Origin of the sequence: Vulcanisaeta sp. (assembly GCF_049966235.1) — an archaeon.
Lineage (GTDB): Archaea > Thermoproteota > Thermoprotei > Thermoproteales > Thermocladiaceae > Vulcanisaeta > Vulcanisaeta moutnovskia.
This window is the reverse complement of sequence record NZ_JBMFVA010000013.1, coordinates 1-52,429: the sequence shown is the minus strand read 5'-3', so window position 1 is coordinate 52,429 and position 52,429 is coordinate 1. Positions and strand designations below refer to the sequence as shown.

Here is a 52,429-nt window from a genome sequence, read left to right as displayed (position 1 = left end):
CCATCGGCGATGGGGAGTTCAGGGACTGGCCAAGGCTCCTGAGGTGGGTCTATAATTACGTATACACGAGGGATATTTACGGCAGGGTGGTGTCCACGAAACTACCAAACAGCAACCAACCGCAGTTGGGCTTCGTCGGTAGGGCTGAGTACGAGATAAGGAGTAAGAGGGAGGGTAGGCTGAGGCAGTTCTGGGCGTTGATGAGGTTGGCAGAGTTGATGAACACGGGCACCACGAGGTCGATAGGCTTCGGACACATAAAAATAACAAACACAAAGACAAAACAAGCACCAAGGCAATAAACACATGCATTTTACACCCTCTTATCGAAATCAGTCGCAACCAATATTGGATACGGAGGAGCTAAGACCAATGGCGCGATAAACATTGAGGAGGTGGTGAAGTAGTCGTGAGGAGATGATTCAGGAAATTATATTTAATAGGTAATTAGTATGAGTGGTGTGGGGAGGATTTACATAGCGACGTGGGGAAACCCACTGGAGTGGGGCAGTGTCTCTTATCAATGTGGAGATAAAGATCTACGTGGTTCAGGGAATGGTCGAAAGACGTGCGAGAATTAGCGGAGAATTACATCAAGTGTGTTGCCGAGAAGCTAATTAACGATAAGTCACGTAATTTAAGGATCGTGATAACCTCCGTTAAAGGTAAATTGGGCGGTTGGGAATTTACTGGAATATTGGCAACCTGAGCCTGAACCTCTCTATGTCGAGCATAGAGACGTCACCCCTAAAAATGCACTCACCGCCCTTGCAGTTAAGCCTTGAGGCTAGGTGAAATACATACCGTATCAGGCCTAGGTTACCTACCTTCACCACGGCCTCGTTGATGTTATCGAGCCTTGCGATCACCCTGGCGTTGAGGTTTCTATCGATTACGAACCTGGCTATGCCTGGTACATGTATCATTGGCAGGACGCCGCACTTGTTGAATAACCCTAGGAGGCCTGCTGCGAGGTCCTCGGCGTTGATGGTTGTGAATGTGAATGGTCCTGCCGTAAACTCCCCAGCGCACCTGCTCGGTAAGACCCACAGTGGGCTCCACACCGTCATCAATAAAGCACCGATGCAACACCTAGATGGTAAGCCATTAGTTAAGCTTTATCTATATATGGTGTGTATTAAACCCATGGGTACCACACTCATCATAGGCTGCTGGGGCGACCCACGTTACGATGCCGTCAAGTATGAGTACGGAGGCCACGTAATTAGGTCGCACACATCCATATTCGCGGTGGCACAGAGCCTGGCGCCAAACGGCGACGTTAAGGTCCTGGTCCTAATACCATCAACCCTATACCTACACCCATCAATGTATGGTGACGAGGAGTTTACACCCGGCGAACTTAGCTACGCTGAGTTCGCCGATAAAATTAGGGAGAGAGTCCTGAACCACTTACGTAATGCTTGGGTCGATACGGAGTTCGACAGCAAATGGCTAAACAAGGATGATGACACATTTGTAGTTGCACCAGCAACAATGAAGTATAGGGGTTCCGGTAATGTTTACGTGGATATGCAGGCCCCGATAAACCTTTACGGGGCTTATACGTATATGACCGTGCTCAGGAAATTGAGGGAGTTAGGCGACATTAGTGAGGTGATCATGGACATAACGCACGGCCTTAATTACATGCCAACCATGATGCTTAGGTACGCAAGTCTCGCCGTATATACATACGTCATAACAAGCAGTACGGAGAAACTGACGGTGAAGATCGTAGACTCAGAACCATACACACCGCAGTTAAGGGATTACGACATCACGCTAGGCATACGCGACGTGTCCGCGGAGAACCTGGGCAAGGCATACTCACTATGCAAGGCCCTCTCAATGCTGAGCATAAACACGGTGGGCACGCTCAACGAGGCGGTCAGGAAGAGCGGCCTAGTGGCCTTGGACGCGCTCCACAACGGTACACACACTACTACCGCTACTACCCATAAACGAGGTACTGGACTGGCTTGATAAGGCCCTGGACCTCAACAGAGCTCTCAGGGTGGTCATAGATGGCAATGGGGCCAAGCGCACGGTCGTGATAAGCCACGCCGAGGCGCGCGGCGTTGGTGGGGAGGCTTGGCTGGAGACCGTGGTATCAATGCACTCACTACTCACGATAGCGGCACACATACGCGATGAATTAACCAGCAATGTGGAGGCAAAACCGCCCAGTGATAAATACGTGGTCGTCACAAACCTTGGAAGGCTTAGGGAGGTTGCGAATAAGTACACGTACATAAGCGGAATCCGGGAGTTAGTGAATACGGAGATTAACAACGCAACAAACACGGTTAAGGTGGTGCTAGCCAGTAGCCACGCGAAACAACTCACAAATAAGTGGATTAAATACTCAAAGTTAAAGGATTTCGTGCAGGGAAACATGCCGATTAAGTCTCTACTTGAGGAGCGGTGGGACGTGATGCAAGGCTCCGATTATAGGAACGTAATAGCCCATGCAGGCCTTGATAAAGAAAACACAGCACTGCGGATAGACAGGGATAACCCAGACCCACATAGCGCCAAAATAGCCATACATAGGGAACTAGTGGACGTAGTCTATAGGAGCATAAACCGCAAACCATTGTAAAACACCACGCATTTTAAACAAGCATGATCATTAAGGCGTAAGGCAGGCAAATTTTAGCATCAAATTCATCAATGATCCTATCAAAATTAACGGGCAATAATGATGAGCAACGCATTAGGTCAGCAACGGTTTATGACTTTCAACATTCTTTTTAAAATCAACGTATAGACACGTCACGCATCGAAATTCTCCTGAAACATGATACGTTTCAATATTCTTTTGAAATCAACACGAATAAAGTGCACGAAAACGTGCACTCAAGCCTTAACCTAAAGCCCGCAACCCTACACGAACCATGTATTGGCTTTGATGCCCTATTCACGCAATAATGCCGCAATAAGGGCTAGGAGCATTTACAATAATGGCTCAATCACGAATCATCGACCCACCCCAATAACATAAAGAGACAATCCATACAAATCAAAACCAACCCCAACCACACCCAGGCACCCACCCATTAGACCCCACCACCCGCACCTGGGGCGATTGGGAGTGGCGGGCTCCCCCCTCGGGAAAACCCTCGGGGGTTACACCCCCACCCCATCAACCCCGTCTTCTACGGGGACCCTCACCCGGCACCCGGCGGGTTTCCCCACCGGGCACCGAGCGGCCGCCTCTTTTCGGGGAGGGCTTCCCGCTTAGATGCCTTCAGCGGTTATCCCCTACGGCGTGGCTGCCCGGCTCTGCCCTGTAGGGCAACCGGTAGACTAGAGGCCGCGGCGCCCCGTTCCTCTCGTACTGAGGGCACCTTCCCCTCAGGCGGCCAGCACCCCCGACAGGTAGAGTCCGACCTGTCTCACGACGGTCTGAACCCATCTCACGTTCCCCTTTAATGGGCGGGCAGCCCCACCCTTGGGGGCTGCTGCACCCCCAGGATGGGAAGAGACGACGTCTGGGTACCAAACCGCGGGGTCGATGGGAACTCTCACCCGCGACGAGCCGGTTACTCCTGGGGTAACTTTTCTGTCATGCCCGGCCCCCACTGGTGGGGGCACGAGCGTTCGTTAGGCCCGGGTTTCCCCCCTGCGCCCCTTGCGTTCAAGGGCGCAGTCAGCCCGGCATTTGGCCTTACCCTCTACGGCGGAGTTCTGACCCGCCTGAGCCGAGCTTTGGGCACCCCTGATATCCTTTCAGGGGTGTGCCGCCCCAGCCGAACTGCCCACCCGCCGCTGTCCCCCGAGTGCTACCCGAGGTTAGGGGTGCGGGAGAGAGTGGGTGGTGTTTCATTGGCGCATCCGCGCGGCCCAGAGACCGCGCTTCATTGCTCCCACCTACACTATGCACCCCCTCCCGCACCCCAACGACGGGCTGCAGTAAAGCTCCACAGGGTCTTCTCGCCCCGTCGGGGGTCCCAGGACTCTGCACCCGGAGGTGGGTTCGCCGGGCCCCGGGCCGGGACAGTGGGGACCTCGTTGATCCATTCATGCACGCCGGAACTTACCCGGCAAGGCATTTGGCTACCTTAAGAGGGTCAGAGTTACCCCCGGCCTTCAGCGGCGCTTCGCCCGGTTGTACCCAGGTTTCACGTACCGCCAGTGGCCAGGATTCAGCCCCCGTACACACCCTTACGGGCTAGCGGGGACCTATGTTTTTGTTAAACAGTCAGGTCCCCCTTGTCACTGCGACCCGCGGTTCCAGTGGGAAAACACCAGAGCCGCGGGCACCCCTTCTCCCGAAGTTACAGGGCTAATTTGCCGAGTTCCCTGGCCCGGGGTCACCCGAGCCGCCTTGGGCTTCTCACCCAGGAACACCTGTGTCGGTTCTCGGTACGGTCGTGGAGGCTCGTTCCCCATCTCCTTTTCATGGGCCCCAGGAGTCGAGTGGACCGGGCTCAAGGCCCGGCTATTCCCGCCTTCAGCCGGTTCTCGCCATTACGGCACTCCCCGGCCTTCAGCGGTTAAACAGGGTATTCCCCCGCCCACCCTATCCCGAGGCGTCGGAGATGGGGCTTGCGTTGCCGCGAAACCTACCCCCACGGCACGGGAATATTAACCCGTTTCCCTTTCGGCAGGTACCAATTAGGCCCCACCTTAGGACCGGCTAACCCATGGCTGATTATCGTTGCCATGGAATCCTTGTCCTTTCCGGCGGAGGGGGTTCCCACCCCTCTTCGCTGCTACTACCACCGGGATCTGCATCGGCCACGGGTCCACCGGACCTCACGGCCCGGCTTCTGCCCCATGGCCGCGCCCCCCTACCCCACGCGGATCAACGATCCGCGGGCCGAGGTCTCGGCGGCGGGCTTGAGTCCCTAGACATCTTCGGGGCCCCCCGCCTCAGCGGGTAAGGTGTTACCCACTTCTTAGCCGATGGCTGCTTCTAGGCCCACGGCCCCGCTGTCTTGGGCGGGGGACACCCTTCTAGGTTGACACTTAGCCCGCACTTAGGGGCCTTAACCTCGGTCTGGGTTGTTTCCCTCTCGGCCCTCAGGCTTACCCCGAGGAACCCGCCTCTCCCCTTCTTCGGAGCCCACAGGTTCGGAGTTTGACCGGGGACCGGGGCCTTTCGGCCCCTGCATCCCCGATCAGTGCTCTACCCCGTGGGCCTCCTCCAGGGAGGCCGGGCTGGGACCCGCTTCGGGGGGAACCAGCTATCACCGGGCTTGATTGGTCTTTTGCCCCTAGCCCCAGGTCATGGGAACGAATTGCACATCAGAACCCTTTCGGGCCTCCACGGGGCTTTCGCCCCGCTTCACCCTGCCCAGGGCTAGATCGCCCGGTTTCGGGTCTCCCGCCCGTGACTACGGGCCCATTAAGACCCAGCCCCTCACGGGGTCACCCCCGCTACGGGCTTTTCGGTTTCCCTAAGCCTTCGGGGTTTAACCCCTTAAGCTCGCCACGGGCAGGAACTCCCCGGCCCGTGTTTCTAGACGGAAGGGGCGACCTTGGACCTTCCTCCTCGTACTCCCGGGTTCACCCCGGTTTCCTTCGGAGGAAGGCATCCTTTCAGGCCGCCCCTCCTTTAGCCGCCCGGTTTCAGGCTCTTTTCACTCCCCTTTCGGGGTTCTTTTCAGCGTTCCCTCACGGTACTAGTGCACTATCGGTCTCAGGACGTACTTAGCCTTAGAGACCAGTGGCCCCCGGCTTCCCACGCCAAAACCAAGGCGTGGTACTCTGGGACACCGGGACTCCGCCAGGCGGCCTTTAGCCTACGGGGCTATCACCCTCTACGGCGGGGCTTTCCAGCCCACTTCGGCTAGGCCGCCCCGGCGATACCCGGGCCCTCAACCCCACATCTCCCCACGGTTATCCCGCAGGGATTTGGTTTGGGCTAACCCCCTTTCGGTCGCCCCTACTCAGGGGGTCCCTGTTGGTTTCCCTTCCTCCCCCTACTAAGATGTTTCCGTTCGGGGGGTTCCCGCTCCGAGAAAACCCCGGAGCACCTAGGCCTATTCGGCCCAGGTAGGAAGCCCCATTCAGGGATCCCGGGTTCAAGGGCTGCCTGCGCCTACCCCGGGCTTATCGCAGCTTGCCACGCCCTTCCTCGGCGCCTGAGCCGAGCCATCCACCGAGCGGCTTGCTGGTGCGGATGGTGGTTTAGTCAGAGTAGGTGCCAACCCAACTCCCTTTGAACACCCCATCCCCAGAGGAGGTGATCCGGCCGCAGGTTCCCCTACGGCCACCTTGTTACGACTTCGCCCCCCTCGGGAGCCCCCAACTCGTCCTCCCCTCCCCAGGGATTACCCTGGAGAAAAGAGGCCTCGTTGGGGGCTCCCTCGGGTGGCGCGACGGGCGGTGTGTGCAAGGGGCAGGGACGTATTCACCGCGCGTTGGTGACACGCGGTTACTAGGGATTCCACGTTCACGAGGGCGAGTTGCAGCCCTCGATTCCTACTGGGGCGGGGTTTACGGGATTGCCTCCCCCTTTCGGGGTCGGATCCCGCTGTCCCCGCCATTGCAGCTCGCGTGCAGCCCCGGGGTTTCGGGGCATACTGACCTGCCGTGGCCCCCTCCTTCCTCCGGCTTACGCCGGCAGTCCCCCTAGTGTGCCCCCGGTCCCGAAGGACCGAGTAGCAACTAGGGGTGGGGGTCTCGCTCGTTGCCGGACTTAACCGGACACCTCACGGCACGAGCTGACGACGGCCATGCACCTCCTCTCAGCTCGTCCGGCAAGGTCGTTAGCCTGGCCATCATCCTGCTGTCGCCCCGGGTAAGGTTTCCGGCGTTGACTCCAATTAAGCCGCAAGCTTCACCCCTTGTGGTGCCCCCCCGCCAATTCCTTTAAGTTTCAGCCTTGCGGCCGTACTCCCCAGGCGGCGGGCTTAACGGCTTCCCTCCGCCACTGGGCGGGCCCTAAGCCCGCCCAACAGCTAGCCCGCATAGTTTACAGCTGGGACTACAGGGGTATCTAATCCCCTTTGCTCCCCCAGCTTTCGCCCCTCACCGTCGGGCGCGTTCCAGCCGAGCGCCTTCGCCACTGGTGGTCCTCCCGGGATTATCGGATTTCGCCCCTACCCCGGGAGTACCCTCGGCCTCTCCCGCCCCCAAGCCCGGCAGTTTCGCCCCCGGCCCACGGGTTGAGCCCGTGGATTTCAGGGGCGACTTACCGGGCCGGCTACGGGCGCTTTAGGCCCAGTAAGCACCCCGACCACTCGCGGGGCTGGTATTACCGCGGCGGCTGACACCAGACTTGCCCCCCGCTTATTCGCCCGGCTTTTTGCACCGGGCAAAAGTCGCCCTCTTCGGGCGACACTCGGGGTGGCCCCGTCACGGTTTCCCGCATTGCGGAGTTTTCGCGCCTGCTGCACCCCGTAGGGCCTGGGCCCTTGTCTCAGTGCCCATCTCGGGGCTCCCGCTCTCACGGCCCCCACCCGTCTTCGGCTTGGCGGGCCGTTACCCCGCCAACTACCATGATGGGCCGTGCCCCCATCCTCGGGCGGATTGCAGTAGATCAACCGCAGTCCTTTTCGGGGAAGGGGCCTTCCAGCACCCTTCCCCTATGGGGGATTAGCCCCAGTTTCCCGGGGTTGTCCCCCTCCCGAGGGTAGGTTAGGCACGTGTTACTGAGCCGTGCGCCACGCCCGGCGGACCCCGGGCGTACGACTCGCATGGCTTAGCCCCACCCCGATAGCGGTCGGGTCCGGCAGGATCAACCGGTTTCTTGGGGATGGGGTTTGTTCGGGAGTTGGGTTTGGGTATGGTTGGGGTTGGATCATCCCCAACCTTCCGCCCGGGCTGTTCCCGGGTGGTTTGGTTGGGGACTCATTGTGCGGTTGGTTTCCTTGTTTTTGTGTTTTATAAGTTTTTTCTTCGTAGTTTTTGGTGTTGTTATTCGTTCCAGAAGGGTTTTGTTTTTTGGTATTGTCGTTCTGCCTCTAGTATTTGTTGGTAGAGTTCTTGTTCTGTCTTTGCTTTTGGTAGGACCTTTCGTATTGCTGTTGTTGGTCCTACTCCGTGTGCTGCTAGGGCTATTATGGCTTTTTTGCCGTATTGTAGGACTGCTAAAGCTGTTTGTGTTAGTTCTTGCCATTTTTCCTGTTCCTCCTTTGTTAGTCTTTGGTTTCTCCTGGCTTTCTTGGCTATTTCGTAGGTTCTTCGTGAGTCTTCTCCGTACTTTAGTACGGCTATTTGTCTCATCCCGCATCTTGGGCATTTGACTTGTTCTGGTATGTACTTTACCTTCATGGTAGTGTGCCACCCGCAGTTTAGGCATAGTAGTGTTACTTCCCTTTCCTCGATTCTTTTCTTTAGTAGTTGTAGGATTGTGGTTGTTGGTATTCCTTGGATTGCGGTGTCGTATTTGCTTGCTTGGTTTATTATGTGTTGGGCTGTTGGTGTGTATTGTTCGACTTTAGTGATCTTTATGTTCATCCTCCCCTCCCTGATTTTGCTTATCAATTGCTTGAGTGGTGTTGGGTTTATTTTTTCGGTTAGTATTTCCCTGATGACCTCCCTGTCTACAACCGTGTCCCTAAGAGCCGTGGTTAGTCTCTCGATATTCACGTCCACGGATTCTCTCGGCAGCACCCCAAATCTCCTCGCCACGTGTATGAACCTGTACTTATACAGTCTCGTGCTTCTTATGGCATCTCTCAATTCCCCATCAACGTAGTCCGGGCTTTGGTTTAGGGCCTCGGTGATTGCCTGGGGCGGTATGCCTATTGGTGTTGTTATGAGTACCCTGTATGGGTCGGTCACGTAGGTCACGGCAACCCTATACCTCTGCCCAATGTACTTGGCCAGGTATAGGGCTAGTGCCTGGTTTCCCTTGGTGCCTAGGCATGCGTGGATCACGGAATCCCTACCCCTCCACTCAATGTTTATGGTGTTGGTGAACTCCGTGATCTCGGTACCTGCCTGCTGTCTTGACTCCTCGATGAGTGGGTTGGGGGTTTCGTCTGTTGGGTAGTTTCTCAGTACCGTGGTTGGGTCTGCACCGTTTGTCATGGTACTTATTAACTCATCCCTTAGTCTGCATACTTCCTGGGCTACCTCGGTTGGTACTGGTATTTCCTCGCCGATCCAGGTGGGTACTGCGTTTAGGATTTGATTCAGTGGTTCTAGGACTACCTCCCTCTTTTCGTGGTCTATACTGACTATTCTCCAGGGCCTGCCCGCAAGTATTATCTGTGTCTCTGGCTCTGTGGTCTCCACGAACTCCTCATCCAACTCCCCAATTGCCCTGTTTGTGATCATGTCTCTGGCCCTGTAGTGTTTTTGGTCTGGTATCATGGATATGTTCTCGAAGTAGTACCTGTGGAGCCCCCTCCTCGGTGTTATTGTTCCGTCCTCATTAGCCCTGACGAGTCTGCTACCCTCCATGAACCTCAAGACATCCATGAGCTCCTCAGGCGTTAACTCCCTGTATGGGTGTGCCCTCCTCACTGTGTTTAGGACGCCATTAATCGTTAATGTCCTGCCCTCGATCCTAGCTTCAATCACCATGCCCGCGATCTGGTGGTGGAGCACGTCGAGAGCTTTCTCGTGGTATTCAACCTCCCTCTCTAACTCGTTGTTTAGGGCTTTCCTGGCGATTACGAGGGATTCAAGGTAATCGTCGGTGTCCCTTGCAATTACGTAACCAATGGCTCTCCTGCCAAGTCTATGCCCGCTCCTGCCGACCCTCTGGATTAGCTTTGTGACTTGCCTCGGGCTTGAGTACTGTATTACGGCGTCTACGTGCCCAATGTCGATGCCCAGCTCAAGGCTTGACGTGGTGACCACCGCCCTGACCCTACCATTCCTCAGACCCTCCTCGAGACCCTCCCTCTCCTCCCTGTCCAGTGATCCGTGGTAGACACCGACCGCGTCATCACCAATCACTCTACTGAGTCTATGCCCCAGTAGTTCTGCCTCGTCCCTCGTGTTCGTGAATATCAGGGTTGCCCTATGCCCACTTACTATTTCAGCGATTCTCCTGAGTCTCGCGGCGGTTTCGGGTATGGTATTTAACTCCTCAGCTAAGCCCATATCCTCCTCGGATGCCTCGGGGTACTCCACGCTTATCTCCATCTCCCTACTCACGTCCACACTCACCACCTCCACTTGCCTACCTATGCCGGCTAGGAATTGACTGGCTAGTTCGGTGTTTCCAATGGTTGCGGAGAGCCCAATCCTCTGGTACTCACCGGCTATGTTCACGAGTCTCTCCAGGGCTATGGATAGCTGGGCACCCCTCTCATCGTTCATTAATTCGTGTAGTTCGTCAATGATTATCCACTTCACATTCCTTAGGGCTCTCCTCATGCTCCTCATTACTAGGATTACCTGCAGTGTCTCGGGTGTGGTTATGAGTATCGTGGGGGGCTCCCTAACCTGCCTCCTACGCTCACTCTCCGGTGTATCGCCGTGCCTAACGGCGGTGGTTATGCCCAACCTATTGGCTATCTCCCTTAGCCTAACGTTCACGTCCCTATTAAGCGCCCTTGCCGGCGTTATATAAATCGCCGCAACACCACCCGCTAAGCCCTCACTTAGTATCTCACTCATTATTGGGAACATGGCGGCCTCGGTCTTGCCGCTGCCCGTGGGCGCTGTGATTAGGACATTGACACCGCTGAGCACCCTGGGTATCGCCCTCTCCTGAACCGGCGTTGGCTCTAGGTAACCAAACTCCTCAATCACATCCGCAAGCCTTGGGTGTAGGTGCCTACTCCAGAAGTTGCTCATTAATCTGCCCTGACAAGGGAACTAGAGCTTTCCGGGGGCTTTATGAGTCTGTCTATTTCGTTTTACAAATGAAGCATTGCTGAGTAAATCAATGCGGCTGGTAAACTACGTTGCTCTGGGTATTTAAGTGATTGAGTTGGGCAAAAGTAATATAAATATTGCCCTGAGATGGTCATAATTGGATGCTAATCGTAGTAACCAGCGGAATTAAGGGAGGCACTGGGAAGAGCACTGTGGCGCTTGGTTTGTCAGCCATACTATCACTTAGGGGTTTTAGGCATGAGTTGTTTGATTACTCCTGTGGCCTTGGTGTTTGCACGGGGGTTTATTATTATCTTAGTGATTTTGTTGATGGTGTTAATAGGTTGTCTAGGCTTGTTGGGGTTAGGCAGGGCTTGCCTCCGCAGGGTTTTGAGGGTGTTGCCATTGTTGATTTGCCTCCCATGAGCCTTGCCCAGCCTGAGTTTGTGGATTTGCTTGGTAGGGCTGATGCTCTTGTTGTTGTTAGTTCCTATGAGCCTGACTCCGTGGTTTCTGTGGAGAGGGTTCTTGAGGCTTACCCAGGTAGTAGGATTGTTAAGGTTTGTAATAGGGCGTCTATGGAGGGTTGTAGGCATTACCTTAAGGTTACTCCTGAGTCTCCGTTCTTCGTGATTGGTGAACCCACGAATTTTAGGACATTTAATGAGTTGATTAATGAACTTGGCTTCGTGGGTGAGAATAGGTATGAGAGGGTTGGTAGGCAGTTTGTGGTTAATGGTGTTAGGGCTAAGCTAGTTGCTCGTTGGGACCCGTACGCCATAATTGGTGTTGAGGTTTCGCAGAAGTGGTACTACGCCTTAATGCCTTATACGAAGCCCATTGAGGAATTAGTGAGTATGGCTTACGAACTGGTTGGGCCATCATACCTATATAGACTTGGTCTCGCTAATAATGCCCTAACCAGACTGTTTAGGGCTATTAGGCATTGAGTAGCATTATTTTTGGTGTAGTGTGATTTTATGTTACTTAACCTTAATTAGGGGTTTATCCTTCATTGGTATTATGGCAATATTGCTCAGCCTAAGTTTAATGGATCCCTACGCTGCTGCTGAATCTGCGATTCAGGGCATTGTAAGTAATACTGTTGATTTTATGGCTTTTGTGGCTGCTGTGCTCATACTAATGACCATAGCTGGTTTAGGTCTTCTTGGTTTTCTTGCTCTTGTTCAGTCACTGATTGGTTACTCACTCATTGAGTGGTCTAGTATTAGGCGTATTATCGGTGCTTTGGCTGCGATGGGTGTGGTTCTCGTCCTGTTAATGGGTATATTACCTGCTGTGCTTAATTCGGTTGGTTTGACTGCAATAGCCACTGCGCTTAATGGTTTTATGTCGATGGTGATGAATCACCTATCATCATTGATTTAGCCCAAGGCTATTCAAGAATAGCCTTTATTAAATTCTTTACATAGTTTCTAATTCTATCAGCAACCTCGAGTTGGTTGTTTGCCCCTTCTATGTATGGTATTACTGCGGCTGTATCGCTTGACTTTATGCTTTCCCTAACCATGTTCATTGCGTAGATAACATGCTTAACGCTTACACTAGGTATGGATCTCCTTATTAATTCGGCTCTTTCTTTAATTAATGGTATTAATAGTTTGTCTGCGGTTTCTATGGTGCCTCTTGTTAATCCTAGGTTTATCGTGCTCATTGTATCTATTATGAGGTTCTCAACCCCATAATTACTGATTAGTGTTTTCTCTAGAGCCTTCAGCATTCTTTGCACCTCTTTTGGCGCTATTTCACTAATCTGCCTTAACTCTAGGTATTCCCTATGCCTTATTGGTATGATTGCGTTCCCATCCCTCACATACATCATGTACTTACCGCCACGTACGCTGTCTATTATGTCCGTCCTTGGGTTTAGGCCGAGGAGTAGGGATAGGGAGCGGTTGTCTGGGCTTAGGTCTATGTAGGCCATGTTCTTCGTATTCATTAGTAGGGCTAGGGTTATTGTTGTCTTCCCCACACCGCCCACGTTACCACTTGTTACTGTTATTATTGTCATAGCCTCTTCCTGAGCTCCTCGAGCTTGTTTAGTAGGTTTTCGATCTCACCCAGTGTTTTTACTATCTCGTTCAACGTACTTATGTAGTTCTCTATTGTGGGTTTCATTTGTGTTAGTCTGTCCAAGTCGTTCTTAATACTCATTACCTCCTCAATCCTCCTACTCAACTCATCTATGTAGCCCCTTATGTCCGTTAGGTCTTGTTGGCGCGTTGATGATTGAGGATTTATTATTTGAGTTGAGGATGCTGTTAGTCCGAATTCATCCTTATCCTCGTTATCTATTACAAGTTCCTCCTCGATCTCCTCATTACCTGCTAATTTCTTCTTCCTATTACCTAGTCTGAACATGATTATTTAATTGAGACCTCATTAATTAGTTTTACCCCTCATAACTTATTAAGGGGTTTGTTTATGGTTTTATATGGGCTTGTTCTATAGTTATTCAGTCGGTGCTGTTGATGGTGAGGTTGTCTTTAGCCGTAGGGTCTCGTTCCGTGGTTTTCCCAGCGCAGTGACTATCTACAGCACTGTTTGGGGTAGTGGTTGTTTTATTGATGTTGGTGATTCAGTGCTTCCTGGTATTGATGACTTTGACCTTGAGACATTCATAATGAGGCATATGCCTAGGGTTAGGGATGCAGTGGTTAGGGGTGTTTCAAGGGGTTTGGGATTTGATGATGCCGTGATTAACGCCCTAAGGATTGAGGTTAATGCTTACCTGAGGAGTATTGGTGTTGATGCATCAAGCGATGATACCAATAGGTGGGCCTCACTCCTGTTTAGGGGTCTCTATAACTATGGTGTTCTGGAGCCCGTGATGCTTATTGGTGATGAGGTTGGTCTTACGGATATTTACATGACGCCAGGGGCTAGGGTTCATTTTAAGTTGAGTAGTCTTGGTGATTGTCAGTCAAATATTGTGCCGAGTAACCGCGAGGTTGAATTATTGGTTAGTGTTATTGGCGATAGGGTTGGGGTTTACCCAACTTATTATAATCCGTCAATTGAGACCTATGATAGGGGTCATAGACCAATGCTTAGGATAAGCATTGACTCCTTCGATGTTACGGATAGGACCAGGGTTAGCATTAGGGTTTTCCCCACGAGGGCTTGGAAGTTAATTGATATGGTTAGGCTTGGCTCGATTGACGCCAGGCTTGCTGCATACCTCTGGCTTGCCCTTGAGGTTGGCGTTCCAGTACTCGTGATTGGACCCGCGGGCTCCGGTAAGACTAGTATGTCGGCGGCCCTAATGTCGGCTTTGCCGCCGAGTACGGTTATTGCCAAGGTTGAGGATATTGATGAGGTTTTACTGCCTCAGGAGTTGGTTGGTGATTATGTGGGTAGTGTTATTCCGTTGCTTAGTCGTGAGGGTCATGGGGCTGGTGTCAAGCCCATACCGCTCTTCCAGAGGCTTGTTCATGCGCTTAGGGTTGGTGCTGATTACATATTTGTTAATGAGGTTAGGGGTCCCGAGGACACTGTGGCTTGGCTTCACGCCATAATGAGTGGGCAGGTGGGTGGTGCGACTACGATGCATGCCGAGGGCATTAATGAGGCTCTTGTGAGGCTTAGGAGCTATGGTGCGCCTATTGAGTCCGTTAGGCTGGTTATGATTCTCATGGGTAGGTTTGAGGTGGATGGTAGAATTGTTAGGAGGGTTGTGGATGCGTGGGTTGTGGATGGCGGTAAGCCCGTGATTGCTTGGGATGGGGCTTTGCATGAGGACGCGCTTATTAGGTTCCTGGGTGGGCGTGTTGGTGAGGATTTCGTGGTTAGGGAGGCCGCCGATAGGGAGGCATTCCTTAGGTATTATTCAAACTTCGATATTGATGAGCCTGAGTGGGTTAGGCTCGTGGCCCTTTTCCACAGGTCTAGGGGGTTGGTGATGCCCAGGGAGGTTAAGAGCGATGTTGATTTTGATGAGTCCTGATGGTTGTGAGCAATTGTTTCGCTAATTCATTTATGTCAATTGGTGTTGGGTAATTATTAATTAATGTCTTCTTACCAATGCCTAGGGCATTCTTAACTTCACCCTCACTTGCACCTAATTCCCTTAATGTCTGTTCCAGAAGTTTTAATCCATTACTTACATAGGCCTTCACAGCATCCTTACTGGGCTTAACTCCACCCTCAATCCTGAACCTTGGCTTATTACTGATCCTCCTTATTAGCTTAATAATCTCCTCATCTTCATCCTCATTAGTACTTCTCCTGCGTAGGGATCTCATGGTCTCGCCCAAACCCTCTCCGCATTCAACCTCTCTAGTAATACCGCCAACTCGTCAATGGCCTTCCTGAATTGACTTAGCCCTGGATCCTTGATTAAATACGGTATTGAACCCAGGCGCCAGGCTGCCTCAATCACTGAGTTCCTCAGTATCCTAATCACGTTCTTAACACCAATGTCCAGACTACCCTTTATACTTGATAGCTTGTTCAGGATAATGATGCTCTCCCTCCCTGGTCCTATTGCCGAGGCGTACTCCAGCATGCTTCCGAGCCATCCCATGCCCCCTGGCTCATCCGTGGCCACTAGAGTTATTACTTCAGTATTACTTATTAATGCCGTTGTTAACCCTGGGTTTAGGGCTGGTGATAGGGCTGGCGTATCTATCAGTATGAAGTTCGGCCTGGCCCTGTAACTACCTATTCCCCTAATCAATGATGATAACCTCGAACCCAACACTGAAGCACTTGGTAGTGCGACATATGGATTTGCAACCGGTGAGGTACCTGGTGGTATGATTCTTATGCTGCCGATAGTCCCATCCTCAATAAACGCTGTTGACACCTTAACTGTCCTTGCGACCCCCATTAAGTACGTTAATGAACCATTAACACTACCTGGATTATTCACACCGAGGACCCTGGATGCCGTTGCACCTGGGTCTAGGTCAATGAGCCAGGTCCTGTAGCCCCTCATTGCCAGTGCTGTGGCTAGGCTCGTGATTATTAATGTCTTGCCAACACCACCCTTCTGACTTAGGAACAATACTGTTAACATAGGTTATAACTTACGTAATGCCTTATTAAGGCTTTACCCAATTAGGCCATTGTCAGGACTATGTACGTGATTACTAGGGGTACCGTGGCGTATATACCCGTAATTAGAGAATCGAGTAAGTAACCACACATGAGACCTCCAAGTATGACTGTCGGAAGCATTAATTGCATTATGACCATGCCCCCAATCACTTGGGTTGCTACTAGCCTCGTTATGATGAGTATGGCATCCATGAATGATATCGATATGACCAGCGATATGTACCCAACCCTCCTGGAATCCATTATTGTGTTCATTACGTGAGTTAATGATGTAACGGCTATGTTAAGCACATCAGGTCTTCCCATTCCTGTAATGATTATTGCCCCGGCATACTCATTAATGAAGTTATCAAGCCAATTTCCTGACTGTGCCTGCTCAAGTCTTGGCGTAACCACCGCCCTCATTACCCTATTAATTGCCGTGTGCCTTATTTCAATTATCGATCTAACCTTCCCAATGTACCAACCCAGACTTAGGCCTAGGAAGGCTATGGAGAAGACAAGCCATGTTAATGCAATAGACCTAATCACTATGTATATAGGTATTGCTGGCACTATGGCAAGTCCCAAGTACCTCATTAATTTATTATCGATGGCTATTAGCCCCGGGTCTAGGCTCCAGCTTAGTAGTGCTGTTATTGGGGATGCTGAGGCGTAGGTTATTACTAGGTATGTCGTTGGGTCAATGCTTAGGGCCTTGCTTATTAGGGTTATTGTCATGGGCATTATGGCCAGCGTAATTATTGTGAGTGTGTCTAGGAGTATTACCAGGTCTCTATAATCATTACCTAGCCTTCTCAATGCATCATCGAGTTCCCTAAGGATATAAAGCACTGCCATGCTCGGTTCAATACCTAACCTCTCGGCATTGGTCATGACCTCGAGTATATTGCCGAACCCACCCACGTACCTTGTGATGGGTTCATTCATAGATAGTGCTGCCCTAGCGATTAATAATCGCCTAATTAGTGAGTAACCGAAGTTAAGCCTTTGGGCCTCATTAATTAATGCATCTATAACCCTACTCACCGGTTGTGCAAGGAATAATGGGGTTGCGAGGGCTATTAACAAGGTCTCCTCTAGCCTAGCCCTAAACCAGGGCCTAGTGAAGCGTAGACTCATAAGTCTGCGTATAGGCAATGCTTAAAAGTTATATCTTTCATAATTAATTTATGGGTAGTAGGGGTGAATTGTCTCCATTGGTCTCTGTAATAATCGCGGCAGTACTCATAGTCATTAGTGTGACGCTAATAATGATGTTCTATCACAGTGCTAAGGCCATGGGTCAACATGCTCTCGAGGCGCCGCAGGTCGAGGTCTCAGCCAGTATTAGTGGGTCTACGGGTATTACAACTATTAATGTTTATAATGCTGGTACGACCCAGTTAACCATTGGTGGGGTTAAGGTTTATGGACCCGGTGGTTCGGTGCTCAGTTGTTCCTGGAATGGCGTTGGGACTACGGTGGTTGCTGGCGGTAGTTATGGAATTGTGGGTCAATGCAGTGGTGTTAGTCCTGGCTCCACATACACCATAGTTATTATGCTCAACTCCACGAGTGGTTCTGTTGCTGAGTCTCTCACGGTTACGGCATCCTAATAAATACTGATCATGGATTATGATTTTAATTTTGAGGTGAACTTTCCTTAAGAATATTATTCATTATGTGTTGATTGTTGTTTCGTTGCTGTAGGTTATTACGTATAGTGTGATTGATTGGTAATACATGGTATTGTAGTAGTAACCCCACCATGTGATTACTATGCCCTTTACGTATGGCTGTACTAGGAAGTATGGCACTCCATCCGGTAACCACGCATGGGGTGCGTCATTGTAAACAATCTGGCATATTCACCATAGTAAATAGTAATTTGTATCTTAACCTAGATGGGATAATAGATTTATTGATTATATAACCATGTTTAGGTGGTTTAGGGTTATTAATTTCTGTGGCTAGGTCTGTGAATACACTGGGCCTGCTAGTGTTTCCTAGTTTTGGCTCTGTATTTTGCCCTGCCACTTACTTATTAGTTCATTTATTTTTCTGGCCATTTCTATGTCGAGTTGCGTTATTCCGCCTTCATCATGCGTGGTGAGCCTCAGTGTTAGGTGTTTCCAGGTTATGATCATGTCTGGGTGGTGTTCCTCCGCCTCGGCTATTTGGGCTAATTCGTTTATGAAGTTTATGCAGTCCATGAATTCCTTGAACTCCAACTCCCTGACTATGTAGTTACCCTCCAGTCTCCAGCCCTGTGGTAGGGACTTAATGACCTCCTCCCTGGTGAGCGGCATATGGCTTTGGTGTGTATTACTTATTAAGTATTGGGTCTTTATTCACGTGTTGTGGTAATGCCTAGTCCCGCGCCTCATGAGCCTGCTTGAGGTGGTCATGGGCTTACTGGGTATGCGTGTATTCGCCTTATGGCGGTGGGTTTTTATTTTTTGGTTGTTGGTTTGTTGTTTGGATGTCTTTTCGCGGTGATTTTTGCGTTTGTTGAGGGAGGATGAGGAGTTTAGGCTTGCTGTGATTGGTTTATTGGGTATTACCGATATACAATCATCGATTAAACAATTGGTTAGTGCGGTTAATGAGTTAACGAGGACCGTCCAAAGACTCGCTGAGGGTCAGGAAAAACTATGGGAGGAAGATAGGAGAATATACGAAAACATAGAGAGGCTTTGGCAGGAGAACAATAGGCTTTGGAGGGAGGTTAGGTTGCTTAGGAGGGATGTTGGTGCCATTAGGAGGACTTTGGATAACCTAACGGCCTCTATCGAGGAGGAGGCCAATGACGTTATTACTCACTTGCTTAAGGGGAGGGGTGTTGATATTAGGACTAATAGGGTTGTCCTTGACTCGAGGTTTGAGTTTGATGTTTATGGGACTAATGGGCAATTAACAATAGTTGGCGAGGCTAAGACTAGGGTTGGCCCTAGGTTGATTGCGAGGTTTGATGAGAGGATTGGTGAGGTCTTGAGGCTGTTTCCGGATAAATTTCCCGGCAGGGTGATCAAGGTCATCTACTGCTTAAGGGCCATGCCAGGGACTGTTGAGGAGGGGTATTTGGCTTATTGAGAGTATGAAAGAGAGGACCAGCCCAGGGCTTTGATTCTTCTCCTGATCCCTAATTTTTGACCCTTCAACAGATTCATTAGGCGCAATTATTGCTGCACCGTTTACCATCCGTATCACCTTAATTCATACCAACCTCGAACTCAAGTATTTAGGTATTAGTAATCTGTATGTTATCAGAACCTTCTTTATCTTAACCTCATTAACGTTACTAAACCCACCCAACGCTATGCCCTCGGCTATTGTAGAATTTAAGCTGAAAAGGAAGACCCATCCTTCGGGGCGGGTAGGTTTAAAGCACGCGTCCTGTGCGCCCTGAGGGCGATCGTTTAGGCACTACGTACTCATAGCCCCCGCACTGACGTTGGGACTTCGCTGAATGTGTTAAGACCACTGGCCGTGAAGTGATGAGGATGGGAGAGAAGTAAACCACGAACCAATGATACCTAAGGAAACCCCACTCCAGGAGCAGGGAGGGGGTTCTTGTACTCGTAAATTCAACAGAAGATGTATACTATCTTAAGCCTTAGGATGGGGTAATTATGAAGGCGGATTCAGGTGTTTGTATCGTTAAATTGCATCACGTATTGGTACACAGTGTCGTTAATAATACCTAGCCTGTAGAGTAGTGTGTAACCGGTGTAATTACCCTTGATTAACGCTACATAACCATAATGCACTGGGTACTGGAGCGGTATTGGGTATGTCCAGTTGAGTGGTGTTAGTATTATTGGTGGCCTTGGTGTTTGACTGAAGTTGAACGCCATCAATAGGCCATTGAGGTCGGAGTTAGCCACTATGGGTGTTAGGTATGGTAAATGCCAGTTATAGTCTATGAACGCAAGTAGTGTGTAGCCTGATAGGCTATAGTTATCAATCCAACTCTCCTTGGCATACGGCGAAATAATTAGTAGGGGGACCCTCTCACCCAGCACGTTATAGTACGGCAGGCCTAATTTGCTTAAATAGCCGTCCTCACATCCTGGATTTAACCCGTAGTTGTAAATTATTGGTGGCGGGACTTGGTCGAAGAATCCACCACCCTCATCAAAGGTTATGAAGATCACCGTGCTATTCCAGTATGGGCTATCCTCAATGGCATCTATGAAATAGGCCAGGTTTACCTGGCCCTGGGTTAAATTGAACGGTGGGTGCAGGTCGAGGGCAGAGTGGTCATCATGACCATCACCGCCGGTGAACATTAGAAAGGAGATGCTGGGTAGGTTACCGTCCCTTAAATCCTCCAGGAATACCGAGGTATTGAAATAATGATTGCTGTACCTCGATGAACCCGGTATTAGTGATAATGGGTATGGTGGTAATGGCTGGTCCTGCCTATAGCCGTAGTCAAAGTAGGCCCATGATATATTATACTCAGTTAATTGGTATAGTATGGTTTGGTTAAACGATACCCTACACCCAGATGCACCAAACATGGGTACTGGGTAACCCACTAGGTAGGATATCCTATTGGGCATTGTGGTGGCTAGGTCGGGTGAGAAGTAGTTATCGGCCAACACGTACTCCTCCGCATAGTCCCATAGTAGGGGGACCTGCTCATAGGATAGGTAGACCATTGACCGGGAGCCGGACCCATTAATGAACCCATTCATTGCGCCGAAGTTCCAATCAACGTGGTAATTCCTGTAGCCTTCCCAGGGATCCTCAAGCATTACCGAATTGGCGTAGGATACCTCGCCTAAATACGCGCCCAGGCCCAGTGGTCTCATTAATGATAATGTGATGTTATTAATTATTGGCGGCGTTCCGAAGGGATAAACCCCGTATATGTTGTCGAAGGAGTGATTCTCAAGGATTATTATGATGACGTACTTAATAGGGGTTGTCGTTGAATTAACAGTACTTACCTTAGGTGGTGGCGAGGAAAACCTGGTTGGGCAACTATGGGGTATTAGGATGAGGGCTATCACTAAGGAGACCACAGCCACTATTGCTATTAGGAGACTCCTACGCATCTAAGCCAGTAGGTTCATGGTTATTTAATAAAGTTACTCCGTTTTGTGAATAGGCCTGGGTAAACGAACAATTACCGAGTAATGAGGTGAACGGCTTGTTCGAAGCCTCAATGGGTTTAACGGCAGATCTGGCGGTTAAGGCGTTAACAGCTGCGCCGCTCAGGGGCACCTGAATCAAGGGCACTAGGGATTTTAGAAAGTCCCTCCTATTGGTCATTGTTCACATTGGGTAATTGGCATTAATTTAAGGGTTTGAATGCAAATGTTAAGGATGAGGGATTATCCTAGTGTAGTGGGTGTTTGGGGATAAATCATAAACTCACTCCTCTGGTAGGAATCTCCTTATTATGGCGTAGTATAGGGCTACCGTGAAGATTGCCGTGAATATGAGCGTTGATAGGAGCATTGTGTACATGGCGATTAGGGGTAGTGGTATGAGCGTGTTTAGTAATTGGGTTATTGGTATGCCTGAACCACCGCTTATGAATAGGTATGGGTACCTGGAGCCATCGTTCACGTACTCCATGAGCACGAGTACGGCCTCAGCTAGGAGACCCGTGCTAATGACGGCTGGCCTAACGACCCTACCCCTCATCACGGCGTAGAAGGCGTATAGGGCTGTGGTGCCCAGGGCTATGGTTAGGGCTACCGCGGCGTAAAAGGCTGGGTAGAACATGACCGAGCTAGGGTCATAACCGAGTAATGGCCCCGCAATGTTACTGGCTATGTATGGGTCGTACCTCTCAAGGACTGTGAAGTAGTAGGCCCCGGCAATGGCCTGTGGCACGAGCAGGGCCAGGCCAGTCCCTAGGGCAATCCTCACGCCCTTCGGGTTCATGTTCCTCCTGGTGGCCAGTACGGAGGCTGTTACGAAGGCCCCAATATCCATAGCACCAATGAGCGTGTGGACTATGAGCGGTGGGTATACTGGGTTTGAGAGGGCGGTCAATAAATTGGCCGTGGTGTACTGTGGGTAGTCGAGGCCTGCGAAGAGGTATCTGAAGCCCACTGGTACGAGGAGTACGGATATGGCGAGCGGCACGCCAATTAGGCTGTGGGTTCTTGGGTCAATCCTACCCCATAGGTGCCAGTATATGGCTATGAGTGGTATGCTCAGTAGTATGCCTACGAGGGCTATGGCTATTGGGTAGAAGTAAACCCTCGTGAATATCGCGGTCATTGATGGGAAGAGGCCCGCCATGAACACCGTCAGTATCGTGCCCCAGACACCGCCGAAGAGCTCGGTCACGACCATGAGCCTAAACATGTCCCTGGCCACGGACTCAAGGCCCGGGTCTCTGCGTAGGTAGGCTAGGTACCTGGTTATTACCGTGAGCACCGTAGCCCCGATAATCACGTTAACGAAGACCAGGTGCATCTCGAGGGCGAAGCCAAGCACCGCAAAGGATAGTAGGGCTAGGTAATTACTCATGGCCAACCACCCCAGCTAATTCCCTAATCCTATCCAGTAGACTTGGCCTTGTGGCCACGTAGTACATGGCCAGGGCCCCAACAATGGCTATTACAAGCAGTATGGTGATTACGAAGGCCACGAAGCCCGGGGTTATTGCGTCCCCTGTGACGACCTCATTCGTGGTTATTAACCCATACACAGTCCACGGCTGTCTACCAATCTCCCTCGCTGCCCACCCGGCCGTGGCGGCTATAGCCGATAAAACAGCCATTGCTGAGGCTAGGAAGGGCATTACGTTGTCACTACCTATCAATACACCCAGTACTTCATTGTTTATGAAATCCGTTATTACCGATAGGATTGGCACCCTCACGAGGTACGTGAATAGGGCCAAGGCGGCCGCCACAGCCAGTAATATGCCGGCCCCAATCATTGTGTAGTAGAACGCGCTCACCAGCGGCGCCAATGGCTCCAGGGAGAGTACCGCTGCCTCACAGTTCTGGGCCAGCGTCACGTTGGCCAGTGGACCGAGGTATTTGAGCATCCCTGGGTCTAGCTCGCCGTAGAGTTGGCCGAAGGTGGTATTGCCCAGCGAACTGCATTGGCTTAGATAGTATTGGAAGCCGTATAGTGGGTGGTATGGGTTTCCATAGGCGAATAGCGCCTCCACGGGGTCGTAGTACTCATACCCATAGACCCCTGGACCACTTGTCAGCGTGGTTAGTGCCGTGAACTTTAGTGGTTGGTATGCAACCACATCATCGCCCATGAAGTGTCCGAGGACTATGGGCTCTATGAGGAGTACAACGGTGAGTATCCAGAGGAGAGGCTTTAGTAGCTTGATGTACTTCTCGTCATGAGTCCTGAAGAACCTTATTGAGAGGGCTAGGGCCACGGCACCCACACCTATTGCGTAGGCCGCGAGTAATGTGTGTAGCGTGGTCACTACGGCGTCTGGATTAATCATTGGCAGCCATGGGTTTGTGAAGTAGGTGCCGACAAGCGATGTGAAGTTCGTGCTCGATAGGGCGACCGAGCCAGCGCCATCTATTGTGTAGTGCAGGAGGAGTGCGGCTAGGTTTAGTGTTGCCGTTAGGTTTGCGGCGCTTGGACCGTAGGTGGGTAGGAATGGGTATAGTGAGTGTGGTATTTCACCCATTCCCCAGGGCACGTTCATCCAGGCATTCGCCGTAAGTATGAAGTACCCGGAGAGCGAGCCGAGGAGCCAGGCCGCGATCAATATGCCTAGTGTGTACCTTGCCCTCCACCTGCCTATGGCGATTATGAAGAATACCACGAGGACTGCCTCGCCTATGAAGGCTATGGTGGCTTCGTAGAGGAGTGGGATGAAGGCTGAGGAGGAGAAGAGGAGTATGCTAGTTGGCCAGATATCCAGTAGGCCGAACTCCACTATGGTGCCTGTGACGGCGCCGAGGGCGAAGTTCACGGCCCAAATCATGGTCAGGGTCTTGGAGTAGTTGATGAATAATGCGTCTCCGGTCCTGTACCAAGTGATGAGCCAGGCAAGTATGGCCAGTGGGAAGCCCAGTGTGAATGATACGAAGACTGCGTGTAGGTAAATGCCGATTATGGTCATGACCATTGCGTTATTAACGTTGGCGCTATGTACGTAAATCTCATTGAGTACTCCCAGAGCTGAGTTAGTCATTTAGGTCATGGTATTACCCAAGCCCCTAATTAAAATGCTTAAGTATCGGTTGTTCATTGTGGTTTGTGATTTCCAGTTAAATTCACTGGCGTTGAGGCATGGGTTTATTTATTATTCAATTGCATTCAGTTGAATTATGACATGGCGTGACCCCCAGCAAAAGTTTTTCTCTACCTAGGCTATGTATTACCCGTGAATTACTGGCTTGTCATTGTGAGGGAGAGAGTCTTCATGGGCATTGTCGAGACGGGCCTATTTGGTTGCCGTGATCCGGAGTGCGGCCTGCTAATGACTAGGGTCAAGCCCGGCACCCGCCTAGTGCTCTTCGTAAGCGGCTTCGGCTGTAAGTCCTACTGTAAGTCCTTCGTAGGGATTTTCGAAGTTGTTAGTGATTGGGTTAAGGCTAGTAAGAAGTTGAATGATTGGTCCCACATGGTTGAGGTCAAGCCGATAGCCCTGGGTAGGGTTGAGCTCGGCAGCATAGCCGGCAAACTATCGTTCATTAGGGGTAGGAGGAGCATTACCGAGGCCCTACACTCCGTGGATCCATCCAACCCCAGGGCTATGCCCATGCCCGTTGAGGATGCGGAGTTGATAATTAATGAATTGAGGAGACAGGCGGTGCCTAAGCCCGTGATTGAGATTTGGGGAACCCCGAAGGGCGGCGCTGAGAGGGTGGTTGGTGGGGCAGGTGCTGAGGTTAGATTAGCGACTCAGGGCATTAATGAGGCAGTGGCGTTGTTGATGGAGGTAGCTCAATTGTTTGGTTATTACCCAGTAAGTAATGTGGATGCGGGTGAGTATAGGCTTGACCTTGCCTGGTGGGGTAATGAGGATGAGTATAGGGATGGATTGGCGCCATTAGCCGTCTTTGAGGTTGTTGATAATCCTGAGCAGGCATTGGCTAGGCTTAAGCACGCGAGGGATAGGTGGAGAGGCGTTAAGTTGTATGCCGTGGTTAGGGATGAGAATGCCGGGAAGGAGCTTGAGAGGACCTTGAGGGGCTCATTTCATGAGCTTAGGAGGAGGGTTAAGGTATTATCACTGGGTGGGTTGAGGGATTTCGTCAAGGACCTCAGGAGGCATGGTGAGTTGGTTAGGGAATTCGTGATGCTAGATAAGGATTAAGCCGCGTTGTTACCTGGTCTAAATAACCTATTGCGGGTGCGGTAATACTTATATATCGCTCTAATCGATTAATAACGTGACTGGGCAGGCAGTTGCTGAGGGGGTTAATGTTAGGGCCATGGTTGGTGGTATGCTTGGTTGGATGGTTGATGTCTTTGACCTAACCCTGGTCCTATTCATAGCCTCGGTACTGGGCATGTACTTCTTCCCACCAACAAGCCTAGTCGCCAGGCTCCTCTTCGTATTCGCCTCCTACTCACTGACCCTGCTCGCCAGGCCCCTGGGCGGTATAATATTTGGCCACATAGCCGACAGAATTGGTAGGAGGCTAACGATGATGGTCACGTTGATAGGCTTAGGCATATCCTCAGCCCTAACCGGTGCATTACCGACCTACCAACAAATTGGGTTAATGGCCACCGCACTCTTCGTGTTGCTTAGGCTCTTGGTTGGCGTGTTCGTCGGCGGTGAGGTGAGCGGCTCACACCTGGTGGCTATTGAGAGTTCGTCACCCAGGTATAGGGGCTTGGTCAGCGGCGTGATTGAAAGTGGTTATTACTGGGGCTACGCACTTGCAGCATTCACCTTCGCCTCGCTAAGGGATTACTTTGGGACCAAGGCCTTCGTGGCCTATGGCTGGAGGTATGCCTTCCTCGTCGGCTTCGCGGTCGCCGTAATAGGCGTCCTACTGAGGCTAACAGTTGATGAACCGAGCATATACAGGGAACTGAAAAGGGCGGGCAAGGTGTCCAAGGCACCCGTTATTGAGTTCTTCAGTAGGGGCTACCGCGATGCTTTGATAGCCCTACTTCTACTCGCCGGAATCTTCTGGGTTGCCTACGCAACTCTCGGCTTTCTACCAACCTACCTAGGAACCTTCCTAAGGATTCCCCTATCCACGGTGTTCTGGGGACTGACCTACGCATCGCTCATTGGTGGTGTGATAACGATAATTGGTGGAGTATTGAGTAATGTCACGAAGAGGAAGTACGCATTCCTATACTACTCATTAATAGGTATTATACTCGCCTATCCACTAACGGCGATTTTGAGGAGTTCCTTCCTAACCCTCGTGGTTTCGGCGGGTATCCTAACCAGCGTCATTGGCACTGGCGGTGTCATGCTTGCTTACCTAGCCGAGCTATTCCCGACACGATTTAGGGGCTCGGCAATAGGCTTCCTATGGAACATGGCCTCCATAGGCGCAACGGCAGCCCTACTCACAGCCCCATTCTGGCTTAGGCTAGGCCTCGTGGTTGGCTACTCGGTAATGCTCATTGTTGGGTTTGTAATAGCGATAATAGGCACCGTAATAACCCGCGATAACACGGGCATTGAGTTAAGGAAGCTCGATGAAGTCTCGTAAACCAGGCATGAGGGTTGTCTTAAAGTCATCGAGGTCTCGTGCCCATTTTAGTAATAATTAACTAATGGTAATTTCAATTTCTCTAGGCCAAGAACCCTAATTGACCATCACACGGCCTAACCACCTTGGAGATTCCTCGTCATACTTAAGTAGGGTAACCTATAATTACAATTAATGAAGGGCGTACTCATTCATATTTGTCACAGGCTCGATGAGTGCTTAGATAGGGCTAGGGGCCTCAGTGATTTAACATTGTTTAATGCAGCGACTGGGTTTATTGATTATGATGGGTTATCGTACGTACTTAATTACCTGGGGGATATTAACGATGTTAGGGTTGTAGTCGGTAACTTGGGTCCGATACCGAGGGCTATCTATGAAGGGTGGCGTGACGTGATTAGGGTATATCCAAACCTGCACACTAAACTTTACCTACTTGGTAGTGGTGTTGCCATTGTCGGTAGCGCCAATTTAACGGTTGGTGGTCTTTATGGTAATGTTGAATTGAATATTTTAATAAGAGATGGAGGACTTTATAGTCAATTAATGAGGTATTTTGAGGAATTGTGGCTTAATGCTAAGCCGCTTACTGAGGATTACGTGGAGGATGCTGAGGAGGTTGAGGTTAGGAGCACGAAGCACAGCGCCGCTGGGTTTGTGAACGAGGTGAACAGGGCATTACTAGATATCTTGGGTGTTAATGAGGAGTGCCTTACCACGTTTAACCCTAAGCGGTGCGCTGTAGCTGTTGCCGAGGCCATCAACAGGGGATTCCGTGATTGTGGAGACTTGCCGGAGAACTGCGTTGTTGATGCTGTTGCTGAGGAATTGAACCTAGAGGTTAAGGAATTGGCTAGGCTGTTAATTAGGGGGCCTGGCTTAACCGTTGTTGCAGGACACCCGCTATGTTGGGTTAGGACATTCATCAACCTGCTGAGGACTGGCCGTGTAAGTGTTGAGGAGTTGGATAGTGGTGTTAAGATTTATGAGGCTATGGTTAGGGAGGCGTCGCGGAAATGCCCAAGCAGGGCTGGGGAGCTTGCCCGTGATGAACTTATGAGGCTTGGTGATGAGCGTTATAGGGATGACTATGTCAGGTGGAAGATACCATATAGGTTACTGTCGCTGGCCTTGGTACTACCAATCACTGACTGTAGGTTGGTTGGTATTCGCAGAAGAGATGGTAGTGCGTTGAGAAGGCTGGCCTGTAATCAGTAGGGTAGCCATAACTATTGATTACTTAGGGAGGTCACAGGCATGGTGTTATGTTTCCCATAAACTCCCTTAACTGCTTTATACAGGGGTGTCCCGGGTTTAAGTGATTAATTATGGTAACGTAATCCTCCTCCCTAATTGATATTATTGAGAATTGCATGTGGTCTTGCCAACCACCACGACCACTCCTTGCCTTATTCGTGATGAAGTATAGATTATTCAATACGAGATTGATATCCACAGCGCCTATGTGAAAGTCGTTGAGCTTCTCAATCTCTATTATTACATTAAATTTATTCTTCGGATTCCAACTCATTAACGCTGGGTGATTGGGATTCAATAAACCACTACTCCTAACTCTATAGGGCCCTAAGAACACCCTCTGGCACTTACTGGGTGCATTGACTATACTCGTCCTCAATGATCTAACGTAGAATATTATGAAATCGCCAGGTTTCACAAACTCCCTCGCTGTAATTCCGTACTTCTCATTATCAACGCCAAACGCACAATACTTTAAGCAAATGACAAGGTTTTGTGGATTAGTGGTAAAGACCCAGTGCATGTTAGTGTTGCTCATTAATGGCTTTTACTGTAAGTCAAAATATTAATATTAATCATATGGGTCCGTAATCTTCCTACCGAATATGAATTTCATCCCGGTACCGGGCAAAAATACCTTTCGCCTTGACGATTAGGCACTATTAACGTGTTCATTCAGCTTCATCTTGGTCGTGAAATAACCACCAAATATTTGGCCTGCTAAATGGGATGATTAGATATGGGTGCCACCAAATTCATGGATCAACTCAGTGAGGTAGTTGAGCCGATAAGGTTGGCGCTAATTATGCATGTTTCCTCCATAATTACTGTAGTAATTACGGTTATTACCACCGCAATAATTCGTTATCAAATAACCTACGCATCACTGGTATTATCAATAGTACTACTCACGGCAGCACTTACGAAGTTGCATAAGGCCCTGGGCAGGGCTAAGGAGCTTTATCTCACGAGGATTAGAGACGCCGTATGGAGCCAGAGGGCGATGCTTGATGTGAATAGGGAGAGTGAGGAGTTGTGGATTAGGGCTAGGCTTTATGTTGTTGCCTTGCTCGTGATGGTTATTACGTCATTATCCCTAATGGTGTACCTGTTGATTAGGTCGTTAAGTCTAGCGGTACCTTACAACGTAATCACGTGGATTAACCTTACCTTAGTAATAATCCTCTCGCTCATGGAAGTCTACGTAATGGCTAGAGTAAATTGTGCGGTATGGATTTAGTGTGCATTTAACAATGCTAACCTCACGGCGATACTAATCACTACGTAAGTTACGATGTTATGTGCTTTACTTTATTGATGCTTCGTAATCACCTCTTAATGGTTGTGATTGTGAATCGCGGATCCTTGAATTTATCAAACAAACGCTATACCTCGAACCATCATCTAGGTATTCCCTCACTATGCCGATGATATCCCCGTAATCATAAACGATGGCCTTATTATCAATGAAGTGCAGGTGGAAGTTTGGGAAATCAATTATTAATAACCCACCATCCCTCAGATTCTCACGGAAGTTCTTCAGCACCTCCATGTTACCCTCATCATCGAAGTAGCCAAAGGATGTGAACCAATTTAAAACGACATCAACCTCCCTTCCCAGTCTAAAGTTCCTCATATCGCCGATGAAGTAGTGATCCTCAAAGTCTTTGTGATTACTCCTTGCGATTTCGATTAATTCCGTTGAGATGTCTACGCCGTATACCTCATAACCGTAACCCCTAAGATACTTATGAAGTCTGCCATGCCCGCAGGGAATGTCTAGGATTGTCCTGCATTTTTCATTTAATTTCCTACCGTAAAAATCAACCAACGAATGGACATAAAATGCCTCCCTCTCATTCCCTTCCTCATTCCTCAACGTCACATCACAAACGGATTAGGAAGTCTCGCCCTTTAGGGCGGGGTTGGTTTTAAAATTTTGGTTTTTCTGTGGGTTTGGGTGTTGGGTTGGGGCTCATGGCCTGCTAGGCTCGCCCCAACCTCCCCGGTGCTGACGGCAGGGACTGAAAAGTGATGCCACGCCCGTGAAGGACGCCCGAGGATGAGGGAAGCCCCAGTGGGCGAAGAACCCACGCCCATCAGGGCGAGGAGCCGTCAGCACTATATCCTCGCCAGAAATATTTTAACCTTAATTCCCTACATGCAGGAAATAAAAGTATTAATTGTACTGGAAAGTACGTGGGAGTGATTTAACGAAAATGCGTGAACCAGGGCAATGCAAAACTTGAGTACCTAAACAACATAACCCACGGGCAGGCAAACGTTTCTCCCATTCCTAATCAGAATCAAATTAAGGAAATACAAAAGCATAACAGTTGGTGGGGCCGCCGGGATTTGAACCCGGGATCACTCGGGCTCTTGTTCATTTTTCTGGATCCCGAGCCGAGCCTGAGGCGTGGTTGAACCCACGTATCCTAGCCAGGCTAGACTACGGCCCCTCGTTGTAAGTTCCTACTATGGTTTTAAGGTTTTTGTTTTCGTGGTTCAATTAAGGATTAAATCTTTAATAATACTTTGTTGGTTTATTCTATAATGCCTAGTTTTTATTTGTATGTCGTTGTGATGATTGTGGTTGCTTTGATTGCTATTAGTGCGTACTTAGGTATGAGATTAGCTAGTTATAATTCTAAGTTGATAGTGCTTCAAGCTAAGTATAATCATTCAATTACCATATGACTATGTTGTTCTAGAGACCAACATAGGTAATGTAACAATACCATTATTACCACAGCAATAAGTCATTTCGTAATACTCATCAAACCTAAAATCCTATTATCTAAAATAAAGCTAATGGGACAGAAACACCTCACCACCCACTATAGTACTATTTAGTAATACTAAGATCTAGCGCAAAATGCTTAATCAATCCTAACCTAATCAGCAGTGTATAACAACGACTACGCACTTAAATAGGGTGATAGTTCTAGTATTAATGCTTTGAGGATGGTGGTACTTTAATCATTCAGTTCTTAAATGCCTATAGCTACCGAGCACCTTTAAATACGTTGTTACGCCCCCCAACTGCCTTAAGGCATTATCACAATCCTCATCCTCCAGTTGGCATTCCATCTCGAGTAGGAAATCGTAGCCCCATGGACTCTGCCTATTGGGTTTTGAGTATATCATTGACAGGTTTATTTCCTTCTCCGCAAATGGCTTTAGGGCGTTGTACAGTGAGCCGGGTCTATTGGATACTGAGAATATTAGCAGTGTCCTATCGCCAATGGTTGATTTATTCCTCGTTATTATGAGGAATCTCGTGTAGTTTGGCCTATCCTCAATACCGCACATTAAGGCCTTTAAACCGTGAAGCCTTGCGCCGAACTTCGACGCCACGGCAGCCCTATTCCTATGCCCCTTTATCTTCTCAAGGGCCTCTGATGTTGATTGCGTGTAGTTTATTGAGGCGTTTAGTCTTGTTATGAAGTTCATGGCCTCCATTATTGCATGCGGATGTGAGTACAGCTCCGTAATTTCACTGAGGTCATTAACCTCCTCATTAACAACGAGACATAGAGAGACTCTATACTCCACGGAGTACTTAATGCCTACGTCCCACCTAATGAGGGCATCCATCGAATCACCAACAACACCAGCCAGGTTATTCTCTATGGGCACGATCCCAAGCCCACAATCATTATTGAATACACACTTAACAACATCACCAACGCTCCTCATAGGTCTAAACGGCTTATTTGTACCGAAGAGCCTTATGGCAATCTCATGGGAATAACTACCGCTGGGTCCAAGGAATGCTATTGAGCCATTACTAACGTACTCATTAATAATCCTCAACAGCAATGGCTCATTAATGCCCATAATAGCATTACTGAGCACATTATCATCAATAGCCTTCGACATCATTATTGCCTTAAGCCTTGAGATGCTTGTCTCGAGGCTTTTTAGGATCTCCGTTAGTTCCTCCTCCCGAATTCCGAGTTGTTCACAGCTAATGAGTATATAGGTTATTTATAAGCATTACCTAGCCCAGTTTTCTAATTACTTCCTCAGTGAACTCCTCGGTCCTTGCATTACCACCAAGGTCAGGCGTTAACTTGACCCCCTCACCAAGTGCCTTAATTACTGCATTCTCCACTGCCGACCCAGCACTTACATACTTATCATCACCAACCCTCTCACCCCACCACCTAAGCATCCAGGCGACACTAAGTATCATCGCCGTTGGATTCGCAATGCCCTTACCCGCGATATCGAAGGCTGCCCCATGGACTGGCTCGAACATGGCCTTACTATCGCCTATATTAGCCGACGGCGCAAGCCCTATACTACCCGTCACATAGGCCGCTATGTCACTGAGTATGTCTCCATAGAGGTTCGTGGTAACTATCACGTCGAAGTCCTGGGGTCTCCTAACCATGTCCATAACCGCCGCATCTATGTACATCTCATTAACCGCAACATCCGGGTAATTCTTGGCAACCTCCTTAACCGTATCCCTGAATAGGCCGTCGGATACCGTTAATACGTTCGCCTTATGAACAATGGTAACCCTCCTGCGCCTACCCATGGCTAGGTTAAAGGCGACCCTAGCTATCCTCTCGCTGGCCCTCCTCGTTATTAACCTAAGGGCTATGGCAATATCATTACCAAGCATGTACTCGGCCCTTACATACACATCCTCCGTATTCTCACGCACAATGATTAAATCAACACCATCCCTAACAGCCCTAACCCCAGGGTAATTCCTCGCTGGCCTAATATTGGCATACAGGTCGAAACCCCTTCTCAACTTAACGACAACCTCACCTGCGCTCTCACCGACGGGCCCCTTCAATATGGCGTCTGAGGACCCAATAATAGGCCAGTACTTACTCGGTAAGGCCTCGCCATACTTCCTAAGGGCGTTATCGCCAGCATCCACATACTGAAGATCTATCGTTAATCCATATTTTACCGCAGCAGCCTTTAGAACCCTTACCGCGGACCCCGTGATCTCAGGACCAACACCATCACCCTCTATTACGACAACCTTCATTAGACAATGAATACATAGCCCATTTTTATTTATTAACCATAGTATAAATATAGTAATTAAGCCGCAGGCAAATACTTAATAAGGTAAATAGTTACTAACTAATGATTTAAAATGACCGTCCTAAGATATGAAGAATCAGGTTGGGAGAGATTAGGTGACTTAGTATTTAGGCGTCATGTCCATGGTTCGAGGATTACAATAGCCCAATTCAAACTATTAAAGGGCTCCGTGGTAAAGCCTCACTCTCATCCTCACGAGCAGGTTTCAATAATCGTTAATGGGCGTGCCAAGTTCATTGTTGGTGATGATACGTATATAGTAGGCCCAGGTGATGCCGTGCATATACCACCCAATGTCATGCATGGTGTTGAGGCCATTGAGGACTCATTAATAATCGATGTATACTCACCGGTTAGGGATGATTGGATCAGGGGAGATGATAAGTACTTAAGGTCTTGATTTTAACCCGTTATTTAAAATAAATTAATCTCATTGATTCACTATCTCGCTAATTATGTGCCTAATGTCCTCTTCAGACACCCTCAGGCCCATGTCGCCCAATTCCTTAATCCTCCTTAGCACCTTATTGATTATGTCATTGTTCGGTTCAATGCCCATGGACTTCAGTATATACTCTATGGAGTGCCTACCACTGTGCTTACCAACCACAACTCTCCTACTCATACCAACACTCTCCGGGTTAATCGGCTCATAAGTCAGCGGATTAGTTAGTACTCCATGAACGTGGATTCCCGATTCATGAGAGAAGGCGTTTGCGCCAACAATGGCCTTGTTTGGTGGTACTGGTATCCTGAAGAGCCTTGATACGAGGTCCGAAACCTCCTTAATCCTCTCAAACCTAATCCTCGTTTCATAACCAAGCAAGAACTTAACGGCGGATGCTATCTCCTCAAGAGCCGCATTACCTGCCCTCTCGCCAACGCCATTGATTGTACCATGGGCCTGGTCGGCCCCAGCCTCTATCGCGGCTACGCTGTTTGCAACGGCCATCCCGAAGTCGTCATGACAATGAACACTCAATAAGTAATTACCCCTAACGTTTTGTCTAACGAATCTAACTAAAGTAGCCATCCTGTTTGGCCACATGACGCCTACTGTGTCAGCAATATCGAGTCTGTCAGCACCTGCATTAACAACCTCCTGAAAAACCCTGACTAGGAAGTATGGGTCACTCCTGGTGGCATCCTCTGCGCTGAACTCCACGGTTAATCCATGGGACTTCGCATAACTCACGGCCTCCACAGCCGCCTTAATAACCTCCTCCCTACTCATCCTTAATTTATACTTCATGTGTATGTCTGATGTGGCTATGAAGATGTGAATCGCCGGTACATCAGCATCTAAAGCCTTATTGATATCCTCCTTCCTAGTCCTAGCCAGCACAATGACCTCTGAATTCCTTACCTCCCTGGCTATGTCCCTAACAGCCCTGAACTCACCATCACTAACTATTGGGAAGCCAGCCTCTATAGAGTCAACGCCTAACTCCTCAAGCTTCAGAGCAATCGCCAACTTATCCTCCGGTTTAAGGGCAACACCGGGTGTTTGCTCACCATCTCTCAGCGTGGTGTCTAGGAACCTGGCATACCTATTTGATGCCCAACCCCTGACTACGTCCTCCTGAGCAATCTAACCCACCAATTACTTAAATAAAAATACTCTATTTAAGTATTTCCTTAAGATATAGACTAGCCATATTGCTTGGTTGATCCACATTATACTAATTACGCGGTGGAAAAGCTTAAATATTTTATAAATTAACTTATGTCCAATGAGGTACTTTATTCTTTACGTACAGTAAGGATAAAAATGAGGACCAAGATCGGCGAAGAACCAATACGTACCCCAACGATAGTAACAGGGTACTAGGTGGTGATTATGCCTAGAGCTATTGATTTACTTGTTAGGGAGATGAAGAGTATGGGCGTTAATGAGATCTTCGGAATAATTGGTGGCCAAATAATGCCATTCTTCGACGCCCTCTATAACTCGGGGATTAAGGTTTACATGTTTAGGCATGAGCAGGGTGCTATACACGCCGCTGATGCCTATGGTAGGGTGACTAGGAAGCCCATGACTGTTGTCGTGACCTCTGGGCCTGGCGCCACGAATTTGGTCACGGGGCTTGCCAACGCCATGATGGACTCATCGCCATTAATAGCCATAACTGGTCAGGTACCCACGATATTCTTTGGTAGGGATGCCTTTCAGGAAACGGACATAGTTGGTGCTACAATGCCCATAACGAAGCACACATTCATGGTTAAGAGACCTGAGGACTTAGTCCCAGCCTACAGGGCCGCGTATGAAATTGCTATCGATAGAAGACCAGGTCCCGTGCTAATAGATGCGCCTAGGGACGTCCAATTATCCGAGACTAAGGGTGAGATCACTAGGGATATTCGTATTGCTAAGAAGATACTGCCTGAACCAGACCCATCACTTATTTCCTACGCCATTAAACTACTCCTAAATGCTGAAAGGCCCGTAATGCTTGTTGGCGGTGGTGTGTGTTGGAGTGGTGCGACTAATGAGGTATTGACCCTCGCCGAGTTGTTGGGTATGCCCATAGTGACGACACTGCTTGGTAAAAACTGCGTACCAAGTAATCACCCATTGGTTATGGGGACACCTGGAATGCATGGTAGGCTTGAGGCTGATGCAGCCTTAATCAACGCTGATGTAGTACTGGCTGTGGGCACTAGGTTCAGCGATAGGACTGTGGGAAACTTTAATGAGTTTAGGAGGGGTAGGAGGATCATACACATAGACATTGACCCGAGTGAGGTTGGTAAGAACGTGAAGCCTGAGGTGGGTATTGTCGGGGATGCTAAGACTGTGCTCTTGGCGATGATAAATCTAATGCCCAAGGCCCTGGAGCGGAGTCATGAGGCGTTCATAAGGTGGTTAAGGAGCATTAAGGAGAGCTATGAGGAGTATAGGAATAAGGTGCCATTCAGTGGATTCGCACCCTGGAGGGTCCTAAAGGTCCTTAGGGAGGTCATGCCGCCACACGCCATAACAGCCACTGGCGTTGGTAGCCACCAAATGTGGTGTGAGCTTCATTGGGACGTTTATGTACCGGGCACATTCATAACCAGCGCCGGTCTTGGTACAATGGGCTTTGGAATACCGGCAGCCCTCGGTGCAAAAATAGCTAGGCCAGGTGCGCCTGTGCTTGATATTGATGGTGATGGCTCCTTCCAAATGACAATGCAGAACCTAGCCCTCGTTCGTGAGTATAATCTGCCAATAATAGTCACAATATTCGATAACTCAACGCTTATGCTTGTTAGGCATTGGCAAGTCATGCTGTATAGTAGGAGGATAATTGCCGTGGACTTCAACATGAACCCGGACTTCATGAAGATTGCTGAGGCGTACGGTATTGATGGTGTAAGACCTAGTAATTACGATGAGTTAAGGATGGTGGTCTCAAGAGCCGTTAGGAATAATGAGCCCCTGATAGTGGATGTTACGATAGATAGAGAGAGGGATTTCGTACTACCGTTTGTGCCGTCTGGTAAGTGGCTTGAGGAGGCCATAATGCCTGAGGGCTTCCATGTTGATCTTAGGTATAGGGGTGATTGATGTGGGCTGTGGTGATTTCTCAATAGAGTTCGCAATAATCAATGAGGTTAATCCGCTGGATGCTGTGGTTAGGGCTATGAACGTGCTCAGGAGGGGTAAGATTACGGTTAGGCACATAACCATGGATATGAGTGATTCTGCGATAAGGGTTTCGGTTAGTGTGTCTGGTGAGGAGGATGAGGTTAGGTGGGTTTGTAATAAGCTTGATAAGCTTTACGATATAGTAAATGTTAAATATATGCCCGAAGAAGTACAGTTGAATAAGGTGGTGATGAGTAATGGTTAAAATATACAAAGATAGGGATGCCGACCTATCAGTACTAAGTAATAGGGTTGTTGCCGTGTTAGGCTATGGTATTCAGGGTAGGGCTTGGGCACTAAACATGAGGGATAGTGGTGTTAAGGTAATTGTTGGTGTTAGGCCTGGTAAGAGCTTTAACCTGGCTAGGCAGGAGGGTTTTGAGGTATACTCCGTGGGTGAGGCCGTGAAAAAGGCCGACATCATTGCCGTACTACTCCCAGACATGACCCAGCCAAGTATTTGGTCTGCAGAAATAGCGCCGAACCTGAGAAGAGGAATGACTGTGATTTTCGCCCATGGTTTCAACATAAGGTTCGGGCTAATAAAGCCGCCCAGTGACGTCGACGTAGTACTAATAGCACCTAAGGCTCCAGGTAAGGCCGTTAGGGATGAATTCGCCGGAGGCTGGGGCGTTCCCGCCCTGGTGGCTGTTCACCAGGACTTCACTGGAAATGCGCTTAAGACAGCCCTTGCTGTGGCTAGGGCTAATGGGTTCACGAGGGTTGGTGTCATTGAGACCACCTTCGCCGAGGAAACCGAGACTGACCTGATTGGTGAACAGAATGTGTTGGTTGGTGGATTACTGCAATTGCTTAGGTATGGTTTTGAGGTTATGGTGGAGCTTGGTTATCAGCCGGAAGTTGCTTACTTTGAGGCGATAAATGAGGCTAAACTGATAATGGACTTGATATGGGAGCGCGGGTTAACTGGCATGTTGCTTGGTGTTAGTGAGACGGCTAGGTATGGTGGGTTAACCGTGGGTCCCTTCGTGATTAATGAGGATGTTAAGAGGAGGATGAAGGAGGCTGCCGAGAGGGTCAGGAACGGCGAGTTTGCTAAGGAGTGGGTCAATGAGTACCAAAGGGGCGCACCTAGGTTGAGGGAGCTCCTTGAGCAGGTACAGAATAGTCGGGTGGAGAGGGTTGGTGAGGAGTTGAGGAAAATGATGCGCAGCGGTTGACCCCCATCATTCTAATTATTGATGAACCATTCATTAAAATGGCAAAGATATCTATGATAGAGGACAATCACGAATCATCACTAGAGATTTGCCTACCCAGTGGATTTAATAAATAAAGTTAGGAAGGCATTGAGCTACTTGGACGAAGGCCCTGTCTTCATACACGTAATAGCACCATGCCCACCAGGATGGGGTTTTGATGATGAGAAAATGATAGAGATAGCGAGATTAGCCACAGAGACAGGCTACTTCCCACTATACGAGCGGGACAAGGATAGATTAATATAAATCCACCAAGCGATATGTACATAAATAAGTCATTAAGAAAGCGCCTTAAGGAATTCGTAAAGGCTCAGTTCAGGTGGTCTCACATAACCGATGAGGAGATTAAGGAGCTTGAGAAGGATATTGATGACTTTCTACAATACCTATGGAGATTGTCCGTAAGCTCAGGCGTTAAAGAACCTTTATAGATTAATTATATACCGGGTAATTAATATAAATACTATATTTAACCTAACACAATGCCCCAAACACTCACCGAGAAAATATTAACCAGAGCTTCAGGTAGGCGGGTAAGCCCTGGCGATGTTGTTGAGGTCAATGTCGACCTAGTGGCATTCCACGATTTAACGGGATACCACGTGGTCGAGGTTATGGAGAAGATGGGCAAGGTCAGGATTTGGGACCTTGATAAGTTTGTTCTGGCCTTCGACCACCTGGCGCCACCGCCAACCGAGAGAGCTGCTGAGATTCAAGTTGGGCTTAGAAAGTTCGCAAAATCACTTGGCGTTAAGTACTTTCATGATGTTGGTGATGGAATACTCCACCAATTACTTCTTGAGAGGTATGCATTGCCTGGGCAGGTGGTGATGGCCGCAGATAGCCACACAACGACCGCCGGTGCCGTGGGCGCTTTCGCGCAGGGTCTTGGCGCAAGCGATATAGCCGCTATAGTAATCACTGGAAAGACTTGGCTCATGATTCCTGAGCCCTTCAAGATAAGGCTAATGGGTAGGCTAAACCCTGGAGTTTATGGAAAGGATGTGGCACTACACATACTCCGTGAGTTTAAGGCAGAGGGCCTTAGTGGCAAGTCCGTTGAGTTCTACGTTGATGACCCGAGCGCATTCCCAATGGATTATAGGGCCACGGTATCAAACATGGGGACGGAAATGGGCGCCGATGCAGCTATGTTTATTCCTGATCAGGAAACCATAAATTACATACGTAATACTAGGAATCTCGATGTAAAGCCAGTAACGCCTGACCTAGGGGCCAAGTACATGGATGAGTACGATATAGAATTAAGTAGGCTTGAACCCCTTGTGGCTGCACCCCACAGTGTTGATAATGTTAAGTCGATAAGCGAGGTTGAGGGCTTAGATGTTGATTACGTGTTCATAGGCTCATGCACCAACGGCAGGCTAAGCGATATTGAAGCCGCGGCAAAGATATTAAAGAGAGGTAAGGCTAAGGCTAGGTGCATAGCCATACCAGCCTCCAGGGACGTGTTTGAGAGGGCTCTTGAACTTGGTTACATAGATATACTCGTGAAGGCCGGCTGTGTTGTTACCTACGGAACCTGCGGACCATGCATTGGCGGGCACTTTGGGCTTGTTGGTCCAGGCGAAGTGGCAGTCTCAACAAGCAATAGGAATTTTATTGGTAGGATGGGTTCAAAGGAGGGTAAGGTTTACCTGGCGAATGCCGCCGTGGCTGCAGCGACGGCGCTCGAGGGTAAACTCACTGATCCAAGGAAGTACCTTTCATAATGTGAGAAGGAAAGGATCTAGTTGGGACCTATTACGAACCTATCCTCACCTGCTTCATAATCCTCCTCGCCCTTATACTCAATAGATTCCTCCAACTCCTTATCCTCATCAATAACATGTAATTTCCTACCACCTAACGACTTCTTGACATTATTAATTATGAGCTTCCATAGGGACTTGGGTGCATTAACATGTATATTTAGTTCAATTACCTGCTCATTACCATAATCAACCTCTAATTCACCTTCAATATGTATTGCCCATTTTGCGTTGCTCAAGTTCATTACGTAATTAGCCTTACCAAAGGACTCAGTACCACCTAGGAGCGTTATACTTTCTACCTCAATATTACCGTTGGTTAACAAGGCCTCATTATCACCAAATCCACCGCTTTCCAACATAGCCGTACTTAGGTAAAGATTAATCACATCAGCTTCAGATTGACTAATAATGTCCCTGGTATACTTCAACGCATTCCTAAGCGAGCACTTACATGCATTTGGAGGCGGTACGTACTTCTCAATTATGCTCTGCGGTGCTGAGAATCTGATCAACCTGTACTTATTGCCATTATTGCGTATGAAGTCTATGATGTAATGACTCAGTTCTTCTAAACAATTAATCGGGGCATATATATCTATGCGTGCCTCGCCATCTAACTTCAAATTATCTTTACCATTGTATGTCAATTCACGACTCTCATAAGTCCTGGCATTGTACTCCAAGGCATCACCCTTCTCTTCAAGGTCAATATTGATGATACTGATGTGCCTCTCGCTTATCCATGCCAGTAATTTATGCCATAAGTCCTTAGCACAAATGATGTTATTCACACTCATAGTTAAACACTTGCTTATTTGCCTAATTAAGATTTTTAGTAACTCCAGTTGTGCAGAGACCTCATTGAAAGTTTTACCTATAAGTTGAAGCGCGACTTAACATACTCAAGTAAACCGCCACTAATTAGTATTTCAAGTGCCATCCCAGTTATTGGCTTGGCCCTCAGAACCTTTTGGCCATTATTCACAACGACCTCACCAGTACTAACGTTTACCTTCACGAAATCGCCCTCGTTAACCTCCTTACTTACATTAGGAACCACTAGGACTGGTAATCCATTATTTATGGCATTTCTATAGAATATCCTGGCAAAGGACTCTGCAAGCACGGCCCTAACGCCAGCCGCCTTTAACGCGATTGCTGCTTGCTCACGGCTTGAACCCATACCAAAGGCCCTCCCAGCCACTAAAACCACACCCCTACTGGCATTCTCGTAGAAGTGTGGGTCAAGAGGCTCCATGGCGTGCTTAGCCAATGTGGCTGGATCCGTATATACCAAGTACCTGGCTGGTATTATTACGTCAGTGTCTATATTATCACCAACCTTAATCACCGGGCCCTCTATGACTAATGAGGACATGCTGAGTTTTAGAACCTCCATAAATTTATAATTATTACCCTATTTACTAGTTATTCAATTCATATAGTGACTATGATTGTTCCCAGGTCAATATATTTATGATAAATATAGCTGGGTAATGCTTAAATAAGCAATATAATTATGTCATAATGGTATGGGTGGTCTAGAAATCAATAGAGGTTCTCGATACAACACTCCGTGATGGAAGTCAAGGAACCGGAATATCCTTCACACTAAATGACAAGATCAGAATCGCGATGCTTCTTGATGAGTTAGGTGTGGATTACATAGAGGGTGGTTGGCCTGGCTCAAACCCTAAGGATGCCGAGTTCTTCAAAGCCATTAAAAATTACTCCCTAAATCATGCCAAGATTGCTGCCTTTGGGATGACTAAGAGGAAGGGGGTCAGTGCCAAGGATGATACTAACTTACTAGCCATACTAAATACCGATGTTAGTGTTGCAGTTGTTGTCGGTAAGACCTGGATACTTCACGTTAGGGAGGTCCTTAGGGTTAGCCCTGAGGATAACATGGACATGGTTTATGATAGCGTTGAATACCTCAAGAATCACGGACTAAAGGTTGTATTCGATGCAGAGCACTTCTATCAGGGATTTAGGGAGGACCCTGACTATGCGCTTAGGGTTGTTAAGACGGCTGAGGAGGCGGGTGCTGATGTTATTGTTCTTGCGGATACTAACGGGGCTATGCTTCCCATGGATGTTTATGAAATAACGTCTAAGGTGGTCGAGAGAATCAAGGTGAGGATTGGGGTTCATATGCATAATGACTCGGGTTGTGCTGTGGCTAATACGTTAATGGGCGTCTTGGCAGGGGCTAGGCATGTGCAGGGTACTATAAATGGTATTGGAGAGAGGACTGGAAATGCCGACCTAATTCAGGTACTTCCTAATCTCATACTTAAGATGGGGTTTAGGGCTTTGAAGGGTGTGGAGAGTCTTAGGAGGTTGAAGGAGATATCGCACTTTGTCTATGAGGCAGCAGGTCTTCAACCAAATCCATACCAGCCCTATGTCGGTGACTATGCATTCTCTCATAAGGCTGGGCTTCATGTTGATGGGGTTTCAAAAATAACCAAGGCCTATGAACACATAGATCCGGAGCTCGTGGGTAATACCAGGAGGTTCGTAGTTTCAGAGCTGTCAGGTACGTCAAACCTCCTTATTTACCTTAAGGATTTGGGAATTAGTGTCGGTAAGGACGACCCAAGACTTAGGAGGGCCCTGGAGAAAATAAAGGCTATGGAGAATGAGGGTTATAGCTTCGACCTCGCACCAGCATCTGCCATACTCGTAGTACTAAGAGAACTAGGTCTTGCTAAGGACTTCCTGAGTGTTGATTATTGGAAGGTCTTTGGCGAGCACAATCTTAATGTTGCCGTGGTTAAGGTTAACGGCGAACTCAGCGTGGCTGAAGGCGTTGGTCCTGTCCATGCGGTCGACCTGGCCATAAGGAATGTTGCCTCGAGGATATACCCAGAACTGAATAGTGTTAGGTTGACTGATTACCGCGTCGTACTTCCAGGTGAGGTTAAGAGTACGGAGAGTGTTGTTCGTGTTCTAATGGAGTTCACTGATGGGAGGAGGGTGTGGAAAACAATGGGTGTCTCCACAAGCATAATTGCCGCAAGCGTAAAGGCTTTATTGGATGGCCTTAATTATATCCTCATTATTAATAATAATGAAATTGGTAAGAACATTAATAATAAATAGTTAAATTAGGGATTTATGGATTTAATATATTATTATTGTTATTTATAACATGAACGTAAATATATATCCATTTGATTAAGGTAAATTTTAAATAGGTGTTATGTACGTGCCTATATAGGTGGTGAGATGGAAATGGAAACCAAGTACTAGAACGGGATGCCCCTGTCTCTAAGGTGGGTGGTTCATTACTGACTAGAAAATCTGTCCTTAACACAATAAGTAGAGTCATTGAGAGGGATTTTCACGGTAATAAGCTTATTCTTGTGGTTTCCGCCATGAAGGGCGTTACAGACATGCTAATTAGGGCGCTTGATGAGCGTAATCCACAATTAATAGATAAGGCTGTCCAAGTATATATTGATGAGGCTATTGACCTGGGGCTTGATAGGCTCGCTAAGTTCCTGGGGTTCATTGGTGAGGATTTACGTAGGTTCGTTAGTGTGGGTGAACCGTGGATTAGAGATCACGTGATTATTCATGGTGAATTACTATCAACACTATTAGTGAGCGAGGTATTAAGTGGGATAATGGGCATTAATGCTAAGGCTGTCTACGAGCCTGGCATAGTGACGAATCAGGAATGGGGTAATGCCTCAGTAATTGATGAATTAAGCCTTAAAAATGTTCGTGAGAAGTACATGAGACTTCTCGGTAAGTATGACATTATAGTTACCCCTGGTTTCCTCGGTGTATCTATGGATGGTAGATACACATCACTGGGTAGGGGCGGTAGTGACTATACAGCGTCATTAATCGCCAGTTACCTAAATGCCTCAAGGTTGACGTTCTATACGGACAGCGGTGGTGTGCTAAGCGGTGATCCTAAGATAGTCGAGGATCCAATACTCATTAAGGAAATTAGTTATGAGGAGGCCCATGCGGCATCCAAGGTTGGTGCAAAGAAGTTCCATCCAAAGACCTTCGAACCACTTATGAAGAGTAGGGTCCTCGCGTTAATAACAAGTCCCCAACTTGACTCTGGCACGTACATTACGAATAACTGTATTAGGGTACCTAAGGTCGTGAGCGTTGGTAAAATTAACCAAGGCCTGTATAGGGTTTCTATTGTTGGTTGTGGCATATCACTGAATAATGAGGTTATAAAGGATTTAAGTGAGGTTGTATCTCCGTATGGTATAGATGGCATTGTCAATGATGACGTACATGTAATATCTATGCTTGTAAATGATGGTGACAGCGCAATAGATCTCACCAGGGATGTGCATAGGTGGGTGAGAAAATGGATAGGGTAAGAGTTTCCATACTCGGTTCTACGGGCCTTGTTGGGCAATGGATGGTTAAGTTATTGGCTAATCACCCATTCATAGAGGTTGTCAAGCTATCGGCATCCCCAGGTAAGGTTGGTCGTAAATATGGGGAGGTTGTTCATTGGTTCCTGCCGGGCGATGTCCCCGAATACGCCAGAGACCTTGTGCTGGTGTCTACGGATCCATCGGACCACAGGGATGTGGATGTTGTCCTGTCGGCGCTACCCAACGATGTCGCCAACGCTGTTGAGAGTAGATTGCTTGCGTCGGGCCTTAACGTGATTTCTAACGCATCGCCGGAGAGGATAAATCCTAGGGTGCCTTTGATAAACCCTGAGGTTAATTGGAACCACCTAACGGTGCTTAGGGAGGTTAAGGGTAATTGGCTTGTGAAGAACCCCAATTGTACGGCGGCCATAATATCAATGCCACTAAAGCCCATTAATGAATTGATTAGGGAGCTCCACATAGTCACCCTTCAGTCAGTCTCCGGTGCAGGTTACCTGGGCATCTCGTACCTCGCCATTGATGGTAATGTAATACCGTTCATAAAGGGTGAGGAGGAGAAGATAGATGCCGAGATTAATAAGATGCTTGGGAGCCAATACGTAGATCACTACGTGCCCTGGAGTAAGAACGTGTATGTTACGACGACGAGGGTTCCCGTTAAGTACGGCCACATGGCAGTGATACACGCAGTACTTAATGATAGTATCGACCAGAAACAAATAATTGAGAGGCTGAGAGGCTTTAGGTCATTCCAGCAGGAGCAGGAGTTGCCGACGGCGCCTCGGGAGCCCATAAAGGTTCTCGATAGGGTGGATGCACCGCAGCCAATGAGGGATTTAGACCCTATGGCTGTCAGTGTTGGTAGGGTTCTTGTCAGAAACAATGTACTTAGAATGATTGCCTTAGGGGATAATCTGGTCCGCGGTGCTGCAGGCATTACAATACTCACCCTTGAAACGATGAAGGTACTAAAGATACTATAATAATATAAAATTTTCAAGGAATTATATCAGGAATTAACCTGATCTTGCGGAATTAATTATGTCCACTAAATCCGTAAGTACAGCTTGTGCAGTCTCAAACCTACCAGCCCCAGGCCCAATAATGAGCAATTCACCCAAAGTATCCAACTTAAGTCTCAATGCGTTGAGATTACGCGATACGTGAGCAAGGACGTCACTCTTATCAAGTGGTGTGGGCTTTACATAGGCCTTATCCCTGTCAGCATAGGCTATTAGCTTAACCACCTTATCGCCATACTTTCTAATGTCAATGTCCCTAATACCTTCAACCTCCACATTCTCAAACGCATGCCTCCAACCAATAACCCTAGAAAGAATGACAACCTTAAGCGCAGCGTCAATACCGTCGATGTCCAGGGATGGGTCGGCCTCAGCATAACCCAATTGCTGGGCGAGCTTGAGGGCTTCGTTGAATGATAAGCCCTCCTCATACATCTTACTTAGTATGAAGTTCGTGGTTCCATTCAAGATGCCCATGAAGTACTCGACGTGGGCGCCAGGTAATAGTTTAAGTATGTTGAAGGATGGTGTGCCTGCCATGACAGTGCCCTTAAACCTAACCAACCTATTATACCTCCTACTTAATTCCATTAATTCATCGTAGTGAAAGGCTATCGGACCCTTATTGGTGGTAATTACATGCTTACCACTCCTAATAGCCGTTGATAAATATGTAAAGGCTGGCTCACCCCTAGTCTTAACACTTACCCAGGTGAATTCACCCATTATATCAGCGTTGCTCTCCTCAATAATCCTAGGAATATCATCAGACATTATTTTCTCGCCAATAGCCTTACCAGCCCTAATGTCCTCAATAATATTAGGCCTTGGATCCTTAATGTGTCCATACTTTAAATCTACTATTTCTGATATTGAAACATTGCTTAAGCCAAGCTCATCCTTAACCCTATGGAATAATTCAAAGAAGCCCTGACCAACAACACCAAACCCTACTATAAGAACCCTTATGGGCTTATTCATCAACATCACCTCATGGGTTAAAGTTGTAAATTACTAGTTTAATCTCTGTCATTTCCTCTATAGCAAACCTAATGCCCTCTCTACCTAAACCACTATATTTATAGCCGCCAAACGGCATAAAATCAACCCTGAAATCAGATGTATCATTTATCAAAACCCCACCGAACTGCAATTCATCTATGAAACGCTTCGCCACCTTTATATTATTTGTAAATATCCCGGCTTGTAAACCGTAGGGCGTTGAGTTAGCTAGGTTAATTGTCTCGTCAATATCCCTTACTTTAAATAGAAGCATTACTGGGCCAAAGACCTCCTTAATGGCTATTCTAGACTTTAGGCTAACATTCTCTAATATCGTTGGATAGTATATATTTCGAACCCTCTTATGTCCGATCAATAGATTCGCACCATCCCTAATTGCCTCCTCAACCCACTCCTCAACCCTCTTAGCCTCGGCCTCTGTTATCATTGGACCTACATCGGTTGATTCATCAAGCGGATCACCAACCTTCAGATTTTGGGTTAATTTTACAAGTTTTTCCTTAACCTCATCATAAATCTTCTCATGTATTAGTATACGTTGTGCATGTATACAATTCTGTCCTTGAGACTCAAAACCGGCATCAACTATTAGTGGTACTGCCTTATCAATATCGGCATCCTCCCAAACTATTACAGGGGAATTATTGCCTAACTCCATAGCGTACTTCTTAATACCATGGGACCTAACTATTTGATCAGCAGCCTCAGTACCACCGGTGAAGGTTACCATCTTAATGGTATCACTATCAAGAATTCTATTAATCACAGGGCCTCCTCCTGACGTTATAACCACTTGAAGAGCCTCTGATGGTAAACCAGCATTTATGAGCTCCTCACTAAGTTTAATTGCGGATAATGGCGTTAACGTTGCTGGTTTTAATATTACCGAGTTTCCTGCAGCTATGGCCGGACCGAGTTTATGGGCTACTAAATTTAAGGGGTCATTAAATGGCGTTATTGCTAAGACAACACCTATTGGTTCTCTAATGTAGTAAGCGAATTTATTAACGCCCCTGGGTTCTGCGTCAAATGGTATGACCTCACCATATATCCTCTTAGCCTCCTCAGCCGAGAATTTCATCGTTACTGACGCTCTATATGCCTCTCGCCTAGCATACTTCAGAGGCTTACCGGCCTCTTGAGCTATTGTTCTAGCATAATCCTCCTGCTTAGCCCTTAATTTACTCGAGACCTCCTCCAGTATTTCAGCCCTTTTATACGTAGGCATGTTTTTCATGATACGAAATCCCTTAACCGCAGTACTCAAAATATCATCAACCTTATTCACAGGTGCTTCCTCAAGAGTAGCTATTGGCTCCCATGTATATTTATTGAACACTTGTATCATGACCCTCACCCCTCTTCAATTGCTATGACCCTTGCCATGGCTCCGCTGGCGCCCTGTAGTTTTATGGGTAGTGCTACGATGAGGTATTTCTTACCTTCAACCAGTTGATCTAGATTGCTTAAATCCTCGATTATGTATATGCCATTTGAGAGCAATAGCTTATGAACTGCAAAATCTGTATGGTTATACGGTTCAATACCCAGCGTATCTATACCGATGGTTTTAACCTTATGCTCAACCACAAACTTACCAGCGTCAAAGGATAGACCTGGAAAGTCGTAGAGGAATTCCTTGGTGAATGCTCTCTTCTTCCACCAACCAGTCTCGATCAATATTATACTACCATCATACTCGGATCTCCACACCTTAGCCAAATCCGAGGCGGTTATCTCAGTTCCACTAAACTTCGGCCTAACTACATAACCATAACCAACAAGCTTTCCTAAATCAAGCTGATCAACCGTTATATTTGATTCAAGCATGTGGTACGGCGAATCAACATGCGTTCCAGTATGTGTAGCTGTCTGCATAAACTCAGCATTATAACCATCCCTAGATAATATACCCACAGGCTTAATATCAGGCAGTGGGTTAGTCGGCCAAACAGGCATATAGGTCCTAATAGATACCGATAGGTCATATATCCCTTTGATAGAGACCATCATCCTCTATGTTTCATTTCACTATTTAAGTTTTATTAGTTTCTCTGAGATAATTTTTAAAAATAGTAACATTTTATAAATAGATCAATGGGGGTAGAAAATACAGGCAGAGAATCTAACCTTAGAAAAGAACTAGGAGTTTGGTCGTTAACATTCTTGGCTATTGGTGCAATATTAGGACCAGCTGTGGCATACGTACCCGCCTACGTATTAGCCTATAGTGGGCCTTCGGGACTTCTATCGTGGCTTTCAGCCTTTATAATGCTCTTTATAACGGCATTAGTCTTCGTAGAACTTGGAACAATGTGGCCTAAAGCCGGTGCCGTGGCTTATTACCCATATCGTAGCAATGGAGCGCTTGCTGGCGTGTTAAACGGATGGCCAGCCTTCATAGGATATTCCCTAATAATGCCAGCAAGCCTAACGGCTGTGGTTGAATACTTAAGTTTCTACTTCCCATCATTATATGCTAACGGAGTTCTAACATACTTAGGTGTTATTGTGGCCATAATACTAGGCGTCATAGTCTTCATAATACATATGTATCACATAGGAATTCTAGGTAACATAAATAATGCATTAACATTGTTCAAAGCACTCTCCTTCCTAATACCATTAATAGCATTATTAGCCTATTTCAACCCAATAAATCTTAACAATCCTAAAATAGGTGGTTTTGCGCCCTTTGGTGCACCTGGCTTCTTTGCCGCAACAACAGCTACCGTGTTTGCATATCTAGGCTTTAGGCAGCCTGTGAATTACGCTGAGGAGGTTAAGAATCCCAGCAAAGATATACCCCTAGCCATAATGTTAGCTTTAATTATAACAATGATTTATTATATGATTGAGAGCTTAGCATTCCTAGGCGTAGTAGATAGAGGTATTGTAACAAGTGCTAGTTCATGGTCCTCTATAACAAACCTAGCATACCCGTATGTTACAGCTATACAAGTCACCAAGATGCCAGCAGCCAACGCCTTCATAGCAATTATCATCATAGCAGCTCTCGTAGCAGCATATACAGATGCGTTGATTTATTATGGTAGTGCTGCAAGGATTGGTTATGCTTTAGCTAAGTATGATAGAATGTTACCACAATTATTTACTAAATTGAATAGGCAAGGTATGCCGTTTTACTCAAATATATTAGTCTTCATAGTTGGTCTAATATACCTTGCATTATTCCCATCATTCGCTTCAGTATTCCTATTATTCACCGATGCCGTATTAATATCCTACGCACCAGCAGCGGTCAGCCTACTTGTCTTTAGAAAAGTATACCCAAATGAACATAGACCATTCAGAATGCCGATGGCAAGCATATTAGCTCCCATAGCATTCATAGTTAGTACATTATTAATATATTGGAGTGGTTGGCAAGCTGTCGAGATTTCCGTAATATCAGCCCTGGTGGGTCTATTTCTACTCTACTTCTATAACAAGTACGTAGGTGGTATTAAGAAGGAAGAAATATATGGAGGCTTATGGCTCCTAATATACCTACTAGCCTTAATGGCAGTGGCATACTTCGGAAGCACAAACCTAAACGTAATACCTTCGCCATGGGATACAGTTGTAGTTGTTGTGCTATCAATAATATTCTTCTATTGGGGCTACTACTCAGGCGTTAGGTATAATATGGCTTTATTAAAAACTACCAAGGAAACTAAGCAATAAATAGCCTTAATATGATTATATAAATTTAAAATAATACTACCATCTCTATCTTTCGATACTTTCCATATTCTTTAAAAATAATGGTAATATTTAAATAGTCTAAATTGTATAAAGATCGGGGGATAGAATTGGAAACCCAGACATGCGATTAAAACCGTTGAGTAAATACATCCTTAAATGCCCAAGGTGCGGTTATGAAGTTGAGCCTAGCCCATACATAATGAGATGTCCGAGATGTGGTGAATTACTTGATGCATCGATTATTGCTGAGAAAATTAGGATTAAGTGGGGTGAGTTACGTGGTAGGGGTGTTTGGAGGTATAGGGATTTACTCCCTGAGCTCAACGGCGTAATCACCATGAGTGAGGGGTCAACGCCACTAATTAGGCTTAGGGCTTATCCCAATGCCTATGTTAAGTTTGAGGGCGCCAACCCAACTGGGTCCTTTAAGGATAGGGGTATGACTGTCGGTGTTTCATTAGCCTCATCATTGGGTGTTAGGGGTATCATAGTTGCATCCACTGGTAATACCGCAGCCTCAGCCGCGGCTTACTCCGCAAGGGCCGGTATTGAGTGCATGGTTGTCCTGCCAAAGGGTGGTGTTGCTAAGGGCAAACTCGGCCAAGCATTACTACATGGCGCAAGGATTGTGGAGGTGCCTGGAACATTTGATAATGCGTTAGAGTATGTCCTAAGCACTGTTCTGGAAAGTGGTAGTGCGGGTAATGCCAGTTATTATCCGCTTAATTCTATAAATCAGTGGAGGTTGGAGGGTCAGAAGACGATTGCTTATGAAATTGTTGAGGAGGTCGGTGTGCCTGACTACGTGTTTGTCCCTGTGGGTAATGGCGGGAATATTTATGCTATTTGGAAGGGGTTTAGGGAATTGATGGAGCTCAATATAATAGACAAAATGCCAAAAATGATTGGTGTGCAAGCCTCAGGGGCCGCACCATTGGTCAAGTATTGGAGAGGCTTAGGTGAGGCTAGGGTTGATAAGCCAAGTACTGTGGCGTCCGCCATAAGGATTGGTAAGCCAATTAATTGGTATAGGGCCTATAGGGCTGTTAAGTACAGTAATGGCTTCTTTATCGATGCTTCTGACGATGAGATATTAATGACACAGAGAGTGCTTGGTAGGGAGGGGGTTGGTGTTGAACCGGCTAGTGCGGCATCGTTGGCTGGTTATATGAAGGCTTTAAGGGAGGGTGTGATCGATCCTAGTGATAATGTTGTTTTAATAGCCACAGGACATGCACTTAAGGATCCAGATGCGTTATTGAGGGATAGTGTTCACACGGTCAGTATATCATCAATTGACGAGCTCAAAGCACTAATCATGGGTAGATCAATCATTGATGTTTAGTGGTGTCTATTTATTATCAATAATAATTAGGTAAAATTTAAATAACCTATAAAGTACGTAATTTCGGCGATTATGTCCCTGGAACACAGGTAAGGAACAACTGGCGCAATGTCGTTGGTTCAATGCTAGGTTGGGGAATGGATGCCTATGACTTTGTTGCCTATGCCTTCGTTGCACCAATAATAGCTCCTCTATTCTTCGGTCAACTAGGTCATTTAGGCTCAATACTGGCTACGTTGGCCACCTTCAGCGTATCACTGGCTGTTAGGCCCCTTGGTGGTGTCTTCTTTGGTAACCTGGCTGATAAGTTGGGTAGACGTGGCGTTCTTTATATAACGATGCTTGGCGCAGGCCTTTCAAGTTTTCTAATGGGCTTCCTACCGACCTATGCTCAGGCCGGTATATTAGCGATAATACTACTAGTGATTCTAAGGTTTGTTGTTGGTTTCTTCCTTGGTGGTGAGTACTCATCGAGCGGTGTTATGGCTGTTGAAAGCGTTGCTAAGAGGAGGGGTTTGGCCAGTGGTATTATGCAGGCAGGCTTTGACCTCGGTATATTCGGCGTCACCTTCACCTACACCTTAGTCGCCACTTACCTGCCGCAGAGCGCCTTGAGTACTATTGGTTGGAGGATCGTGTTTTGGAGCGGTATTGTCACTACAATAATTGGTTGGCTATTTAGGAGGAGGTTCCTAACAGAATCCTTTGAATGGAAGAAGGCAGAGAAGGTTAGTGCTCCCTACAGGGTTTTATTCACGAGGTACTGGCTACCCGTAATAATGATCCTACTAGCTACCATGGGCTTCCTCTATGAGTACTACGTAATGCTTGAACTATCACCCTTCGTACTACAAACCGTACTTAACTACCCAGCTGCATTGGCAGGCCTAATACTGACTGTGCTCTCAGCAAGCGATGCGGTGGGTAGTGTCTTTGGTGGTGTACTTGTTGATTGGTTAAGGAGCTCTAGGAATGCGTTGCTCGTTACTGCATTAATAATTCTAGCCCTAATATACCCGACGATGTACGGTGTGCTCATGGCAGGTAATGGTTGGTTGGTACTGCTTTGGGACTTCATAGCAGTACTACCTGTTGGCGTTATGCAGGTCTACATTAGGGACTTATTACCACCAAGTGTTAGGTCAACGGGCGCTGGTCTCGCCTACAACGGTGGTACGTGGTTAGCAGCCTGGGCTGCCATAATAACAACAACGATGGCTGGCGCGTCCACAGAGGTTATGCCTTGGTTAAATGCCATAGTTATTAATACCGTGGTTGGCGGTGTACTGATAGTATTGAGCTACTTATTTTCTAGATTAGTTCGGTAATAATAAGGCTGGGTAACTTTCACTATTTTTAAAATTATCAATATCTCTATCTCTCTTGTTTTATTTCCATGATAATTTCCTAGTTAGACCGGGTATAGTGGTGCTTGTTCGAGAGCCGTTGTCTCATCGAAGCCCAGCGCCACGTTCATAGCCTGTACAGCTTGGCCACTTGCCCCCTTCATTAAATTATCAATTGCAGCCAACACTAC

General features: G+C 47.7%; 51 protein-coding genes, 1 tRNA gene and 2 rRNA genes. 28 read left to right on the top strand and 26 right to left on the bottom strand.

What is annotated here, in order from left to right; all coding sequences use genetic code 11:
- Both cas6 and ACP5L5_RS08160 read left to right on the top strand, forming a co-directional pair.
- The coding region (gene cas6 / locus ACP5L5_RS08165; protein WP_428762945.1) for a CRISPR system precrRNA processing endoribonuclease RAMP protein Cas6 at positions 1–302 on the top strand (302 nt) is incomplete at its 5' end.
- A gap of 150 nt (positions 303–452) precedes the next feature.
- Positions 453–581 (top strand): hypothetical protein, encoded by a 129-nt coding sequence (locus ACP5L5_RS08160; protein WP_428762943.1) that lies wholly within the window; start codon positions 453–455, stop codon positions 579–581.
- 105 nt (positions 582–686) lie between these two features.
- Here the strand turns inward: ACP5L5_RS08160 and ACP5L5_RS08155 are convergent, their stop codons facing one another.
- A complete protein-coding gene (locus ACP5L5_RS08155; protein ID WP_428762942.1) occupies positions 687–1,070 on the bottom strand; it encodes a hypothetical protein in 384 nt (127 codons plus the stop codon).
- A 76-nt stretch (positions 1,071–1,146) separates the two neighbouring features.
- On the opposite strand from ACP5L5_RS08155, the gene ACP5L5_RS08150 reads away from it, so the two are divergent.
- Entirely contained in the window at positions 1,147–1,986 is an 840-nt protein-coding gene (locus ACP5L5_RS08150; protein WP_428762940.1) for a CRISPR-associated DxTHG motif protein, read from the top strand.
- Between the two features lie 31 nt (positions 1,987–2,017).
- Positions 2,018–2,605, top strand: coding sequence for a hypothetical protein (locus ACP5L5_RS08145; RefSeq protein WP_428762938.1), 588 nt, complete (start codon positions 2,018–2,020; stop codon positions 2,603–2,605).
- Between the two features lie 466 nt (positions 2,606–3,071).
- Here ACP5L5_RS08145 and ACP5L5_RS08140 read toward each other — a convergent pair.
- The 3 genes from ACP5L5_RS08140 to ACP5L5_RS08130 form a co-directional block, all read right to left on the bottom strand.
- Positions 3,072–6,138, bottom strand: a 23S ribosomal RNA gene (locus tag ACP5L5_RS08140).
- A gap of 53 nt (positions 6,139–6,191) precedes the next feature.
- Positions 6,192–7,704, bottom strand: a 16S ribosomal RNA gene (locus ACP5L5_RS08135).
- Together the 16S and 23S rRNA genes form the textbook arrangement of a ribosomal RNA operon.
- A 168-nt stretch (positions 7,705–7,872) precedes the next feature.
- Positions 7,873–10,713 carry a DEAD/DEAH box helicase gene (locus ACP5L5_RS08130; RefSeq protein WP_428762936.1) on the bottom strand — a complete coding sequence of 947 codons (2,841 nt, stop codon included), beginning with the start codon at positions 10,711–10,713 and terminating at the stop codon, positions 7,873–7,875.
- A 182-nt stretch (positions 10,714–10,895) separates the two neighbouring features.
- On the opposite strand from ACP5L5_RS08130, the gene ACP5L5_RS08125 reads away from it, so the two are divergent.
- The gene (locus tag ACP5L5_RS08125; protein ID WP_428762935.1) at positions 10,896–11,684 is read left to right on the top strand and encodes a hypothetical protein; all 789 of its coding nucleotides are present in this window, start codon (positions 10,896–10,898) and stop codon (positions 11,682–11,684) included.
- Positions 11,685–11,757: 73 nt separating this feature from the next.
- Entirely contained in the window at positions 11,758–12,123 is a 366-nt protein-coding gene (locus ACP5L5_RS08120) for a hypothetical protein (RefSeq protein WP_428762934.1), read from the top strand.
- 7 nt (positions 12,124–12,130) lie between these two features.
- Here ACP5L5_RS08120 and ACP5L5_RS08115 read toward each other — a convergent pair whose 3' ends face one another.
- Both ACP5L5_RS08115 and ACP5L5_RS08110 read right to left on the bottom strand, forming a co-directional pair.
- A complete protein-coding gene (locus ACP5L5_RS08115) occupies positions 12,131–12,766 on the bottom strand; it encodes a ParA family protein (RefSeq protein ID WP_273304800.1) in 636 nt (211 codons plus the stop codon).
- Positions 12,763–13,116, bottom strand: a complete 354-nt coding sequence (locus tag ACP5L5_RS08110) for a hypothetical protein (protein WP_428762932.1) — start codon at positions 13,114–13,116, stop codon at positions 12,763–12,765. Before ACP5L5_RS08110 ends, ACP5L5_RS08115 begins: the two co-directional genes overlap by 4 nt.
- Before the next feature lie 73 nt (positions 13,117–13,189).
- Here ACP5L5_RS08110 and ACP5L5_RS08105 point away from each other — a divergent pair, with 73 nt between their 5' ends.
- Entirely contained in the window at positions 13,190–14,701 is a 1,512-nt protein-coding gene (locus tag ACP5L5_RS08105; protein ID WP_428762931.1) for a type II/IV secretion system ATPase subunit, read from the top strand.
- On the opposite strand, the gene ACP5L5_RS08100 is transcribed toward ACP5L5_RS08105, so the two are convergent.
- The 3 genes from ACP5L5_RS08100 to ACP5L5_RS08090 are packed head-to-tail and all read right to left on the bottom strand — an operon-like array spanning position 14,670 to position 16,938.
- On the bottom strand, positions 14,670–14,999 hold the full coding sequence (locus ACP5L5_RS08100; protein ID WP_428094594.1) for a hypothetical protein: 330 nt from the start codon (positions 14,997–14,999) through the stop codon (positions 14,670–14,672). The genes ACP5L5_RS08105 and ACP5L5_RS08100 overlap by 32 nt on opposite strands.
- Positions 14,996–15,775: a ParA family protein gene (locus ACP5L5_RS08095; protein ID WP_428762929.1), complete on the bottom strand. Its 780-nt coding sequence runs from the start codon at positions 15,773–15,775 to the stop codon at positions 14,996–14,998. Before ACP5L5_RS08095 ends, ACP5L5_RS08100 begins: the two co-directional genes overlap by 4 nt.
- Positions 15,776–15,816: 41 nt before the next feature.
- Positions 15,817–16,938 carry a hypothetical protein gene (locus tag ACP5L5_RS08090; protein WP_428762928.1) on the bottom strand — a complete coding sequence of 374 codons (1,122 nt, stop codon included), beginning with the start codon at positions 16,936–16,938 and terminating at the stop codon, positions 15,817–15,819.
- Between the two features lie 50 nt (positions 16,939–16,988).
- Between ACP5L5_RS08090 and ACP5L5_RS08085 the strand changes: the two genes are divergently transcribed.
- Positions 16,989–17,414 carry a hypothetical protein gene (locus ACP5L5_RS08085; RefSeq protein ID WP_428762926.1) on the top strand — a complete coding sequence of 142 codons (426 nt, stop codon included), beginning with the start codon at positions 16,989–16,991 and terminating at the stop codon, positions 17,412–17,414.
- Positions 17,415–17,477: 63 nt separating this feature from the next.
- Here the strand turns inward: ACP5L5_RS08085 and ACP5L5_RS08080 are convergent, their stop codons facing one another.
- Positions 17,478–17,615, bottom strand: coding sequence for a hypothetical protein (locus tag ACP5L5_RS08080; protein ID WP_428762924.1), 138 nt, complete (start codon positions 17,613–17,615; stop codon positions 17,478–17,480).
- A 189-nt stretch (positions 17,616–17,804) separates the two neighbouring features.
- Positions 17,805–18,107 carry a 4a-hydroxytetrahydrobiopterin dehydratase gene (locus tag ACP5L5_RS08075; protein WP_428762922.1) on the bottom strand — a complete coding sequence of 101 codons (303 nt, stop codon included), beginning with the start codon at positions 18,105–18,107 and terminating at the stop codon, positions 17,805–17,807.
- A 199-nt stretch (positions 18,108–18,306) separates the two neighbouring features.
- Here ACP5L5_RS08075 and ACP5L5_RS08070 point away from each other — a divergent pair, with 199 nt between their 5' ends.
- The gene (locus ACP5L5_RS08070; RefSeq protein WP_428762921.1) at positions 18,307–18,891 is read left to right on the top strand and encodes a hypothetical protein; all 585 of its coding nucleotides are present in this window, start codon (positions 18,307–18,309) and stop codon (positions 18,889–18,891) included.
- A 551-nt stretch (positions 18,892–19,442) separates the two neighbouring features.
- Here the strand turns inward: ACP5L5_RS08070 and ACP5L5_RS08065 are convergent.
- The 4 genes from ACP5L5_RS08065 to ACP5L5_RS08050 all read right to left on the bottom strand — a co-directional run bounded on the left by ACP5L5_RS08065 (position 19,443) and on the right by ACP5L5_RS08050 (position 23,947).
- Positions 19,443–20,864, bottom strand: coding sequence for an alkaline phosphatase family protein (locus tag ACP5L5_RS08065; RefSeq protein WP_428762920.1), 1,422 nt, complete (start codon positions 20,862–20,864; stop codon positions 19,443–19,445).
- Positions 20,857–21,081, bottom strand: a complete 225-nt coding sequence (locus ACP5L5_RS08060) for a hypothetical protein (protein WP_428762918.1) — start codon at positions 21,079–21,081, stop codon at positions 20,857–20,859. Before ACP5L5_RS08060 ends, ACP5L5_RS08065 begins: the two co-directional genes overlap by 8 nt.
- A 102-nt stretch (positions 21,082–21,183) precedes the next feature.
- Positions 21,184–22,296, bottom strand: a complete 1,113-nt coding sequence (locus ACP5L5_RS08055) for a cytochrome ubiquinol oxidase subunit I (protein ID WP_428762916.1) — start codon at positions 22,294–22,296, stop codon at positions 21,184–21,186.
- Positions 22,289–23,947: a cytochrome ubiquinol oxidase subunit I gene (locus ACP5L5_RS08050; protein ID WP_428762914.1), complete on the bottom strand. Its 1,659-nt coding sequence runs from the start codon at positions 23,945–23,947 to the stop codon at positions 22,289–22,291. Before ACP5L5_RS08050 ends, ACP5L5_RS08055 begins: the two co-directional genes overlap by 8 nt.
- A gap of 192 nt (positions 23,948–24,139) precedes the next feature.
- Here ACP5L5_RS08050 and ACP5L5_RS08045 point away from each other — a divergent pair, with 192 nt between their 5' ends.
- From ACP5L5_RS08045 to ACP5L5_RS08035, 3 genes are all read left to right on the top strand, one after another.
- Entirely contained in the window at positions 24,140–25,075 is a 936-nt protein-coding gene (locus tag ACP5L5_RS08045) for an EVE domain-containing protein (RefSeq protein WP_428762912.1), read from the top strand.
- Between the two features lie 76 nt (positions 25,076–25,151).
- The gene (locus tag ACP5L5_RS08040; RefSeq protein ID WP_428762910.1) at positions 25,152–26,441 is read left to right on the top strand and encodes an MFS transporter; all 1,290 of its coding nucleotides are present in this window, start codon (positions 25,152–25,154) and stop codon (positions 26,439–26,441) included.
- A 174-nt stretch (positions 26,442–26,615) separates the two neighbouring features.
- Positions 26,616–27,659, top strand: a complete 1,044-nt coding sequence (locus ACP5L5_RS08035) for a phospholipase D-like domain-containing protein (RefSeq protein ID WP_428762908.1) — start codon at positions 26,616–26,618, stop codon at positions 27,657–27,659.
- Positions 27,660–27,690: 31 nt separating this feature from the next.
- Here ACP5L5_RS08035 and ACP5L5_RS08030 read toward each other — a convergent pair whose 3' ends face one another.
- Complete coding sequence (locus ACP5L5_RS08030; RefSeq protein WP_428762907.1) at positions 27,691–28,236, bottom strand: hypothetical protein; 546 nt, start codon at positions 28,234–28,236, stop codon at positions 27,691–27,693.
- A gap of 201 nt (positions 28,237–28,437) precedes the next feature.
- On the opposite strand from ACP5L5_RS08030, the gene ACP5L5_RS08025 reads away from it, so the two are divergent.
- Entirely contained in the window at positions 28,438–28,938 is a 501-nt protein-coding gene (locus tag ACP5L5_RS08025; protein WP_428762905.1) for a hypothetical protein, read from the top strand.
- A 66-nt stretch (positions 28,939–29,004) separates the two neighbouring features.
- Here ACP5L5_RS08025 and ACP5L5_RS08020 read toward each other — a convergent pair whose 3' ends face one another.
- Complete coding sequence (locus tag ACP5L5_RS08020) at positions 29,005–29,577, bottom strand: class I SAM-dependent methyltransferase (protein ID WP_428762903.1); 573 nt, start codon at positions 29,575–29,577, stop codon at positions 29,005–29,007.
- A gap of 458 nt (positions 29,578–30,035) precedes the next feature.
- Positions 30,036–30,157 (bottom strand) — tRNA-Pro (locus ACP5L5_RS08015).
- Positions 30,158–30,251: 94 nt separating this feature from the next.
- On the opposite strand from ACP5L5_RS08015, the gene ACP5L5_RS08010 reads away from it, so the two are divergent.
- Positions 30,252–30,395 (top strand): hypothetical protein, encoded by a 144-nt coding sequence (locus tag ACP5L5_RS08010; protein ID WP_428762901.1) that lies wholly within the window; start codon positions 30,252–30,254, stop codon positions 30,393–30,395.
- 282 nt (positions 30,396–30,677) lie between these two features.
- Here the strand turns inward: ACP5L5_RS08010 and ACP5L5_RS08005 are convergent, their stop codons facing one another.
- A complete protein-coding gene (locus ACP5L5_RS08005) occupies positions 30,678–31,538 on the bottom strand; it encodes a prephenate dehydratase (RefSeq protein ID WP_428762899.1) in 861 nt (286 codons plus the stop codon).
- Between ACP5L5_RS08005 and ACP5L5_RS08000 the strand changes: the two genes are divergently transcribed.
- Entirely contained in the window at positions 31,531–31,683 is a 153-nt protein-coding gene (locus ACP5L5_RS08000) for a hypothetical protein (protein WP_162467046.1), read from the top strand. The genes ACP5L5_RS08005 and ACP5L5_RS08000 overlap by 8 nt on opposite strands.
- An 18-nt stretch (positions 31,684–31,701) precedes the next feature.
- Here ACP5L5_RS08000 and ACP5L5_RS07995 read toward each other — a convergent pair whose 3' ends face one another.
- Positions 31,702–32,715: an isocitrate/isopropylmalate dehydrogenase family protein gene (locus ACP5L5_RS07995; protein WP_428762897.1), complete on the bottom strand. Its 1,014-nt coding sequence runs from the start codon at positions 32,713–32,715 to the stop codon at positions 31,702–31,704.
- A 111-nt stretch (positions 32,716–32,826) separates the two neighbouring features.
- Here ACP5L5_RS07995 and ACP5L5_RS07990 point away from each other — a divergent pair, with 111 nt between their 5' ends.
- Positions 32,827–33,174, top strand: coding sequence for a cupin domain-containing protein (locus tag ACP5L5_RS07990; RefSeq protein WP_428762895.1), 348 nt, complete (start codon positions 32,827–32,829; stop codon positions 33,172–33,174).
- 30 nt (positions 33,175–33,204) lie between these two features.
- Here ACP5L5_RS07990 and ACP5L5_RS07985 read toward each other — a convergent pair whose 3' ends face one another.
- Positions 33,205–34,365, bottom strand: a complete 1,161-nt coding sequence (locus ACP5L5_RS07985; RefSeq protein ID WP_428762948.1) for a 2-isopropylmalate synthase — start codon at positions 34,363–34,365, stop codon at positions 33,205–33,207.
- Between the two features lie 249 nt (positions 34,366–34,614).
- On the opposite strand from ACP5L5_RS07985, the gene ilvB reads away from it, so the two are divergent.
- The 6 genes from ilvB (at position 34,615) to ACP5L5_RS07955 (ending at position 39,364) form a co-directional block, all read left to right on the top strand.
- The gene (gene ilvB / locus ACP5L5_RS07980; protein ID WP_428762893.1) at positions 34,615–36,327 is read left to right on the top strand and encodes a biosynthetic-type acetolactate synthase large subunit; all 1,713 of its coding nucleotides are present in this window, start codon (positions 34,615–34,617) and stop codon (positions 36,325–36,327) included.
- Position 36,328: 1 nt separating this feature from the next.
- On the top strand, positions 36,329–36,613 hold the full coding sequence (locus ACP5L5_RS07975) for an ACT domain-containing protein (protein ID WP_428762892.1): 285 nt from the start codon (positions 36,329–36,331) through the stop codon (positions 36,611–36,613).
- Positions 36,606–37,589: a ketol-acid reductoisomerase gene (gene ilvC, locus ACP5L5_RS07970; protein WP_428762891.1), complete on the top strand. Its 984-nt coding sequence runs from the start codon at positions 36,606–36,608 to the stop codon at positions 37,587–37,589. The genes ACP5L5_RS07975 and ilvC overlap by 8 nt, the downstream gene beginning before the upstream one ends.
- Before the next feature lie 99 nt (positions 37,590–37,688).
- Positions 37,689–37,877: a hypothetical protein gene (locus ACP5L5_RS07965; protein WP_428762889.1), complete on the top strand. Its 189-nt coding sequence runs from the start codon at positions 37,689–37,691 to the stop codon at positions 37,875–37,877.
- Positions 37,878–37,891: 14 nt separating this feature from the next.
- Positions 37,892–38,062 carry a hypothetical protein gene (locus ACP5L5_RS07960; RefSeq protein WP_428762887.1) on the top strand — a complete coding sequence of 57 codons (171 nt, stop codon included), beginning with the start codon at positions 37,892–37,894 and terminating at the stop codon, positions 38,060–38,062.
- A gap of 51 nt (positions 38,063–38,113) precedes the next feature.
- Positions 38,114–39,364: a 3-isopropylmalate dehydratase large subunit gene (locus tag ACP5L5_RS07955; RefSeq protein ID WP_428762885.1), complete on the top strand. Its 1,251-nt coding sequence runs from the start codon at positions 38,114–38,116 to the stop codon at positions 39,362–39,364.
- Positions 39,365–39,381: 17 nt separating this feature from the next.
- Here ACP5L5_RS07955 and ACP5L5_RS07950 read toward each other — a convergent pair whose 3' ends face one another.
- Complete coding sequence (locus ACP5L5_RS07950; RefSeq protein WP_428762883.1) at positions 39,382–40,203, bottom strand: hypothetical protein; 822 nt, start codon at positions 40,201–40,203, stop codon at positions 39,382–39,384.
- A gap of 77 nt (positions 40,204–40,280) precedes the next feature.
- Positions 40,281–40,784 carry a 3-isopropylmalate dehydratase small subunit gene (locus ACP5L5_RS07945; protein WP_428762882.1) on the bottom strand — a complete coding sequence of 168 codons (504 nt, stop codon included), beginning with the start codon at positions 40,782–40,784 and terminating at the stop codon, positions 40,281–40,283.
- Between the two features lie 173 nt (positions 40,785–40,957).
- Between ACP5L5_RS07945 and cimA the strand changes: the two genes are divergently transcribed.
- The 3 genes from cimA to asd all read left to right on the top strand — a co-directional run bounded on the left by cimA (position 40,958) and on the right by asd (position 44,777).
- Positions 40,958–42,517 carry a citramalate synthase gene (cimA, locus tag ACP5L5_RS07940; protein ID WP_428762946.1) on the top strand — a complete coding sequence of 520 codons (1,560 nt, stop codon included), beginning with the start codon at positions 40,958–40,960 and terminating at the stop codon, positions 42,515–42,517.
- A 173-nt stretch (positions 42,518–42,690) separates the two neighbouring features.
- Positions 42,691–43,770, top strand: a complete 1,080-nt coding sequence (locus ACP5L5_RS07935; RefSeq protein WP_428762880.1) for an aspartate kinase — start codon at positions 42,691–42,693, stop codon at positions 43,768–43,770.
- On the top strand, positions 43,758–44,777 hold the full coding sequence (asd, locus tag ACP5L5_RS07930; RefSeq protein WP_428762879.1) for an aspartate-semialdehyde dehydrogenase: 1,020 nt from the start codon (positions 43,758–43,760) through the stop codon (positions 44,775–44,777). Before ACP5L5_RS07935 ends, asd begins: the two co-directional genes overlap by 13 nt.
- A 33-nt stretch (positions 44,778–44,810) precedes the next feature.
- Here the strand turns inward: asd and ACP5L5_RS07925 are convergent, their stop codons facing one another.
- Genes ACP5L5_RS07925 through ACP5L5_RS07915 form a run of 3 tightly spaced genes read right to left on the bottom strand, consistent with a single transcriptional unit; the run spans position 44,811 to position 47,849 of the window.
- On the bottom strand, positions 44,811–45,797 hold the full coding sequence (locus ACP5L5_RS07925; RefSeq protein ID WP_428762877.1) for a homoserine dehydrogenase: 987 nt from the start codon (positions 45,795–45,797) through the stop codon (positions 44,811–44,813).
- Positions 45,798–45,807: 10 nt separating this feature from the next.
- On the bottom strand, positions 45,808–47,187 hold the full coding sequence (locus tag ACP5L5_RS07920; protein WP_428762875.1) for an aldehyde dehydrogenase family protein: 1,380 nt from the start codon (positions 47,185–47,187) through the stop codon (positions 45,808–45,810).
- Positions 47,188–47,192: 5 nt separating this feature from the next.
- Complete coding sequence (locus tag ACP5L5_RS07915; protein ID WP_273302431.1) at positions 47,193–47,849, bottom strand: cyclase family protein; 657 nt, start codon at positions 47,847–47,849, stop codon at positions 47,193–47,195.
- A gap of 87 nt (positions 47,850–47,936) precedes the next feature.
- Here ACP5L5_RS07915 and ACP5L5_RS07910 point away from each other — a divergent pair, with 87 nt between their 5' ends.
- The 3 genes from ACP5L5_RS07910 to ACP5L5_RS07900 all read left to right on the top strand — a co-directional run bounded on the left by ACP5L5_RS07910 (position 47,937) and on the right by ACP5L5_RS07900 (position 52,220).
- Positions 47,937–49,526 carry an APC family permease gene (locus ACP5L5_RS07910; RefSeq protein WP_428762873.1) on the top strand — a complete coding sequence of 530 codons (1,590 nt, stop codon included), beginning with the start codon at positions 47,937–47,939 and terminating at the stop codon, positions 49,524–49,526.
- A gap of 142 nt (positions 49,527–49,668) precedes the next feature.
- On the top strand, positions 49,669–50,892 hold the full coding sequence (thrC, locus tag ACP5L5_RS07905; protein ID WP_428762871.1) for a threonine synthase: 1,224 nt from the start codon (positions 49,669–49,671) through the stop codon (positions 50,890–50,892).
- A gap of 122 nt (positions 50,893–51,014) precedes the next feature.
- On the top strand, positions 51,015–52,220 hold the full coding sequence (locus ACP5L5_RS07900) for an MFS transporter (RefSeq protein ID WP_428762870.1): 1,206 nt from the start codon (positions 51,015–51,017) through the stop codon (positions 52,218–52,220).
- Positions 52,221–52,429 lie beyond the last annotated feature (209 nt).

Bases quoted from the DNA above. Each gene is read 5' to 3' on its own strand.
- ACP5L5_RS08110 (WP_428762932.1), bottom strand. From the start codon at position 13,116: ATGTTCAGACTAGGTAATAGGAAGAAGAAATTAGCAGGTAATGAGGAG.
- ACP5L5_RS08150 (WP_428762940.1), top strand. From the start codon at position 1,147: ATGGGTACCACACTCATCATAGGCTGCTGGGGCGACCCACGTTACGAT.
- ACP5L5_RS08075 (WP_428762922.1), bottom strand. From the start codon at position 18,107: ATGCCGCTCACCAGGGAGGAGGTCATTAAGTCCCTACCACAGGGCTGG.
- ACP5L5_RS08035 (WP_428762908.1), top strand. From the start codon at position 26,616: ATGAAGGGCGTACTCATTCATATTTGTCACAGGCTCGATGAGTGCTTA.
- ACP5L5_RS07995 (WP_428762897.1), bottom strand. From the start codon at position 32,715: ATGAAGGTTGTCGTAATAGAGGGTGATGGTGTTGGTCCTGAGATCACG.
- ACP5L5_RS08115 (WP_273304800.1), bottom strand. From the start codon at position 12,766: ATGACAATAATAACAGTAACAAGTGGTAACGTGGGCGGTGTGGGGAAG.
- ACP5L5_RS08130 (WP_428762936.1), bottom strand. From the start codon at position 10,713: ATGAGCAACTTCTGGAGTAGGCACCTACACCCAAGGCTTGCGGATGTG.
- ACP5L5_RS08090 (WP_428762928.1), bottom strand. From the start codon at position 16,938: ATGAGTCTACGCTTCACTAGGCCCTGGTTTAGGGCTAGGCTAGAGGAG.
- ACP5L5_RS07925 (WP_428762877.1), bottom strand. From the start codon at position 45,797: ATGAATAAGCCCATAAGGGTTCTTATAGTAGGGTTTGGTGTTGTTGGT.
- ACP5L5_RS07900 (WP_428762870.1), top strand. From the start codon at position 51,015: ATGCTAGGTTGGGGAATGGATGCCTATGACTTTGTTGCCTATGCCTTC.
- ACP5L5_RS08125 (WP_428762935.1), top strand. From the start codon at position 10,896: ATGCTAATCGTAGTAACCAGCGGAATTAAGGGAGGCACTGGGAAGAGC.
- ACP5L5_RS08095 (WP_428762929.1), bottom strand. From the start codon at position 15,775: ATGTTAACAGTATTGTTCCTAAGTCAGAAGGGTGGTGTTGGCAAGACA.
- ACP5L5_RS07920 (WP_428762875.1), bottom strand. From the start codon at position 47,187: ATGATACAAGTGTTCAATAAATATACATGGGAGCCAATAGCTACTCTT.
- ilvB (WP_428762893.1), top strand. From the start codon at position 34,615: ATGCCTAGAGCTATTGATTTACTTGTTAGGGAGATGAAGAGTATGGGC.
- ACP5L5_RS08000 (WP_162467046.1), top strand. From the start codon at position 31,531: ATGCCCATAATAGCATTACTGAGCACATTATCATCAATAGCCTTCGAC.
- ilvC (WP_428762891.1), top strand. From the start codon at position 36,606: ATGGTTAAAATATACAAAGATAGGGATGCCGACCTATCAGTACTAAGT.
- ACP5L5_RS07915 (WP_273302431.1), bottom strand. From the start codon at position 47,849: ATGGTCTCTATCAAAGGGATATATGACCTATCGGTATCTATTAGGACC.
- ACP5L5_RS08010 (WP_428762901.1), top strand. From the start codon at position 30,252: ATGCCTAGTTTTTATTTGTATGTCGTTGTGATGATTGTGGTTGCTTTG.
- ACP5L5_RS08120 (WP_428762934.1), top strand. From the start codon at position 11,758: ATGGCAATATTGCTCAGCCTAAGTTTAATGGATCCCTACGCTGCTGCT.
- ACP5L5_RS07960 (WP_428762887.1), top strand. From the start codon at position 37,892: ATGTACATAAATAAGTCATTAAGAAAGCGCCTTAAGGAATTCGTAAAG.
- ACP5L5_RS08055 (WP_428762916.1), bottom strand. From the start codon at position 22,296: ATGAGTAATTACCTAGCCCTACTATCCTTTGCGGTGCTTGGCTTCGCC.
- ACP5L5_RS08065 (WP_428762920.1), bottom strand. From the start codon at position 20,864: ATGCGTAGGAGTCTCCTAATAGCAATAGTGGCTGTGGTCTCCTTAGTG.
- ACP5L5_RS07945 (WP_428762882.1), bottom strand. From the start codon at position 40,784: ATGTCCTCATTAGTCATAGAGGGCCCGGTGATTAAGGTTGGTGATAAT.
- ACP5L5_RS07910 (WP_428762873.1), top strand. From the start codon at position 47,937: ATGGGGGTAGAAAATACAGGCAGAGAATCTAACCTTAGAAAAGAACTA.
- thrC (WP_428762871.1), top strand. From the start codon at position 49,669: ATGCGATTAAAACCGTTGAGTAAATACATCCTTAAATGCCCAAGGTGC.
- ACP5L5_RS08160 (WP_428762943.1), top strand. From the start codon at position 453: ATGAGTGGTGTGGGGAGGATTTACATAGCGACGTGGGGAAACCCACTG.
- ACP5L5_RS08005 (WP_428762899.1), bottom strand. From the start codon at position 31,538: ATGGGCATTAATGAGCCATTGCTGTTGAGGATTATTAATGAGTACGTT.
- ACP5L5_RS08025 (WP_428762905.1), top strand. From the start codon at position 28,438: ATGGGTGCCACCAAATTCATGGATCAACTCAGTGAGGTAGTTGAGCCG.
- asd (WP_428762879.1), top strand. From the start codon at position 43,758: ATGGATAGGGTAAGAGTTTCCATACTCGGTTCTACGGGCCTTGTTGGG.
- ACP5L5_RS08030 (WP_428762907.1), bottom strand. From the start codon at position 28,236: ATGAGCAACACTAACATGCACTGGGTCTTTACCACTAATCCACAAAAC.
- ACP5L5_RS08060 (WP_428762918.1), bottom strand. From the start codon at position 21,081: ATGACCAATAGGAGGGACTTTCTAAAATCCCTAGTGCCCTTGATTCAG.
- ACP5L5_RS08155 (WP_428762942.1), bottom strand. From the start codon at position 1,070: ATGACGGTGTGGAGCCCACTGTGGGTCTTACCGAGCAGGTGCGCTGGG.
- ACP5L5_RS08100 (WP_428094594.1), bottom strand. From the start codon at position 14,999: ATGAGATCCCTACGCAGGAGAAGTACTAATGAGGATGAAGATGAGGAG.
- ACP5L5_RS07955 (WP_428762885.1), top strand. From the start codon at position 38,114: ATGCCCCAAACACTCACCGAGAAAATATTAACCAGAGCTTCAGGTAGG.
- ACP5L5_RS08105 (WP_428762931.1), top strand. From the start codon at position 13,190: ATGGGCTTGTTCTATAGTTATTCAGTCGGTGCTGTTGATGGTGAGGTT.
- ACP5L5_RS08050 (WP_428762914.1), bottom strand. From the start codon at position 23,947: ATGACTAACTCAGCTCTGGGAGTACTCAATGAGATTTACGTACATAGC.
- ACP5L5_RS08085 (WP_428762926.1), top strand. From the start codon at position 16,989: ATGGGTAGTAGGGGTGAATTGTCTCCATTGGTCTCTGTAATAATCGCG.
- ACP5L5_RS07990 (WP_428762895.1), top strand. From the start codon at position 32,827: ATGACCGTCCTAAGATATGAAGAATCAGGTTGGGAGAGATTAGGTGAC.
- ACP5L5_RS07950 (WP_428762883.1), bottom strand. From the start codon at position 40,203: ATGAGTGTGAATAACATCATTTGTGCTAAGGACTTATGGCATAAATTA.